The organism is Dendrosporobacter sp. 1207_IL3150, assembly GCF_036763085.1.
In the GTDB taxonomy this organism is placed as follows: domain Bacteria; phylum Bacillota; class Negativicutes; order DSM-1736; family Dendrosporobacteraceae; genus JBAIYU01.
Genome location: NZ_JBAIYU010000007.1, coordinates 1 through 57,671 on the forward strand (window position 1 = coordinate 1; position 57,671 = coordinate 57,671).

The window sequence follows — 57,671 nt, forward strand, 5'->3', positions numbered from 1 at the left end:
GGTTTGCATTAGGCTTACTTCAGATTCCGCCTCACGGCGGACACCCTTGCCCTCTGCTAACAGTTCCTACTGCCAAGCCTGTAGTGGACTCTCACCACCAAGTTATTGCCCATTCGGGGCAAACAACAAAATAGCAGGTTATTTTTAACCTGCTATTAATCTACCAAAACGTTCTTGGCATAAAGCGATCTAAAATCCTGACCGGATTGCCCATACAATCTACCGAGCCAATTTGATCGGCAATTTTTCTAACAGCCGATGTTGCTATCATTGGAATACCTAAAACTCTAGCTGCTTCTGTTATGACTTTTGCACCTTGCTGAACAATATCTACCGTAGTTTCTTCATCTAAATGGGTATTATTCAAAAGAGCATCTACTCTACCTAATGTCCCTACATATTCGAGAATACTATCTAGACTTGATGTAAAAGGTCTGGATTTATTGATAACTGCTATAATTTTCAAATGCGGGCTTTCCCAAGCACCTTCAATAAGATTAAATATCTCAGCGCCATGAACACCATATCCAATATCCATAATAATATTGCCTTTTCTTCTCAGAACCCAGCGCATCGATCCTTTGATGACGCTGCCAGCCTCCCCTAAGCCCATTGTATCGCTAGTCTCCCAGGCTACAACATCAATACCCATTTCCTCAAGTTCCTTCTTAATAGGTCTGATAGTATAACAAGGTTCAACTGTATCTAAGTCAACCAAACTTACCGGTATTCCTTGCTTGTTTAATTCAATAGCTCGATTGACAGCGTTTTCACTTTTCCCGCTAGCATATTCACCCACGTAGGCCTCGATTATCGGTTCCATATTACCTCTCAGTTATCCAGAAATATTATGCTATAAATATTTTAAACAAAATCAGCAAAATTACCCCTGGAATTCCTAAAAAACCTGCGACTAAGGCGGTAATTACATTAATACCAATCGTAAACCCGACATAGCCGCCGATTAGATTTACGACCCATAGCATTATTCCACCAATGATACCATTATAAATAAGGCGAAAAATTAACTTCAGCGGCATTAAAAACACTCTGCCTATTAGATATATAAGAATGATACCGAATGCATACGCAAATATTACATTTAATTCACCGTTAAATGCAGGCATAAACTCCCCTCACATTCACTTTATTTATCAATAAGTCGGTCTTGATTCAGGTAGAGTTGCCTGCCCTTCGGGTAGAACTCCATCTGACCTTAGTCGAACTTATCCAGAGACTTAGACGCTCGCCCGTTCCCTTTGGATAGAGCGACTTGTTTCATCGGATAAACACAACCTTACGTAATATATATTTACCATTAGATGTAATTATACCTTTATTCGTGCCCCTCTTAACATCAGGCATTCCTGATTTATGGATACAAAAAAAGACTTGTTCTCAACAAGTCTTTTTCTACGATTGTATTGATTTTATTTATTCAAGGGGTGTTTAACACTATATCTTCGACCACTTAACCCTGGATATTAGACGTTTTTTCCTCTAAATCTATTTTTGCGGCATATGGAGAGTAAGTAACACCTTGTTCGCGGGCCTGTTTAAGAAGATACATATATTTTTTCTCTGCTGCATGCATTACGTACACGGCATGATCTACCAGGTCCTTATCTGTTACAGTGTTGTAGTAATATTGAGCATTGAGGTATTCTTGTCTCGCCTGTTCAACTACCTCCGGCAAGGAAGGCATTGCAACAGGTTCTATAGCATCACCATCTACAATCCTCGAAAACACCCGATTTAAAGCTACGTTCATCCTAGCCTTCATATTCATCCCTAAGCTTATATTCATAACATCCCCTCCTAAGGCTATTTTTCCCATAGTAGAGAAACGTTAAACATAGCGACAAAAAAAACTGCTAAAAAAGCAGTTTTTTTAAAATCCATATAAGTTTAGAGTTAGAATTAAACTGTACAATTCACACTTCTATTACATTTCACGGCGATTTTCAAGCGCTTTAGATAACGTTACCTCGTCCGCATATTCTAAATCGCCACCAACAGGAAGACCATGTGCTATTCGCGTGACTTTTACGCCTAACGGCTTTAGCAATTTCGCAACATACATTGCGGTAGCTTCACCTTCGACATCAGGGTTAGTTGCCATGATTATTTCTTTTACATCACCGGAATATAGACGACTAAGTAATTCCTTGATCCTTATTTCCTCAGGCCCTACACCTTCCAAAGGCGAAAGGGACCCATGCAGAACATGATACTTCCCCTTGAAATCCCTCGTACGTTCCATTGCTGCAACATCGCGAGGTTCCTCAACAACACAGATAATCGAAGTGTCTCTATCTTGTGACGCACATATGCGACAAGGATTACTATCAGTTAGATTGAAGCATACTTCGCAATAACTTATTTTTGCTTTTGCATCTACAATAGCCTGCGTTAGTGCTTTTACTTTATCATGGTCCATTTCAAGAACATAATAAGCTAAACGCGTTGCACTTTTGGGTCCAATCCCAGGCAGAGCACGCAGTTGTTCAACCAATTTTGCTAAGGGTGCTATGTATTGCATCTATTAAAACATACCTGGTGGTAAATTTAGTCCGCCAGTAAGTTTGCCCATTTCCTGTGCCATCATATCATCTACTTTTTTGACAGCCTCATTAACAGCGGCAGCGATTAAATCTTCTAGCATTTCTACATCTTCAGGATCTACAGCGCTAGGTGCAATCTTTAAGGATTGGATTTGCTTTTCGCCATTAATTACTACCTTAACCGCACCGCCACCTGCCGACACTTCCAAGGTTCGTTTTTTTAACTCTTCCTGCATTTTTGCCATATCAGCCTGCAACTTTTGCACTTTTTTCATCATACCAGCCATATTTCCCATGTTACCCATATTTCCAAACATCTAAATTCCTCCTTGTTTATGTACTCAACTGCCTTTTTTGTATTGATTTACTGCAGCGGCAGCTAAACTCATTATATAAAGACACGGCTTTTCGCCGCGACTACGCAAAAAAAATCAAAATTCCATTATTTTTGTTAATGTCTAAGCGTTCTGAGCAAGTTTTATTCCTGCTTTATTATTTTGCCACCGAACATCTTCACTGCCTCGCGTAATGCGGGGTGATCTTCGTTAGCTTCTTGAGCTGGTTGTGATTGTTTGACTTTTTCTTCCGCTTTAGGCTTTTGAGATGGCTGAGCAGCCCCAATAACACATCGAATTTGAACCGAACTGCCGCAAATATTAGTAAGTATGCCTTCTAAAATAGCACGATAATCATCTTTTTCGGTACGTTCCTTAGGGAAGTTTGCTGTAAATTGAATCACCGCTTGCCTATCATCTAGACTAACTAAGTTCCCTTGTGCTACACATGCATGTACTGAACGTTTACCGCTGGACAACAATTCCTTAAGCATATTGTCCCAAACATCTCTAATATTACTCGGTTTCGGAACATCAGTAACAACATTTGCTTCTTTTGGTTCTGGCACTTTAGATGTCTCAGGCTGCGGTTTTTCGAACATCTGCTTATTTGGCTGTTGATAACTTTTTTCATTATAATTGCTTTGCATAGGTACTTCTGATATTGGCATCCCCTTAGCTAGCTTTTGTTCTAAAGCTTCTATTCGCCCAATAAGCGCATGTATGTTTTCATCATCCGTACGACGGCATGCAGAAATAAGCGCAACTTCGGCGGTAATACGAGGCTCAGGAGACCACTTAGATTCATTAGCAGCTTCATGCATCACTTGTATCAATTTTACTAACTCACCGTGTGTAAATTTAGCACTATGTTTTGCCAAAATACTTCTCTCATCACTATACATCTCGATATTTTCAATATCTGGAGCTGCCTTGTAAAGCATCAAGCTGCGGGCATGAAGTGAGAGTTCTAATAATATTTGTCGGATCTCTTTCCCCATGACGATTAATTCATCGAGTGTTATAATAACGGCACTAGTGTCCCGCTCCGCCAGAGCTTCAGTCATTTTCCAAACCCACTCGTGACCGACCAACCCAAGTAATTGTCTAACATCAGCAGCATTAATCGTACCACTATCTAAGGCGGCGCACTGATCAAGAACACTCAGTGCATCTCGCAAACCACCTTCGGCATGCCTTGCTATAAGTTTTAATGCATCCTCTGTTACATCTAAACCTGTTCCCTTAGCTACTTCCAGTAACCGTTCCTGGATCGCCTGTATTCCTATTCGCCTAAAGTCGTAACGTTGACACCGGGAATGTATAGTAGCAGGTATTTTATGAGCCTCAGTAGTCGCCAGTATAAATACAACATGTTTGGGAGGCTCTTCCAGCGTCTTAAGCAAAGCATTGAACGCTTCCGTTGTTAACATATGTACTTCGTCAATAATATAGACCTTATACCGCCCATCGACTGGCGAAAACTTTACTGTCTCTCTTAAATCACGAATTTCGTCAATGCCGCGATTTGATGCCGCATCAATCTCAAATACATCCATAGAGGTACCATTTGTGATTTTCTCGCAGTTTGGGCATTGATTGCACGGTATTGGTGTTGGGCCTTCTACACAATTAAGAGCTTTGGCTAATATTTTAGCTGTGCTTGTTTTACCTGTTCCTCGAGGTCCAGAAAACAAATATGCATGGGCAATCTTACCAACTTTTATAGCATTTTTTAAAGTCCGGCTAACGTGTTCCTGACCAACTAAGTTTTCAAAATCCTGAGGTCGCCACTGTCGATATAATGCTACATAAGACATATTGACATCTCCCTTTGGACGCGATATAAGCGGACCTTAAATTATATAGTTACGTTATATTATAACGTTAGTATGTCTCTACATAAATACTTCAACACTAAACAGACTTTTCCCTTTGAGCCTAAGATTCAATACATACCAAAAAGCAACCAGACAATCTGGCTGCTTAATTAATACATATTCATTTATGTTTTTAACGTCGGGCCACGGCAAATCAGGCACCCTCACGGCACATGAAGATTGTCACTTACCGTTGCTTCCTTCCAGACCTGGCGGGGTTCATGAGTCTCCATTGCGCAAGACCCAACCTGCCATGGTCCGACCTTAAAAACATCTATCAGACCCTTGGTATAGAAATAATATGGCGGAGAGAGAGGGATTCGAACCCTCGGTACAGTTTCCCGTACACACGCTTTCCAGGCGTGCTCCTTCAACCACTCGGACATCTCTCCATTAGTATACAAACTATTAATTTGTGGTGTCACTTCCGTTAATCTAACTATCCGCGACAAATGATATGTTACCATTTTAATTATTAAATGTCAACATCAATTTATATTCCATTTTTAGGTACTACTAGATAAATTAAACTATTTCATAATATAAAAAAGCACGGTGTTTGCAGCGGATCAAAACGATACTTACACATATATGTGATAATGCTTTCTATTGTATTAAGAAAACACGACTTGCGCCGAGCCTTAATGACAGCACTAGGCAATGTTGCACCTAACCTGTCTTAATAAAGTTATGCCTTTTGTTAGGAAAAAAAATGCCCCGTAAACGGGGTCCCTAATAGGGTACGAAAAAAATGCATAACATTACTAAAAGGAGTGTTCTAATGAGCAAGTGTAACTTATGGACCGATATCGTCCCGCCGGCACACTATCAGTCCCTTGCTAAAATTTATATTCTCCATCTACTATAAATATCCCTTCTATATTTTGAAAATTTTCAAAAAATTTATATAACATTAGACTTCCCTACTTATAACGCAGTAATCAAACTGCATTATATATTTCTCTTTTTAGAGCTTGTTACAGATACGTTTACTCCAACCGACCAAGATTCCACTTACATGTTATATTCGACAGATTAACACCCCACTTAGCAGCTTTTATATTACTAGCGTTATTTGGTAAAGCTATTTCTGTATTATTATTTAAATTTACTTCTTTGGACTTTATGCGGTTGTCACTTTTTCAAATACTTTACTTCTAGGAGGCTTTAGCTTGGATAATTTTTACGAAATTATAACTACAAGTAAAATTCTATGGAACCTTATTTATACTCGCTATATCTCTATGGAACTATTCTCTTTTAGATGGTTTATAACTGTTGCAAATATGGCTATTTTCTATACTCTGCTTTATTTGATTATTGATAGGAGCCGTTTAAGAGAACTGTTCTTTTTTGGCTCACTTCTTTCTGTTGGCTATGGATATGTTGACACAATTGGAACTACCACGGCTCTGTGGGCTTATAAGTCGCACTTTCTCCCCTTTAAGCCAAGCCTTATGCCTTACAGTTACACCCTTCATCCCATAATTCACATGTTCGCTTATCAATATGCAGATAACTGGCGGCGTTTTCTAATTACTAATACTTTTGCTACAGCTTTCTTTGCCTTTGTTGCTCAACCGTTCTATGCTTGGGTAGGAATTTTATGGCTCGAAAACTGGAGCTATCTCTATTCTTTTCTTATAGCTTGGTCTATCTCGTTTGTTGCAAGAGCCGTGGTTCTCTGGATGGCAAGAGTAGAACAAAACCATGCACCAAGGACAAGCCGCCTTAATCTATCCCCAGCTCTGCAACCCGCTATGAAGCCGATCGATAAAGATAATGAGCTAGATAACCACAAAAGGGAATAACCGCTTTTCTTTTGGAACTTTACAGAAATTAAATTCAATAGCAAAAGCCCTATCGCTAAAAAGAAATAAGGCTTTTTCTGTATTTCGTTCTAATAACGGTAGGGCACGAAGTGCATCCCCTGAATCATAAATATTATCTACCCCAGTTGTTGACGGTAGTAGAGCCAGTCCCACCTCCGCCAGTAAGTCCCAGTCTTGTTAAGATAGAACTGTCATAAGTAATAGTCGGTTTACTATCAATCCTAATTGAGCCATTCACATAAACCCCGCCTAGATTAGGATTTCTTGTAAAATACGTTTCCCCAGATTCTGAAATAAAGATAGTTTTTGGGGCATAGAAAGATTCATTAAACTTAAAGGGACCTGATGTAATAAACATTGACGCAGCCCCTCCAATTTTAAACGTACCTTCAGTCATACTTCCATTCGAAAACAAATAAGCCAAGGCATTTCCATAACCAGGTTTGTCATTAATTGATCCAGAATTTCTCAAAATAATATTCTGCTGCGCTTGTAAAAACGCAGTTCCACCATTCATATAGCAATTGTTATTAAATTCAATGTTTCCTTGCCTCGATATAATATTTAGTTCTTTGCCGGGGGGAGCTTGGATATAGTTGTTATTGTCATGGAATTTTATATAACTATTAGTAATGATTTCAACATTGCCAGTTTCACTTCTTATATATGAAGCTCCCATTATGTCTAATGATCCTGATATATAGATAGTAATATCGCCAGTTGCATTAATAAAGCTGCCATTATCGAGTTGTGCGTTGCCATTAACGTAAAGCGTCAGATTGCCTGTACTGGTAATAGTGCCATTAGGAAGGCCTGACTTTGTCAAACGCAAACCATTTGTTGCATAAATAGTCGTATCTGGTGCCATTACTTTGATGTTGCCACTAGAACTAGAAAGACTGCTACTATAATACGTAGATTGATTAAAATCCCCGGCACCAGTGATCTTATTAGCACCACCAGGAATAGTAGAAGGTATAGTAGGCATTTCTGGCAATTCCGGCATAGTTACTTCTAACGTACCAACATTTTCATCAGCTACTATTGAATTCTTTAGCCAATCGTTATTGCCACCACGCCAGCCACCGATGGATGGCACTGGATTTCTTACATGCAGATGATTTCCGTTTAAAAAATTAGTTGTTCCGTTTATGTATATACCTCCGGCAAAACCAATATCTCCATTAATAACAGGCACATTACCTGCTTCTATATTAGCGTTCCCTTTACTATATAAGCCGTATCTACCAAAAACATCTCCGCTGACATAAGGATTGGTTCCACCACTATTTCCAGCAACTGTGACTTGTACAGTCGCCGTCTTAGTCGAATTACGTACGTTACCAGTAGCGGTAATGGTATAAATTCCCGCTGCGGCAGGCGCCGCAGGAACAATATGTGCACCATTCAAGCTTATCCTAACGTGATATCTTCTTGCATCATTACTTAATGTTTGCCAATTTGCTGTATTAACATCTGGGTCGACCCATATCCAATCTTGTGCAGGTTGATAAAACATTGAAATAGCGTGCTTTGCTCCTGCCTCAGCTGCAAATTGCGCTTCGATATCATCGCTGCTCATCTTTGAAAATCGCAAATCACTATTAACAATAGTACTAGAAGCACTTGCTAAAATAGTTAGAAACAGCATCAACACTAAAGCTACAACTGCTGCCGATCCTTTTTGGGATTTTAACATAATGCACCTCATTGGGTTAAATTACTGGCAAAAACAACCGTTTCAATAACAAATTCATCAGATGATCTATTATCCGGGCTGTTTAACGTTGCTCTCACAGCGATAATTCTTCCATCCGCAGCATCCCTCGCAAAAGATATATTTGTCACGATATTTGATGTCATCGCGGTTGCGTCTCTCATTAGCCTGCCCTCATCTTGTCCGGATCCCAACTCTATTGTATGGTTTGCAGCATTAAGTGTATAGGTTATACTATCTTGAGTGTTTCCCTTAGTCGGCTCAGTAATTGCTGTAGCATTTCTCAAATCATCTATTATAGCATTTATAGCCACACGTGATTGCTGCGCTTCATATACTCGTTTTTTGCTAAAGTCATATGATTGAATCGATGATCTCATTATTCCTAAAACACCTGTTAAGATTATTACCATTATCGCCATACCAACTATAAGCTCAACTAGAGTAAACCCTTTTTTATTGGTTAATATTTTAAACATTACCTTGCTCCAAAATAGTAATAGGTTATGATTTGCAGTTGCTTTTCCTCTGTCGATTCGTTCCAACTCACCGTTGCTTGCACCGGAATAACATCATCAATTAATCCGGGCGGCAGATTATCCGCAGGAACAACGCCTGTTGTTACTGAAAATACTGTCCCGTGGTTTTCCTCAGCTGGTAAAATCACGTTATTTGCCCAAACCGCACTGTTTCGGTCTTGTCGTTGACCGTCGTGAACTTTGAGTCTAGAGAGCTGGTCGTTTGCAATATATGCTGCCTTAGTTAAATTATCAGTGGCTAAAGTACCCTTGGTTGTTTGCATGAATAAAGCCGCAAGTGAAAGTAAGGCTACGCTAAGTATTACCATACCAATTAATGAGTCAAAGAGTATGTACCCGTTTTGATTATTACGCATTATGACTCTACCTTTCTAATTGTTGCGGACTACAAATTGTTTTTGATTATATTTCTTCATACTATATAATACTCCTTCAATGAACACTAACAAAAGATGTTTAACTATCACTTACCGTAATATGTTTTTACAAACTGTTGTAAAACTCCATTTGCGTATAATAGGCTCATTGGTCTTCCATTCTATTTACACTTAACATAAATACACGCCGTCCTCAGGTGTCATAAAAAAACCACCGCTCCTATAGCAGACTGAGTAGTCAAACTCATAAACAGAAAAAGTCTTATCGCTAATAAAGCAATAAGACTTGAATTTATTAATGGCGGAGAGGGTGGGATTCGAACCCACGGTCCCTTTCAGGACACTTGATTTCGAGTCAAGCACCATCGACCACTCGGACACCTCTCCATATTTATTTAGAACGCCTCTGTTTAAAGAAATTTTTCATTAGCGAGGCGCACTCGTCTGCTCTAACACCTGCAGTCACATCTATACGATGGTTTAAAGCCTCATTTTGAGCTATATTGAATATAGACTCCACGGCTCCAGCTTTATAATCAGCACTGCCATAAACCAACCGATCTACTCTACTCATTACCAAGGCCCCTGCACACATTGGACAAGGTTCAATAGTGACGTATAATGTAGCTCCAGTTAAACGCCAGCGACCCAAATTTTTGCACGCTTCACGTATAGCTATTACTTCGGCATGGGCTGTAGCATCATGCCACGTTTCACGCATGTTATGCCCTTTGGCAACAACTTCATCCCCAATTACCAAAACTGCTCCAATAGGAACTTCACCGATATCGTAGGCTTTTTGAGCCTCTTCCAAAGCTAAGCCCATGTAGTAGTTATCGTTCATATATATTCCCCACTCAAATTTAAAATGGGTGCTCAGTTTTAGACAATATTACATTCAATATAATACCGTCATAATCGGCGTATATTATTATATCGTATGCAAACAAGTTATGCAACTTCAATTTAGTAGTAATTACTGGCACTAAGGGAATACCATGCTTAACTTTTGAAGCTAAATTAGACAGTATAGTAGTATAGGTGCAAAGGCTGAAGCAAATACTGCCGCTAAAGCCATAGCTGAACTAGCCATCGCCGCCCTGTCTTCACCTTCCAGTAATGACATTGCTACACCTTGAGCATGCGCAACAGTCCCTAATGCAAGCCCTCTTGCTTTAGGATTGGTAATCTTAAACCAAGTTAGCAAAGTCGGTCCTAATGCACCACCGAATGTCCCTGTTGCAACAACAAAAGCTACAGCTAACGCCGGGTCACCTCCAGCCATTTGAGCAATCTCAATCGCAATAGGCGCAGTGACCGATTTAGGTCCAGCAGAAATAATGACTTCTTTACTGAGGCCGCCAAACTTTGTTATTAATATTGCTAATCCCATTGAAACAATTGAACCAGTAGCAACACTTACGCAAATCAGAATTCCATGCTTCCTTAACAGTTCACGATTCTTGTATAGGGGGATTGCCAATGCAACTGTGGCGGGACCTAAAAGAAATGTCATTATCTCCTTCCCTGGTGCATATGCGGAATAAGGCCATTTTGCCAGCAATAAGAAAACAACAACTATCGATGTTCCTAACAAAACTATATTAAATAAAGGGTGCCCATATCGCAAAAACAAGAACCTACTTACTAAATAGGCACAAACCGTTAAAATAATCGTACTTATTATTATCATATAATCCATTTTAATTGCTCCTATTTGCAATCTGTACTATATAACCAACAGTCAAGAAGGTGATTACAGCACTTACAATAACTGCTAAGGTTAAAACAAGGCTATGTTGCAAAAAAAGATCTCCCCAATTCATTAAGCCTACTGCTAACGGGATAAAGAAAAACGACATATGTTTGAGGAGATTACTGCTGGCTATTTCGACATGTTCGATACGTACAATTCCAACCATCAATAACGCAAATAATAGTATCATTCCGACTACATTTCCCGGAATAGGTAAGCTAAACATTTGCGTAATTTGATTACCCGACCAGTAGATAATCCACAAAAATGCCGTTTGCAAAATAAATTTCACTATTTTAAGCAATCCGATTCCCTCCATAGATCAACTACCTGAGTTTACATTCTTATAATACTTTGACCTTCATGTAATAACTACCTTCTTTAGTAGCCTACGTTTGTCATATTTTTGTCATACTTGTATGCTATTCTTCAACTAAGCAATTATTCAAAGTAATGTTAATTTTAGGAGGGTTTCACGTATGAAAAAAACAGTAATTACTTTAGCTGCTTTTTTAGCTATGAATATGGGAACAGGGTTCGCTGCGCCAATTAACGATCTTAGCCAAGGGCAGACCGCTCTTGGTATCGGTACTGATACCTTTTACATAGAACATAAGCTTAGTGATAAATTTACACTAGGCTTCCAAAACAACGATTACGATAATATCGGCGATATGGAAGACATCTATGGACAATTCGGCCTCAATTCAAATTTAAGAGGAATTATCGGCAGCAGAAATTTTTCCTATGATTCCGAAGCATACTTAGGCCTAGCTGTAAACAATGCTATCGCACCTCAAGCTGATGGTTACGCATCAATAATCGCTGGAAGCAGCTTTAAGGAATTTGAGATAGGTACAAACGTTAAATTATCACATAACACAGACCTTAACCTTAATTACCATAACTTTATGCCAGACGAAGGACGCGACAGAAATGGTGTAGGTGTGGGCGCAACCGTTAAATTCTAAAAACATATTCACTAGACAACAAAAGCGTGGGTATTCAGCTTTATAAGCTTGGTACCCGCGCTTTTCTTTATTCCTATTACTTAAATACTTTAATTCGCTGCTCTAATGGCTGGAATGTCTTTTCACCAGGTAATCCCGTAGGGTTCCCAAATGGCATTTGCGCTATCAATTTCCAGTTTCCTTCAACGTTCCAAGTCTTTTTTACCTCATCATCTATAAGTGGATTATAATGCTGCAATGAAGCTCCCAGTCCTTCAATCTCCAACGCAGTCCAGATTACAAACTGCAGCATACCGGATGAATGATTTGACCAAATTGGAAAATTATCTTTATATAGAGGAAATTTACTTTGAAGCCCCTCAACAACCTGCATATCTTCGAAGAACAGAATCGATCCATAACCATTACGGAAGGAATTTATTTTTTCTTCGGTCGGAGCGAACCTTTCAGCCGGAACTATTTTCCTTAATTCATCTTTGGTAATATCCCATAATTTATCGTGATGCTGACCTAATAATATCAGCACCCTAGCACTTTGTGAATTAAAAGCAGACGGCGTGTTTAGGACTGCATCATCAATAATTTGTTTAATGCGTTCATCGGCAATCGTGATGTTTTTGTCAATCTCATAAAAAGTTCTTCTGTCTCTTACGGCAGTGAAAAATTCCTTTACCATGACAAACATCCCCCTAATCAATCTTGTACTTTAATTAATAATCGATATTACTTAGTTAAAATATAGTCCTACCACCATAATTTGTCAATATAAATGTAGTTTTATTTATTTTAGAACCATAACAAAAACCACTGACTTTCGAGCGATATCCATAACATCTGCTGCATTTAAGGGCTTAGAATTAGTTTTGCATGGAAAAGTATCCAACCCGCTGGCATTAATAAGATTGAATAAATTATTTACCTTTATACAATAATTAACATTCTGTGGTATTATACCCTGTTTCATCATTAAATTTACTGCATCTAGACTTCCACTTACTACACCAACCACTTCCGCTCGGTCATTTAGAATGGGTCCACCGCTATTACCTGGTTGGACAGGGGCACTTATCTGGTACATTCTAGGATCACCTTGAATTCCAGACATACTGCTTATAAGTCCTTCAGTTATTTTAACTTCCATGCCCATAACTGACGGCATCGGAAAGCCTACAGAATAGATTCTATTTCCTTGCCTTATATCACTAGAATTTGCCAAAATTAAAGGAGTAATAACTTTTTCTAATCCCGATACCTTAATAAGTGCTAAATCACTTTCCTTATCACTGGCGACAACGATACCAGTAAGCTGTATTTGATTATTGTATAATATTTCTATTCTATTAGCACCACTTACAACATGATTGCTAGTAACTACTATATCTGGGGTAATAAAGAACCCACTTCCGCTAAATAATGCTAACTTTTTTTCTCTAGCATCATTAATCATAGAGCTGTTCTTCATAGATTCGAGTAGTAATTGTTTCCCTACCTGATCATTACCGGAATATTGTAGACCCGCAGCATTGACCGGTAGTATTATAGCTAACAATTGAAAAACTAGAATAATGGCTGTTAATCCTATAAGTTTACGCAAACCGCTCAACCCCTTTCTCACATAAAGATCAATTAGTGAGATACCCTATGCAAGCAGGCGCAAATCGGTTACAATAGAGTGAAAATATTTGTATATTTATAAAAGGTAACATTAGCAGCCTAAATACGGGAATACTTTATATATGGAGGTCGATCTTATGGGTAAAATTTCAGATAAGAGCAGTTACAAAAATTTGAAAGCTGCCGTTAAAAGTTCAAAGTTCTTCACTACAAAACAAGCTCAAAAGAATAGTTTCAAAAATAAAAAGGCGGACTAGTCCGCCTTTTAACTTTTAGTAAAGTAATATTTACTGTTTAATAGTTTCCTTATATACTTGTTTGCCATCCTTCATTTCAATGATGACAACACCTCTAACTGCATTATGGTTTGCATCTAAGTTCATATCCCCGCTTACGCTTTTAAAATTCTTAGTAGCAGCTAAAGCTTCACGAATTTTAGCGGAGTCTGTACTATTTGCCCGTTTAATGGCATCAACTAGTAAGTTGGCTGCATCATATCCCATAGCAGCCATTGAGTCTGGCAGCTGACCGTAATCTTTCTTATACGCTTCAACAAATGCATTGGAAATAGGATTAGCGTCCTCAACTGAGTAGAAGTTAGTAAAGTATGTATTATTAAGAGGTTGAGCTCCTCCGATTTCCGCAAGTTTTGGGGAATCCCAAGCATCGCCGCCAAGAATTGGAACATCAATACCTAACTCGCGTGCCTGCTTAATAATCTTGCCAACATCCTCATAATATCCAGGTATGTATAATAATTCTGGATTTTGAGCCTTAATCTTAGTAAGAGTTGATTTAAAATCCTGATCTTTTTGTAGATATGCTTCCTCAGCTACAATCTGGCCACCACGTCCAGTGTATACATCCTTAAACACCTTTGCCAGTCCTTTGCTATAATCACTAGAACTGTCGATCAAGACTGCAGTCTTCTTCGCCTTAAGATTGTTTAAAGCGTAGTTTGCACCGACTGTTCCCTGAAAAGAATCAATAAAGCAGGCTCTAAAAGTATATTCCTTTACCTTACCAGTTCGTTCATCCACAGTTACCTTGGGATTAACAGTAGCCGCAGCTACAAACGGAATTTTATTATCTTCAGCAACTGCTGAACCGGCAATACCACAGGAACTTACTGTAAAACCTGTCACAGCAACTACTTTATCCTGGGTGATTATTTTAGTCATTGCATTAGCTGATTCTGCAGGCTCACCTTTATTATCAGCTGTTACAATTTGAATTTGCTTTCCTAAAACACCGCCGCTGCTATTTATTTGCTTAAAAGCAAGTTTTGCGCCATTAGCGGCTGAAGTTCCGTAAGACGCAGTATTTCCTGTTAGTTCATATACCATTCCTATTTTAATATCCTTGCTGGCGCTCTCACCACATCCGGCAACTAGTCCGGCCGCTAAGATGAGCACAAGCATCAAGTAACCCATACGGGAAAATCTCTTTGCCATGTCAATCCTCCTAATAATAAAAATCGTAAAACTACTAAATCATACTTAAACAAAAACATTTTATTGTACTTTGCCAATATTAGCAAGTACTTTTTCAGGGGACAAAGCAGACCTCTTCGTCATCAAATGTTGATAATATTTGTACACAAGGTGCTATATATTTAGACATACGAGTAAAAGGGGCAAGATGCTTATGAAAATTATAATAGACCCATTAGGAAGTTTAGACTGTATAACGCCTTATCAACATTCAACAGTCGCCGATCTTATCAATGCAATGGCTGAATTTTGTCAAGATCATATTGATTGCAGCGCCTGCAAGAATACCTGCTGTTCAGGTCTAACCATCTACGCCGACAATATTTTTATTGAAAAATTATCACTTGCAGCAAGTAAAACAATTATGCAAAAAGACCTTAACGATTTACCACTGCACATATTAAAACTTGATTCCACAATGAGGTGGGTGCTTCTGCCTCACACGAGCGGAGTTTGTAAATTCCTCTCTAGTAGGGGCAAGTGTCTAATCTATAATAGTCGACCGTTAGTATGTAGAATTCATACATGCCTTAAGTGTACACCTAACTTTACTACACTTAAGGACAGCTTATATTTCGCGTACCAAGAAGCCCTAAAAGTAGAGATGCAAAATTTACTTGCCGAAAAAAACAACAAGCCAAGTGATTACTGGGTTTCAAGCAATCCTCTTGTTGGACTGAAAGACTACGATACAAAAATAAGCACTATACTTAATTGGGTGGAATGTCTTAATAAACGTAAAGATTCCTAATGAAAGTTTAGTTATCAACTAATGGTCTATCTTCGAATAAAATTCCTAACAACATAGAGTACTATATACCCAATGATTGATCCGCCCGCAATCCAATTCAAGGTGGTCATATTACTGAAATCTATAGTTACTAACCATAATAATGAAAAACACAGCATAGCCCAATCTATAAATTTAATCCTAGCTTTCATCTTTTTCAATGTGAATTGAGACAAACCACATTGATTATTCACCTCCGTCCTAATAATTAATTATAGTACAGCCTAACAGCTTCAGCAATTAACAAATAAGTTTTGTATATACATCTTTCCATATAGATGAATCTTTGCCAATATTGGTATACCTTCTATGCTTTCTACGCAAGATAATATTGCAAAACAAAGGAGGAAGCAATATGGGCGAACGATTATTAACTTTATGCACACTAAGCATTATTGGGTCATTACTTTTTGTTGGCTGTTCAACTTCCCCCCAACAAAAGCCGGAACAACGTGTTGAGCAGGGAATTGACCAAGCTCAAAACATGGGTGAATCCGCAATGATTAATATGATGAACAATAATCCTGATATGATGAGAAGGGTTATGAGTTCTCCTGAAATGCGGTCATCAATGACTAAAATGATGTCTTCACCGGAAATGCGCCAGCCAGTACTCGATATTATGGCTGAACCCGAAATGAAAGATACTGTTCGCGCTATGATGAAAGATCCCCGCATCAAAACAACAGCACAAGAGGCACTAAAAAATCAATAGCTGCATAGCAAAGGAGACGACTAATTCGAGGTCGTCTCCTTTTGTGATCATAAACTATTTTTTAGTATACTAAAACACTTTGCATAACAGGTGAATATTATATAACAGAGTTATATCACTTTATGTAAAGGAGTAAATTTATGAGAAATCAAAACTTCTGGGTTAATGGTGTCGGAACTGTTACAGTAGTTCTTGAAAACCGCATCGTCTTACAGGGTCAAATTTTAAGAGATAATTGCTATTACCAGAATTTCCCCTTTCTGCAACCGAACGTCTCATTAGCAAATAACCGCTTTCTGGTTCTTGAGCTAACTTGCGATGCGGCATTAATACGTGATAATGCCCAGCTTCAAACTATCGAACCTCCACTTTACGAAGCTGGAGATATAGTAAAAGTAACTCTTGACGAAATTGTATCAATCGGACCAAGTGGCGGTTGCCCCGAAGCGGACGATGTAGATTAATAGCTACGTTCGAGCAGTACCAAACAAAACTAGTCTCATCAATAAACTTGTTCGGCGTCTGCTAAAATTCAGACGCCATTTTATTTAATAACACTAGTGTTTTTTCAGGACCACACTAACTCATCTGCTTTCTCTTATCCATATATTATTTAAGCTTCATCATCCAAGGCTTAATAATTACTCGTTGGCTAAGAACTATATTGTCCACTCATAGAAAAACAGCAACTATTAAGGCTGCGTTTTAACATAATTACATTCTAATTAATATGCTATAGTATAGATTATAAAGGAGTGTTTTAGATGTGGGCTTGCACTGGTAACAGGTATATAAGCAGCTACATTGATCCACGTTACGCATTGACAATGAATGAACACCATTATCAATACAGCATATTAAGACATCTTTCTTCCTTACCCCTAAACAAGGCAATTTATATTCAAGCAAACTTTTGTCTGGAGCGATGCAATAGACTATACCACAGACTTATATATTTCGCTAATACGCCAGCACAAAAACTAGCCGCCGAAAAAGCCTATCAATCATGTATTAAGCAGTGCGGCTGGCGACTCTTTTAAAAATATAAACAAAATATCCCTAGATTTTCTAGGGATATTTTGTTATGTAGCTGCTATTATATTATTTTCATTAGAGTCATATTAGCTTTTTAACCGAGAGCTGTCAAGGCTCTACCCAGCATAAAGAGTATGCATTTTGCTCTATTCGTTTAGGAAAAGGCATAGGGCTAATTACCTGTGTCTCAGCTCCATGCATTCCGCATATTGGGCAAAACCATGATTGAACTCTTAATTTAACCGTTTTATCTTCAAACTGATAATCTAACATTGTAAATTTTGAAGTTTTCTCATCATGCTCACACCAACGCTGTTCAACCATCGTTGCCCCTCCTAGTTACTTGCAATTTTATTCTATTATATATCTATTCTAATTATTTGTCATTATATTCTGATTATTTATCTTACTTTGCTCAATCCAAGGCTAATGCACATAAATAGTTTTGATCCCATATAATGTAACATAACATGTTTTCACTTCTGATAAATAAAAAATCTCACAATTCTATTTATATTATGAAAGGAGTACCCATGAATAACGAATTTCATTCTCCGGAATACTGCTGCGGCAGCATTAAACCCGAACAGGCTCGAAAAGTTGTGGAAGGACTAAACCTATACCTAGCCAACCTAAACATCCTATTTGTAAAACTGCATAATATTCATTGGAATGTTGTTGGTGCTGGCTTCTTTGAAATGCATAAAAAAACACAAGAACTTTATGAGGCAATTAGTGAACAGCTTGATGAAGTCGCAGAACGAATCAAGATGCTCGGCTGCTATCCACGAGCTTCTATGCAAGACTATCTTGAGGTTGCAACCATTTGTGAGCTTCCTAGCGAAGATTTAAACGCAACTTGTTCTGCAAAAATAATTTTAGAAGATTTTTGTACAATGTTAAAGCTGGCGCGAAAAATCAATGAGGTAGCCAAAGATTCTGAAGATGATTGTACCTCCGGATTATTAGCCGAGGCAATTTGCTTCTACGAGAAGAACCTTTGGTTCTTTAGTGCATTCCTAACAAGGTGTTAGCCATTAAAAAGCGACGTTTACCAATTGGTAAAACGTCGCTTTTGCGTGTATCGCTGTTAATAAGATTACTAATGCTTAGGATGCATAACAACCTTAAGACAGTTGTCTATCCTACGGCCAAACTTTTCATAGCCAATCATCGCATCATCCAAAGTTAAGCGATGTGTGATAATATCATCAGCCCTAAGCTTCCCTTGCTGAATGAGTTGAATTAGCTGACTAGTATAATTTTGGACTAGGGCCTGACCACACTTTATGGTAATACCTTTTGCAAAAATATCACCAATAGGAAACCCATCAGCTTTTGCGCCGTAAACACCAGCCAACCCAAGGCTGCCGCCATGACGAAGCGCCTTCACTTCCCAGTTTATCGCCGAAACAGAAGCAACTGCTGGTTGATCTTCTGGACGAGTACCTGGCAAAGGCGGAATTCCTACTCGTTTCATTCCTACCATTGCTGCAACTACCAGGTTGGTAGGCTCTGCCTCAAAGCCTACTGCATCAATTGCAACATCGACACCACGCCCATTCGTCAACTCGCGAATGACTTCGCCCGGGTCGTCATGGTCACGGAAATTTATTGTCTCAACACCCGGATTTAGCTTTCTGGCATATTCGAGGCGATATGGCACTTGGTCAACTGCATAAACGCGACTTGCACCTTTAAAGATTGCGCACCGCTGAGCAAGTATTCCAACTGGACCACATCCAAATACAGCTACTGTATCCCCAGGTTTGACACCAGCCACATCTACTATCCAATAAGCTGTCGGTAAAATATCTGTAACAAAGAGCACCTGCTCATCTGTTAGATTATCCGGCACAGCCAGTGGGCTAACATCAGCATAGGGCACACGAACATATTCGGCTTGTCCTCCCTGAAAACTGCCATATGCTGCTCCATGACCAAAGGCTGCAGCTATCTCACCATTCTCATTAGAGTTTTCGCAGTGAGTCCAAAGTTTGGATTGACACATTACGCAGTGACCACAGGATATTGGAAAGGGAACTAAAATCCGATCACCTCGTTTCCAACGCTTTACATCTTTACCTACTTCCTCGACAATTCCCATAAACTCATGCCCTGGTATAACACCATCATGGAGCATGGGCTGTAAACCATGATAAATGTGTAAATCCGATCCACAGATTGCCGTGGACGTTACACGCAGCAATACCTCTCGCGAATCCTGTATCTCAGGATTTGGTACATTCTCTAGTGACAGACTATAAGGTTTATGATAAACAACTGCTTTCATACCTACCCCCCTTTAATTGTTAGAATGTTACTAAAGGTAGGTAATAATACGCCTGAACTTTTAAATTTTCATTATCTTGATTAATTTTTAGGAAAGATTTAAATAAAGACTATCAGTCATTTTTCACTAATAAAAAAGGCTTGTAGTCTATGCTACAAGCCAGTAGATTAACTGATTCTATCTTATAAAGTTTGTGAGTTCTTTTTGCTCTGGTGGTATAGGATCAACTAGAGGCTTGCCAGCTTCTAATACTTTAAGTAGCCAAGCCATGTTCTTGCCTAATACTCTCATAATTTGGTTGCCTTCTCCATCTTGCGCTGCTTCCCCTGGCATCATTCCATGAGTCACATTCCAATAATTTGCAGTTGGCACAACCATCTCGGAATACATTATGTAATGGTTTAATGAATCAAATGTTGAAACTCCGCCCGACCGTCTTACAGCGACTACTGCTGCACCAACCTTATTTCGAAGCATGGACTTATTAACAGATGAAACAAAAAACGCTCTATCCAGGAATGATTTCATAGTACCTGCTATGCCTGAGTAATATACAGGCGATCCCAGTAAAATCCCGTCCGCTTCTTTCATCTTTTGGATCCAGGAATTTACGTCATCAGAAGAAATTACACATCGTTCATCTTGATTTTTTACACAGCCCATACAGGCAAGACAGCCTCGAACGGCTTTATTGCCTACGTGGATCACTTCAAATTCAATACCACTCTTTTCAAGTTCATCTCCAATAGTCTTTAATGCATGATAAGTATTACCCTCTTTGCGGGGACTACCATTAAAAGCAATAACCTTCATACCTCATCCTCCTTTGATTCGATCCAAATAATTATAGGTTTTCTCATGCAAATAATATATATTACAAAATATTCCGATACAAGTACCCACTTTTTAGGATGATACTTACTACAAGGTAATGCATTTATACATTTACTGTTTCCTCAGTTCTTTACTATGTAACATTAAATCTCGATAATTTCATATTCCTTGGTACCAATACCAAGTTTCACCGCATGATCGATACAAGACTTCCAATTTGTCTCTGGATGAGCTATCGCGAAATGATCTTGTTGCTCGCAGTTAGAACCCTGCTTCTTTATCTGTTCGTCTAAAAAGCTGTCAGAAATAACCGGAGCTTTGTTTGCCATGTCAGCACATGCCATGTCGAGCGCTACGGGATCAAAAGAGGCAAACATACCGATATCAGGAATAATCGCCACATCATTTTCACTATGGCAATCGCAATTTGGAGCTACATCGATTACCATACTAATGTGAAAATGAGGTCGGCCATTAAGTACCGCCCATGAATATTCAGCGATCTTTTTATTTAACACATCATTTGATTCATCCCAAGCTGCAACGATAGCATTAAAATGGCAAGTACCTATACAGCGTCCGCAGCCAACACACCGTGTATGGTCTATACCAGCCTTTTTATCCACTACACTGATTGCAGAATGAGCACAAATACTCACACACACGCCGCATCCTACACACTTTTTGCTGGAGACACGAGGTTTTCCATCACTATGCATCTCCATTTTCCCAGCTCTTGAACCACAACCCATACCAATATTTTTTAATGCACCGCCAAATCCAGTAAGTTCATGTCCTTTGAAATGTGTTAGGCTAATGAATATATCGGCATCCATTACAGCCCTTCCGATTTTTGCTTCCTGGATATGCTCACCACACGGCACAGGAACATATGATTCATCTGTTCCTTTTAATCCATCACCGATAATAATATGACAGCCTGTTGTGAACGGATTATAGCCATTCTCATAAGCTGCATCTAAATGCTCTAATCCATCTTTACGCCTGCCTACATATAAAGTATTGCAATCTGTGAGAAATACCTTTCCACCCAGACTTTTAACTAAGTCTGCAATAACTTTTGAGTAATTAGGACGAAGAAACGCAAGATTACCCGGCTCTCCAAAATGCACTTTAATTGCTGTAAATTTCTCTTTAAAATCAATTTGTTCTATCCCGGCTCTTTTAACTAGCTTTTCTAGTTTTTGCAGCAAATTCATATCAGAAGTTGCTCGCATATTAGTAAAAAACACTTGAGATTTTCCCATAAAATTCGACTAGCCCCCTCAGTTCTTTATGATTGTTCATTTATCAGCGTACACCTTAGAGTACACTCGATGTCAATAGCTTTTGAACCTACTTAATAACAATAAAAAAGCATAGACAGTTAGTCTATACTAAATAAATATTCATTTGGCCTTGCTTTTAGGATTGCAGCAATCTATGTCTTGGCCCACAATAAAATTATCGTAATAGTCAAGCTTTTTATTAATCTTAGCAAGATAGCCGTTCATCAATACAATACGCTGCTCAAGATCACGTTTGTGCTGAAACATAATTTGTTTTCTAATCTCAATTGTACTATCGCCTTCCAGGCAGAGACTAACGTAGCCTTTGATTTCAGCACCACTGACATACCTGTATCACGCAAACAGCGAATTAATATCAGCCATTCTATATCATGGTCGTTAAAGATACGATTTCCATTATTATCGCGCCCTACAAAAGGCAATAGTCCTTCCCTTTCATAATACCTTAGTGTATATGCTGTCAAGTCAAGCTTTTGCGATACCTGCTTGATTGTGTATGTCATAATTAGCCCTCCAGAGTTTTTTAACTTTGCAAGTTACACCGCTATTTTTCTATAGCATAGTAAGCACTATATAGACTGCAGAACCCCATATCAATATAGCTGAAAACCTATTTATAACTTCATAATACTGGATAAACCAATTTTGGCTACCCAATCCCCGCCCTAATATCGCCAAAAAGAAAAACCATGCCCAGGAAATAATAATACAAGCCGCTGTAAACAGCAGCTTATCATCACCTTGATAATTTACTGAGCTTGTACCAATTACACCAATAGTGTCAAGTATTGCATGAGGATTTAGTAACGACACAGTCACTGCAAAGATTATCTGTTGTTTGCTTGAAAGGCTTTTTTTATCCCTATCATTATTTACTGCTGTGTTATTCCAAGTTAGCCAGCCTATATAACATAAAAAGACGGCCCCGAATGCAGCCATAATTATTTTTAAAAATCCAAAAGATAACAGTAAAAGAGAAATACCATGAACACTGATTAAAATAAGCAGTGTATCACACATTGATGCCGTAATTATTGCCGGCAAAGCTCTAAAAAAGCTTGGCTGCGTTACACCTTGATTAAAGACGAATAAGTTCTGGACTCCTAAAGGCAGTATTAAACCGATAGCTAAAATAACCCCATGTATGAACGCCTGCATTAAATATCTCCCTTAAACATTGCACTAAATCCCTTTATCAGTATCGATTTAGTATAACATAGCGCAGTCGTATTTATAGAACACATTGTTATTCGTTCTAGAATAATAAAAAACCTCCATATTAACTAAGATAAAATAACCTCGGCAGCAGGACGACAGTAATTAATTCTAACTGAGATTCCTTAGTAGATAAATAGACATCAAGGCTAATATAAGCCCTGATGCCTTTTATCTACCTATATACTACTAACCCTTGATTATTATTAGAGATTTTTCACCTAGTGAGTCACCACAAATCGCTTTTCCTAATAGGATATGATAAAAAAGCGAGTTGGAGATGAGCCACGTGTATAGTAATAAGCTTCGTTTATTAGTCTGCTTAACCTTGATATGTTTACTCGCCGGTTTTACTTCTACTGCCCTAGCTGCACCTAGTCTTCAATGGTATACCGATCAAGTATATTATGATAATCTTGGCCGGTTGATTATTGACGGATATTTTTACAATAGCGGGACACGAATAATAAAATGGGTAAACTGGCTGGAAATGAATATCTATGTCCGTCAACATTCTACCAGGTGGTGGCTGCAAGAATCAGCCACATTCCGTGATTTAAATGTAACATTATACCCCGGTGAATCTATTCGTTGGAAATTTCGCATTCATAATGTAGACTACGCTTATTTTGACTATTGGGATGTTAAATGGCGAGTCAACTATCAGTACCAGTAAAAATACCTAGGAAAACTACAATAAAATTTACAAAATAAAGAAGCTTCAAGAGCTGACCACTCTTGAAGCTTTAGTTAATTTCTTTTCATCTATAATCATTAGGTTTGCGACTCGTTTGCAACTTAAAATACTTGTAGAAACTAGAGATACTGCGAAATCCCGTCATATACGCTATCTCAGTAATATTAATTTCTGTTTGTTCAATTAACTCTATAGCCTTGTCTAGCCGCAATCGTAATATATATTGGGCAGGAGTAAGACCAATATACTGCTTGAATAGTCTTATTAAATGACTAGCACTCACACCTAACTGTTGCGAGACCGCACTTAAGCATATTGTTTGATCATAATTTTGATTAAAAATCTCTTTAAGCTTATTTACCAGTTCTAAATCAGGCTCATATATTAGCATATCTGGACGACATTTTTTACATGAACGATAGCCAGCTTCTAGAGCATCTGTAGAAGAATTAAAAAACACTACATTTTCTCGTAGTGGAGATTTTGCTCTGCATGAAGGCCGACAGAAAATCTTTGTTGTTTTGACCCCATAAAAAAACTGTCCGTCACTGCTTTTATCGCAAGCAATAGTAGCAAACCATTTTTCGTCATCAGTAAGCAAAACAGACTTGTCCATACGTGTTTCCTTCTAATGTTTATCTATAAATTGCTGCAACTCGTTATGCCACTCTTCAGGCTCATAATTGCCAACAGCAGTGCTTTCGCCAAATAAAAGATCCACCAGATAGCGTGGTTGTTTCCCACCGATATGCATCGCTTTAATACAAGATACACAATAAACTACGACATTATCGGATGGCATTTCCTCTGACCGTTTTCGCATCTGCTCTTTAACCTGTTCTACTGATACTGCACCATAGAAGCTATCACCGCAACAGGTTGCATTTGCCCTGGTTTTTTCAGGTTCTGTAAGCTTTATGTTCATTTTTTCAAGCAGTTTTCTAACTGCATCATGCACCCTTTCCTCAGTACGAGTAGGACAGGCATCATGAATGGACATTTCCATGCCGTTATAATTAGGAAATGGGAATGTTTTGCTCTCAGCTAGTATCTCCCAAAGTGAAATTGTAGAGATACCTTCATAAAGTTCTCTAAATCGTCTGTCACAGCCTGCGCAGGTATTTATTACCGTTGTATCACTTGCAAGCTTCGGAGAGTGCCTACAGCAAGTTAAGTGTTGAGGGGTACTGCCTAATTCGCTATTTAAAAAACCTAATAAATTTGCCGCCGATTCGGGCTTGTATATCATCAAAGCGCAACCGGGTGCATAAACGTGGTTCATGTAATCACTCCATGTGTTTTTATAATAATTGTATATTAAATGGATCAAACAATCTTCCTATATTTCACTAAGTAATTTTTCTCACAAAATAGTGAACTAATTCCACGCTTGGGATAGAGCTTCTATACCCTTTTCTAGTTCATCAGAATTCATCCGGCCAAATCCAAGCATTACATAAGAAGGGTAATCCCGGTTGCACTGGTAAGTGTCAGATATAGGATATATCCGAACATTTCGCTCTAAGGCCCGATTGATAATTGTTTCCTCACTTAACGTATTATTAACTAACTCTAAAGTAATATGGAGTCCCGCCCCTTGTCCAAGGATGTTGACTCGCTTACCGAAATGTCGATCAAGGGCTTGAATAAGCGCATCATGTTTCCTCTTATAAATTGTCCTCATCTTTCGCAGATGGCGTTCCCAAAGGCCCTGCTCCATAAAACTGAATAGTACACTTTGCTCTAGTAACGATACAGAGGCAGCATATTTGCTAAACAATTTGCTATATACACCCAGGAATTGATGCGGTAAAACCATATATCCTACACGCAGCGCCGGAGACAGCGCCTTCGAGAAAGTTCCTAAATATATAATACTTCCTTTAGAGTGCAATCCTTGCAATGCAGGAATCGGTTTTCCCTGATACCTAAGTTCGCTGTCATAATCGTCTTCAATAATAACTCCCCCAATATTTTCAGCCCATTCAATCAGCTTTAGCCGATTATCTATCGGCATAACATATCCTAATGGAAATTGATGTGAGGGGGTAACATATGCAATAGTGCTGTTGGTATTCTTTAAATAGTCTAAGTCTATACCGCTAGAATTCACTGAAATGGGGTTGATAGAATAAGAATAGTTTTGGAAAACCGATCTAGGAATCCAGTGACCGGGATCTTCGACTGCCAGTATTGAATGATTACATTTTAATAGTTGAGCTATGATCGCCAGACTATCTTGAAGGCCTGAGGTTATAACAATCTGTTCTGGTCCGCATAAAACTCCACGAAATCGCTCCAAATACTTACTAATCTCAGAGCGCAGATCAAACTCTCCCTGCGGATTACTATATAAGCTAAATTGTTCTACTTTTTCCTTTAAGTTTTCGGCTATTAGTTTACGCCAAACATTATTGGGGAAACTATCTGAAGAGATGCCAGCGGGATGGAAGTCGTATAACCATTTGTTTCCATCTTCAGTCTTCACTTCCGCTGCAACAACACTCCGATGAGTACAAGGGATACAACCTTGGTCTAGTAGCGAAATATAGTATCCGCTTCTTGGTTTGCTATATATAAAGCCTTCTGTGGCTAATTGTTCATAAGCATATTCAACAGTGTTCCGGCTTACTGATAATTCTACGGAAAGTTGCCTAACTGAAGGCAGCTTGACATGAGCAGTTAGCTTCCCAGATAAGATTTGCTCTTTTATATCTTGATAAAGCTTAACGTGTAATGGTCGCCGATCATTACTATCCAATATAAACATCATATTTCACCAACACTTGTATTCTATTTCGAAGTAAATTACCACTATTATAGCATCCAAAAGATAGTTTCAATAATATACACAGAACTGCCACCGTCTTTTTTTTGAAAACTGCCTCTACTAATGGGGACAATTCCATTTTAAAATGTAAATATCCAAGCTAGACTTTATCAACGAAAGGATGTATTTTATGCTTAATGAAAAATTATTGGCGATTCTCTCTCACCCTGTAGACGGAGCTGTTTCGATGGTTACTAATGGCGAAGATGGTCCTCATTTAGTAAATACCTGGAATAGCTATATAACTGTAACTCCCGATAATAAACTCCAGATACCGGCTGCCGGCTATAACAAAACCGAAAAAAACCTTTCAAACCACAATGAGATAATTCTCTCAATTGCAAGTAGAGAAATTGAAGGTTACAGGGGAAAAGGCACAGGCTTTATTGTTAAAGGAAGTGCTCGTTTTATAAATTCCGGTACAGACTTTGATCGCATGAAAGAAAAGTTTTCATGGATCCGAGCAGTCTTAGAAATTACCGTATCATCGTCAAAGCAAATGCTATAATTGGCGCTCATATTTTATCAACATACAATCCTCCCGTTTTAATGTTTTTAAAAAGCTGAAAAAGCTTACGTGTCATAAAACAAGAAGCTTCAAGAGTTACAATGCTCTTAAAGCTTCTTGTTTTTTTGTGAACTGCGGACTCGCACCACTAGTAATTATTTAGATGCAGAACCTCCATCAGAATTACTTTGAGCGAGCGTACTATTATGCCTACTATATGTGAAGTAAACTAGTATGCCTATAGCTACCCATATTCCAAAGAACATAAAAGTCTCTGCTGGAAGGTTCGCAATCAAGTATCCGCAGAATAGCACAGCCAGCGGTGCAACTAACCACACATACGGACAGCGGAAGGGGCGATGAATATCTGGCTGTCTTTTACGAAGTACGAAAACTCCAACGGAAACAATGCAAAATGCTAGAAGCGTTCCCATATTACACAATTCGGCTATAACGTTGATTGGCAGAAATCCACTAAGTATGCAAACCACGACACCTGTAACAATAGTTATTGTATGAGGAGTGCCATATTTAGGGTGTACCTTTACCAAAGTTTGTGGAATCATTCCATCTCTAGCCATTGCCAGAAATACGCGAGTTTGTCCGTACATCATTACTAATAGAACTGTAGTAATCCCACAAATGGCCCCCAGACCTACTATTGCACTACCAAAATTTAATCCTATTGTACGTAGAGCAAAAGCCACCGGTTCGCCATTATTGAGTGATGTATAAGGAACAACACCTGTAAGAACAGCAGCTACTGCAATATACAATACAGTACATACAACCAATGAACCCACTATCCCAATTGGGATGTCTTTGTTTGGATTTTTACATTCTTCTGCAGCTGTCGATACTGCATCAAAGCCAATATATGCGAAGAAAACAATAGCCGCGCCGGTGGCCACACCACCTAGTCCGAATGGAAGGAACGGCTCCCAGTTCATTGGATTTACATGAGGAGTTGCTAAGAGTAAGAAGATAGCAACGCAGCCGAGTTTTACAAATACCAGAACCTTGTTTAGTGCTGCACTTTCTTTAGTGCCTAAAACTAAAAGATAGGTAAGAAATATAACAATTATAATGGCTGGCAAATTAAGAATTCCTCCATCCGCAGGAACGGCAGTCCAAGCCGTTGGAAGAACAATTCCCGCCGATTTAAGTAAGCCAACTACGTAGCCGGACCACCCCGCAGCCACGGCTGATGCCCCAACAGTATATTCACAAACTAATGCCCATCCTACAATAAATGCAACAAATTCTCCTAGCGACGCATAGGCAAATGTATAAGCACTGCCAGCAACAGGTACCATAGCTGCAAGCTCGGCATAAGCCAATGCCGCAAAAGCACAAGCAAGACCAGATAATACAAAAGACAGCATAATACCCGGACCGGCATATTTTGCTGCAGCCACTCCTGTAAGTACAAAAATGCCCGTTCCAATAATACAACCGATACCTAATAGGACTAGATCCATAGCGCCAAGAGATTTTTTCAAGGCATGCTGTTCAGTTCCCTTTATTAGTTCCGCTATGTTTTTTGTGCGAAAAATATTCATATATATCCCTCCCTTACATATATTTATTTAACTGCATGGACAACTATTCCCTGAATTACATTAATACTGATCATTCACTTGGCAAATCGCGAGCTGAATCTATAGCTTCATTCCAAGGTGTATATTCCAAACTTAACGAATCGGCTACCGCCTTATAAGTTAACTTACCGCCAACTACATTAAGCCCTTTTGCTAAGGCAGCATTCTCTTTAATTGCCTGTTTCCAACCTTTATTTGCTATCTGCAAAGCATATTCTATAGTAGCATTAGTCAAAGCAAAGGTTGATGTTCTGGCTACAGCACCTGGCATATTGGCCACTGCGTAGTGAACAACGCCATGCTTGACGTATGTTGGATCACTATGGGTTGTAATGCGGTCAATTGTTTCTACCGAGCCGCCTTGGTCGATGGCAACATCAACAATAACCGATCCAGGGCTCATCGCTTTTACCATTTCTTCAGTTACTAATTTCGGTGCTTTTGCTCCAGGTACCAGGACTGCACCCACTAATAAATCTGCCCTTTCTACCCAGTGGGCTATATTGTAGCTGTTGGACATGATCGTAGCGACTCGTCCTTTAAATATATCATCAAGATATTGGAGTCTTTCTAAAGATTTATCGAGTATCGTAACACGGGCACCCATACCTACAGCCATTTTAGCGGCGTTAGTTCCTACTATGCCGCCACCTACAATTACGACCTGAGCGGCATCTACACCCGGCACTCCTCCAAGCAAAATCCCTTTACCACCAACAGGCTTTTCTAAAAATTGTGCACCAATTTGGATTGACATTCGCCCTGCCACTTCACTCATAGGCACTAACAGCGGTAACGTACGCCCCACCTCAATTGTTTCGTAGGCAATACCGGTTACTTGTTTTTCTATTAGAACTCTAGTTAGTTCTGGTTCGGGAGCAAGATGCAAGTATGTAAACAATATCTGCCCCTCTCTAAACAAATTGTATTCTGAAGCTATAGGTTCCTTAACTTTTATAATCATATCCGCTTGACCAAAAACCTCTTTGGCAGAGTTTAAAATGGTCGCACCAGCCACGCGATAAGCTTCATTACTTATTCCGCTGCCACTTCCCGCGTTGCTTTCAATTACAACAGTATGACCTGCATTACACATTGCGGTTACTCCTGCTGGCGTAATTGCAACACGCGCTTCATTATTTTTTATTTCTTTAGGTATGCCAATAATCATAAACAGGACCTCCTTTTTTAATTCTGCAAATTATAAATGCAAATCTCGTGCCAAAGACTAAGTAGTTTATAAAAAAATAAACCCAGCCTGTCAGCTAGGTAAAAACCAATTCATTGTAAATCATCCAACCAATTGCCTACCTTATCTATATCAAATGGAATGATTTCGTTACAGCATTCGGAATTAAACCTTTCCATTTGGTGTTCTTTCATTCCAGCCTAATGAAGCACTTCATCAGACCTCTTATATAAGCACCTTAGCTTGACAAGCTATCACTATCCCGTAATATTTTGGGCAAATCTTTCACCAATAGTGTAGTACCTTAAAACCTCCATCCACTACTTTGCTGAGGAGTGAAATATGTTGGCTAATCTTTGTTTAAAAATCATAAATCAAGATCGCGTAGGACTTGTGCTTGATATTTCTAAAGTTCTAGTTGAACAGAATATTAATATCCTTTCCATGGAGGTTTCACCTAATATTATGTATCTAGAAATTCAAGAATTGTCACCTAAGAATTGCAGTTTAGTCATACAGCAATTGTCTCTAATTGCGCAAGTTAACCATGTCATTCCAATATCCCATATGCCTTACCAAGAAAGAGAACAACAGCTTCAAGCAGTGATGGATACTATTGGCGATGGCATTATAGCTATTGACCAACAGGAAGTAATAACGCATTTTAATCCTGCTTCAGAACAAATTTTAGGTTACAAGACAATTGATGTACTGGGGAAAAAAATTAGAGATATTCTTGGATCTAATATTCCGCTGCTAAAAACGGTACAAGATGGAACAGTCTATAATAATCGCGAATTAATTATTATGACCCCGAAGGGAGAAAGCCATTATATTACTAGCGGCCGTCCACTAAAAGATGACACAGGATCTATTATTGGTGCAGTTGCAGTCTTGAAGGCTATGACTGATGTAAAAGAGCTGGTTTATTCGGTTATCAAGCCCCAAATCAGCAAATTTGCTGATATCATTCACATAAGTGATAGCATGAAACAAACCATTAATATGGCAAAACTTGTTGCTAAGAATAATTCGACCATACTGATTCGGGGGGAAAGCGGCACTGGCAAGGAGTTATTTGCTAGATCTATTCACATGGAAAGTCCCCGCAGCGAGAAAATATTCGCACCGATTAACTGCGCTGCTTTGCCTGATGCACTCATGGAAAGCGAACTATTTGGCTATGAAGATGGTTCTTTTACTGGAGCAAAAAAAGGCGGAAAGCTCGGGCTATTTGAGTACGCTAATGGTGGGACTATTTTCCTTGATGAAATCGGTGAACTTTCCAGCAACCTCCAAGCAAAACTATTACGCTTTTTGCAAGAAGGTAAAGTTCGTCGAATCGGCGGCGATCGTGAAATATCTGTAAACGTTAGAATCATCGCTGCGACCCATCGAAATCTTGAAGATATGATTCGTAAGAATGAATTTCGCGAAGACTTATATTACCGACTAAACGTAATTCCCCTTTATATTCCTCCACTGCGTGAGCGCAAAGAAGATTTGCCCATATTAATTGAAAGTTTATTGCTAAAAATAAATCATCGCCTAAAAAAACAAGTTACTCACATTGCAAAGCCAGCAATGACCAAACTGCTGCATCATGATTGGGTCGGTAACGTTCGGGAGTTGGAAAACGTAATTGAACGAGCCGTTAGCCTTGCTTGCCAAGGAGAAATTAATGCTGAGCACATAATGATTGATAAAAATTATGTTCCTACCCAGCCCTTGTGTCTGCCTACCACAACTAGTAATTTAAAAGATATCATTTCCGAGGTTGAATGCCGCATTCTTCGTGAAGCAATCAAGAAACATCGTACTTCTCGGCAGGTAGGAAAACATCTTGGCTTATCTCATACTAGCGTTCTAGCCCGAATGCGGAAATATAATTTAAAAGAAATAGAATGATACCCTACTAATAAGCTATAGTAGTTCTTGATTTATATAGATACCCCATTATTTTTTATAAATGGCATAAATTAAGCAAGGTACAGAAATGTAACTTCCGCCCCTTGTTCTCTTTCGATGTCCTCTTCGAGATTTAGTCTCGCTCCCATCCATCCTTATAAAACCATCTATGGAACCACAACCAAATAGCCCAAGAAGGTAACCACAATAATAAAGAATAATACCAATCATAACCGTTGCCATAAACTATCATGTGTGTATATCTAGAAAGAAAAAATTCCATGAGTCCTAATACAACAGACCATAATAATGCCCATTTTACTCTGCTCATTGGTGAATAACGCACCCAAATCATCGCTAAAATTGGAACTACGACCATATTAACTGTAAAAGATATATCATCAATTATTGGACATACCCTGACGGGAAACTCCCACCACTTAAAATGCATAGCAATAAAACACCAAACATTAGCGTATAAGCTAGCAAACATTGCTACTGGAATAAAGCGTTTCATCCCTTTATAGAAAAAGGCTAAAGCCAGCAAAGCCACTGTCATTGCTATATATTGTAACCATAATTCAAGCGACACAGGATCACCACCTATTCGCTTATATTATTCCGTCAAGACTCTGTAATTATTAATCTCACAGATTTTGAAATAACCATAATAGTATATTTCTTATCGTTTAACCATAACTACCCAAAGGGAAGGAAATCTATATTTTTTATAGAACAACAACTTATGTAAAACAACTTGCAAACTAACGTTACTAGGAGCAATTATGGATTATGTTCATGTATCAATAATAACCTCTGTTACTGGCACCGCTTCCATAGTTCTCGTCTATATTTATTTATATATACTGTATCGCCACCGGTACATGGGGATATGGGCCCTTGGCTGGCTAATCCTACTCTCACGGTATATAGTATTCGATTTAGGTATTCTTCCTTGGAAGCAGTCTATCTTAGGCTTGATCACATATCAATTTATGATTATAATCAGTATCCTGCTTTTCGTGTGGGCTACGCATCTCTCTATAAATAAACGGCTTAGCAAATGGTGGGTATATGGAACTGGTCTCGTCTTTTTCCTAAGTATAGCGATAAACATGCTATGCCAACCGTTAATTTATAAATTATTGCTCCCTATCTATTTTGGCTGTTTTGTATGCATATGGATCGGCATAACTTTTATTCGTAATTCACAACTGCTAAAAATCGGTCGTCTAATTACTGGCTATGCTTTCATCTTGTGGAGTCTTCTAAATATAATTGCACCTGCCATACTTAGTGGTTCATGGATGCTTCTCTGGGCTCACTCTATTGGCGGTTTATTGCGCGTGTTCATAGCTGTTGGAACTCTAATAGTATACTTTGAAAATACTAGAACAGCTTTGGCAAATACGGAAACTAAATACCGTTTGCTAGCAGAAAATGCTGCCGACGTAATCTATTCGTATCAAATTTTAACTGAATCAAAAATCGAGTATATCAGTCCATCAGTTTTGGAGATTACTGGTTATTCCCCCGAAGAATTTTATGCAGACAATACTTTAATTTGGACTTTAATACATCCTGATGATCATTTCTTGCTCGATAATTTTATCTACAATATCCCTAAATCGATTGAATCACCGCTGACGTTGCGGCTGGTTCGAAAAGACAAAACTACCTTATGGCTAGAACAAAAGTGTACTCCTATTTATAATGATAACAACGAGCTCATCGCACTACATGGTATTGCTCGTGATATTACAACCCGAAAGAACTTAGAAAAAATATCCTCAATGTTAGACCGTATGAATGTGGTAGGTAGCATGGCAGCAACTGTCGCTCATGAAATTAGAAATCCTTTGACTACCGTACGCGGCTACTTACAAGTAATGGGGAGAAGAGAAAAATACCAAACAGATAAAGAATTTTTTAAATTAATGATTGCAGAGATTGATAGAGCCAATTCAATTATCACCGAGTACCTTTCGTTGTCACGAGAAAAAAAAGCTAATTTAGAAATAAGATCGTTAAATATTATTATTGAATCACTATTCCCCTTAATCCAGGCAGATGCTAATTCTTCAAAAATATATGTATCATCTAGCCTTACTGCTATTCCAGAATTATTACTAGACGAAAATGAAATTCGCCAATTGCTTTTAAATCTAGTACGTAATAGTATTGAAGCAATGCCAAATGGGGGAAATTTAGCTATTCACACCTTCCAAGAAAATAGCAACATTGTATTATCTGTCAGTGACCAGGGATCGGGAATACCATCTTATATACTTGAAAACATTGGTACACCCTTTATTACTACAAAAGACACAGGTACGGGCTTAGGCCTTCCAATATGCTATCAAATAGCCAGCAGGCACAATGCCAAAATTAAAATTAGTACCCACCATGGCGGCACTACATTTTTTATTTATTTTAGTCCTCCATTATTATAGATTATAAAATAGAAAACGCCCTTTTTCAGTGAGTAAAGCACTCCTAAAAAAGGGCGTTTTTCTTCTATTTACACTCTAATTCCTTCTTATATCATAGGAACCATCCCCACTGATAACTAATGACAACTTTTAATCTCTAAGGTAATTAACACCAACAATTCCAGCGATAATTACGCAAGCGCCAATTGCATGGTAATAATGGAAAGGTTCGTTCAATATGACAATCCCTGCTAATACCGTAATAAGTGTTGCTAAATTACTAAAAACACTCATTTGAGATGCTTGTAATTGTGATAGCGCATAATTAGAAAGATAAGACGTCCCTAGCGATGATAATATACCTAAATAAAGCATAGCAATTACAAAGTTTAAATGGGTAAAGGGCTGCATAAATAAATTAATAGTACCGTTTAACATATGACTTATGATTGCTAGACCGTTAAATGTTATTAGCCCAAAGAGAGTCATAATATAAGTGATTGTCAGCAACGAATAACACTTTGTTAAATTTCTGGCAAAAACGTTGTATAGTGCAGCTGAAACAGCTGAAAGCAAAACCAACCCATTGCCGAGTAGACTTATACTTTTATCCCCAATTCCATTCATGTATAAGATGTAAATTATACCAAGCACCGATAACATGACGGCAATTTTTTGACCATATGTAGTTTTTTCTCTCAAGATTAAGCTTGCCAAAACCAGTGTGAAGATTGGAACTGACGCATGGACAATTCCAGCTTCTGATGATGACGTGTGAACTAACCCAAATACTTGAAACGCAAAAAAGAGGGTTGGATAAAGAATCGCTAAACAGGCGATTTTTATTATATCTTTAGTTGGTAAATTTATAGTTTCCTTTTTAAACAACAATAGCACTGAGGCAGCAATCCATGCAATAGTAAACCGATGTGCTAATGCATCAAATGGCGTAGCAATTGTTAATGCCATTTTTACAAACATAAATGATAGTCCGACTATCATTGCATAGAGCGTTGCTGCAATATATGCTTTTCTTTTTTCGACCATGCTTATCATCCTTGCCTCAGCAGCATACTCATCCTACAAGAAGAGCTAATTTAACTATATATAATTTATGATACTTTGGCAATAATCACAACTTGCCGTCCCTGTGCTTCCGATTATGCTTTGGGAAATATATATTGAGATTTTGGAGAAGATAAAAAGCAATGAGATTAAAGTTTCAATTTTTCTAAGGAGCGTTCATAATTGGATAATGAAGAAATTGCAAATCGAACCCTTGATTTGACCCTAGAAATCACCCGCCTTAACATATATGAATGGAGATACCTTGACCTTTTTACTTGGCAGTGGTGGCTTTTGCTAACAGTATTCATTATCCCCTGGATTGTTTTTATAAAAATGGTCGATAAGAAATATTTACCCGAAACAATGCTATTAGGCACATGGGTGATAATTATTTCTGAAACATTTGATCATATCGGCTATGAACTCGGCATGTGGACATATTTAGTTGAGATTTTTCCACTATTCCCGCGATTTGAAGAGGTAAACTTTTCCGTTTTGCCAGTTACTTATATGCTTATCTACCAAAAGTATCGGGATTGGAAAAAATATATACAAGCAATAGCAATTGCTGCAGGTATATTTACTTGGATTTGTGAACCCATACTGATTTGGCTGAACCTTTACGTTCCGCTAAATTGGAACCCTAGTTACGGCTTTCCAATTTACATAGCAATCGGACTAATTACCAAATGGGGAACCCAAAAGATTTATAGTTTAGCTAAAGCCAAGGATTGATTATGGAACTTCTCCTATGGTATTCAACAACTAAATAATCAACCAATAAGCTTTCCCTTAATGGGTATTGTCAACGGAATAGCAAGTAATACAACTAATGCTACCAGTATTACAGAAGTATTGATGCCAACAATATCACTTACAGCTCCATACACCCAAGGTGAAACTGCACCTGAAGCAATTGTTGCTGTATAAAATACCGCAAAAGCCTGCTTTCTGTTTTCTTCAGATACCAATTCAGGAACGCTGCCATAAAGTACTGAAGAAGTACCATTTAATGCTACTCCGAGAAATAACGAAAGTATGATATCAGTATGTAATGAAAAGCTAAGCATACCTACTATGCAGAGTGCTGTGAGAATTTCCGTAATGATTACAGACCAGATTATCCCAACTTTTGCAGCCAGCATACCGCATATAAATTTGCCCATTGCGCCCCCTGCAAATATAAGAGAAAGCGCTAAACCGATTGTAGTCACCCCAGCCCCTTTTTCTTGAAGTACAAAAGGGAAAAAAGTTAAGAACCCCATTCTTGTGCTGCTGTCAATCATTCCGATCATTAGCAAAGCCCAAAAGCCTTTGCTTGCTTTCCACGAGACTAAGCTGATTGCTCGTTTTACGCTTTTTTGCTGCTCATTTTGAAATATTATATTTTTACTGCTTTTATAAAGAATAATTGCTGCTACTATACCTACTAGACCTATTACCTGACTCGCGGCCTGCCAGCTATACTGACTTATTATTAAAGAAGCTCCCGCAGGCAAAAGCAGTTTACCTATATCGCCTGCTACATTAAAAGTACTCAGCGCAACTCTTCGCGAAATATTATCAGTATACGCGTTTGAAATTAGCGACGAAGATAATGGATGCTGTACACTTGAGCCTAATCCACCTGCAATAAGTAGGAAACCTAAAACTACCGGCGATGGCGCCCAGCCATACAGGTATACGGCAATACTTGTAAGTACTGTTCCAAGTAACAACAGCCGAATTTCGCCTATTCGATAAGCAAGATAACTCGACGGCACTTGGAAACAGGCCATAGTACCTGAAAAAAGGGTTTTCAAAAAACCGATTTCCGTGAATGTCAGCAAAAACTGTGATTGCCAAATTGGAAAAAAGACGTATAGCATATCCGTAAATCCATCATGAATTAAATGTGCCAATCCTCCAGTTAAGAGTGCTTTAGTGTGAATTTTCTTGGTGCCGGCTGAAATTTTACCCACCAGCCAAATTTCCCTCCCTTTATAGCGACTGTAAATAGCCTAACAACGAACTTTTAAGATTTGCGCGCACAGCAATCATTGTTAATAGTGTTTGCGTTGCATTTGTAAATCTTTTTTCTTTATGGAAAATAACCGAAAATACGCTTTTAAGTTTCGGTACCTCCTTAAACTCAACTAATGTACCATCATTTAGGCTGTCTCTAACCAATACTTCTGGCAATATGCCAACTCCCAATCCGTTTATCACAGCCTGCCTGATTGCTTCGGAATCGCTGTATTCCAGAACTGGTCTTATACCATTTTCCCGAAGTATTTCATCATATATCTTTCGATAAATACTGCCTTGCTTTAATGCAATAAATGGGTGCCGCCAAACGTCATTTCCATATTTCTCAACGAGATAAGGGCATGCAACCCACACTAGATTTTGTAACGCAACATTAAATTGCAGAATTCTATTATGGATAATTTCATCATGTACCATTGCAAAATCAAAACTATTATCCAATATACCTTTAACCGTAATCGGTAAATCAAAACAATGTTCAATACTTACTGCAATATTAGGCAGCTTTTGCTGGAACTCTTGAAGAATAGGTGACAGTGTATGTGCCGCCACTGCCGTCCCGAGACCTATTCTGACAGTTTTATCATATGTTAATTCTTGCAATGCTGCTTGGGCTTCTCTATGAATTGTCAGCAATCTTTCTGCATAGCTGATTAGACATTTTCCTGCTTCGGTTATATATAATTTTTTGCCTACTCTTTCAAAAAGCAAAACTCCAAAATGTTCTTCCAATGCTCTGATTTGAGCAGTTACAGTAGGTTGACTAAAATTAATTTCTTGTGCAGATTGTGTGATGTTCTCAGTTTTTGCAACAGAAAGAAAAGTTTTTAATAAACGCAAATCCATTTTTAACACATCCTACGATTACTTTTCTTAATTGTAGGACATTCTCCATTGCCTGACAATTAATTAGGCTGTCTCATCTCCATATTTCTGTTGCTTTCATTTTACCTTTCTTGTTTAAAAAAATGAAATTTAATATATACATTGACTTAATAGGATTTTCCTATTAGCGTACCTCCAATAGCAGCACTTCTACACTCTAAAATCCTTAATATCTACATCTTCTAGTTGTGGCGAACGCACAACATACATGTAGCATCAAAATTATTTAAAACACAAAAACGGCAAGGCTCAGAATTTCTGAAGCCTTGCCGTTACTATATTCTTCTTGGTGCGCCTGGGAGGACTCGAACCACCGACCAACGGTTTAGGAAACCGCTGCTCTATCCACCTGAGCTACAGACGCATACTACGCATTAGTATAATTAGTGGCATTTTATGCTCTGGGATAGTCCATATAACGCTAATTAGTATAGCATTTTAGCGGCAATATGTCAATGTAACGTCAATTCTTGCTAGACAAATGCAGACATTGCTACTTCTCATCCCGAGTATCTGACTGGCATTTATTAATAACATCCGGCTTTGCGCCAGTTGTAGTACGAATTGTGGCATTGATATCTGCTAAAAACCTGTTGATTAATTCTAATTCATTTTGACTATATACACTAAAAAATTTCCTTAGAACTTCTTTCGCCTCCTGATGCAAGATTACATGAAGCTCAAAAACTTTTCTCCCCTGAGTCGTTAACCGATAATAGACTTCTTTCTGGTTATTCGGCAGTTGATAAGCCTCAATCATATTCTTTTTTATCAATTTAGTGGTGATTTTGGAAATACCACCTTTGGTTATATTTAGTTTTTGGGCGATAGCCGTTGTATTAGGCATCTCGTTGCGTTCAATACAATCAATTACATGACATTCTACTAAAGAAATACCAACATTACGCAGTTCTTCATGCCCCTGCTCCAATAGGGCGTTTTCTAGAACTTGCTTTTCATATTCTTCAAGATCACTAAGCTGATGTGTAAAGACTTCAAGCTCGTTAATTAAATTTTGAATTTTTTTCTCTCTGTTTTGCATATAAACAACCCAACTTTTATAATATGTAATTCTTATTTAGAAACATTTTTCATTATACAACATGTACATATACAAAGCCAAGTATGTTTCCATGTTAACAAATTTATAGTTGACACGGAAACAATATTCCCATATAATAAAATTGTTTCCACGGAAACCATGATATTGTAAGGAGCGTTGCGTAATGAAAATTGATCTGACAGTTACTGTTACCGAAGAAGTTAGAAAGTTAATGGCAGAGTTTACTGCTGCTGCTCAAATCCCCCCCTATGTCCAATTCGGACATCTCGGAACTCACTTCGACGTTATGGATAAAACATTCCCGCTCGATAATACCGAAAGAAGAGGAGTGCTGTTTGATGTCAGCCACGTGAAAGAAAGAGAAATTGAGGCAGGCGATATAAATATGGACAAAATCACTGAAAACGATTTTGTTATTTTTTATACTGGGTGCCTAGAAGAAAACAAGTTTGGAACTCCTGAATATCTCCAAACCCAGCTCGAATTGTCTAATGCGCTAATAACTGCTCTTTTAAATAAAAAAGTAAGCATGATTGGTATTGACTTTCCTGGTATTCGTAAACCTGCCGAACATCCTCAGGCTGATCAGTATTGTGCCGATCACGGGGTCTTTGTAATTGAAAATCTGGCAAATCTGGATACATTGCTTACAGCGACTAAAGGCCAGCCATTTTTAGTGCATACTTACCCCGTAAATTACGGAGGACTTACAGGGCTCCCTTGCCGGGTTGTTGCCGAAGTTTAAGACAACGGGTCAGACAGATAAACCATATAGACTAGAATCTCCGCTATCTGAATGTTGTTCTCCAGAACCCGCCAAGTCGAACTGTATGTTCTGGGCTTTTAGTCATATTTCTTACGAAGTTCTCGTTATCCATCTAGTTAATAGTTAATCGGGCACTGCGTCATGAAACACGAAAAAAAGCGCGGGCTTTGGTTTTTAATTCTGCTGTCAGCAGGTCAAGCGTGCCTCCTGATAAACTAATTTCTTTATAAAAGGATGGACATAAAGCATCGCCTGATGAAAAGAAAGATAAGTAAAGCTGGACAGATAGACCAGATTTTTTGTTGTCTGATTGCATATTTTATAATCTATGGGTATAATATAAGAAAAGGACTGACGTGTTGGTAGCACGCCAGCCCAGCAAGTTGTTTAACCGAACGGTTAGCCTCGGTTTTGAGTTATAAGAAACAACCGCAATCCTCAGCTAGGGGCGGTTATTTCTTTTTTATGATCAAAACAACGAGTGTTGCAAATGCAATCATAAGATACATTGCCTCAAACATTGAAATCATCATACCACCCCCCTTCTATAAGGGAATGGCTAACCGCTCCTCAACAACTTGTATAAATATTATAGCATTTATTTCCAAACTTAAAAGAAAATCTTGTCCCAAACTTAATTGCCAATTCAGGCCACCTTTCAAACAGGTGGTTTTTTATTTCCGCTATATTCATATGCAGCGTAATCACAACAGAGATATAGCTGTCGCTCTAGCAACACAGCCTGAGCAATTTCTCCCAACCCGACCGCTCATGAGACCAACTTCATCAAGAATATCCACAAAACAATTTGGACGAGTTTTTGTCACGCTTATGTAGAACTCTATGAATAACAAAAAAGGCTTTACGATCATGATCGTAAAGCCTTCAATTTCAAATGGCGACCCCGGCAGGATTCGAACCTGCGACCTTTTGATTCGTAGTCAAACGCTCTATCCAGCTGAGCTACGGAGTCATATTGCAGCGACTGATCGCTGCCAACAAAAGATATCTTATCATATCTAAAATTAGCAGTCAAGCTATTTTTTCCCTAACCCAGAAATTCTCATCTTGATTACTATTGTATGTCCCATTTATATTCTCAAAGATAGCTACCAGTAATTTATCCACAACCCAAACAAATACGATTTATAGTTTTCCACATACATATTACCAGCTATTTTCTGGTTTTGTACGACCTTTATCCACAATTATTAGTATTTTGTGGATAAAAATGTGGATAAGTTGATAATTATGTGAAAAACCCAGTCCTTGAATTCAGAACTGGGTTTTATGCACAAACGCTTACTCTATTCTTTTGTGATTTGGCTCTGTAAAGTGCCTGATCCGCTAAGTCCACTAATGCTTCGGCCGTAATTTGCTCACTTACACACGCTACGCCGAGACTAATGGTCACATTTAATGAAGTTTCTTTATACCTAAAACTTTGCATTTCTACGTTTTTCCTTAGACGCTCTGCAAGTTTATAGGCTCCTGACTTGCTGGTACCAGGAAGCACAATGGCGAACTCCTCGCCACCCCATCTTACGGCTGCATCATTGGCTCTAATGAATTTTTTAAATTCATTGGCAACCATTTTAATAACATGGTCACCGGCAACATGACCATACCGATCATTTACCTTTTTGAAATCATCGATATCAATCATTATTAAAGATATTTGCGAAGAGTTTCCTTCAAGTTTAGCTATCTCATGCTGGAGGAAAGAATGGAAAAACTCTCTAGTCTTCAACCCAGTCAGATTATCCCGAAACACTCCACGATATAGCTCCTGCAGCAGTTTTCCACAACGAAGACCAAAAGCCAAATCGATTATCACAACACTACCCCATACTAGGGATGATATATCTTCCATTAGATATTTTTCTGCTAAAAAACCTGCTAAATGAACTAAAGATATAGTTATGAGGATTATGAGCGGAGCATTTTTGATGAAAAATCTATTTGACATAACACCCCACCTTTATATAAAAGTAAGTAATTATTCTATTTTGGGTTTAGAAAGTCCTTTATTCTGCGCTCAGAACAATTTACCAAGCATTATCTCGCACTGAAAGAAATACGACTTACGCTGCATCTCAAATAGAGCGTAAGTCGTATTTTGCTTTGTGTGTAAAAATTAAACCGGCCTGCTCCAATCTACATGAACGCCTGTAGTCTGCCACAATCTAGTCAATGCTAGTTTTAGGTCCTCAACATTGTTTACTGGTGTGATCAAACATTTTTTAAAATCCAGCAAAGTATTCTGCGGCGCATTTATAACATGCTCAGTTGTTAGATATTTCTCTACTTCGCTGCGTTTAGATTCATCCTTTAGTATTACATTAATCTCTTTTGTATCAGTGTCATACTCAATAAATCCATTGTCGTTTTTATATTGCACGGCAACACGAAATAATTGTCCCATCTATATATATCCCCCTAGAATGAATATTACTCTTTTACAATTGGAACTGTATTAGCAGCATGAGGCATAATAATTGCCTTATAGTCCCTGCCGCCTAGCTTTTCTTGGGCTAATGCCATAGCATCATCTATACTTGCTGCATAAATCATGCCGGCCTTCTCAATAAACTGCTTGTTTTGAGGTAATGTTACAACAATGTGCGGTATCCTTTTCGCCATTACACCCAGCTTTAAAGCTACAAACCCCGGCACAGTAAACCCTTGTCTCAAAACCCTTTCTCGTTCCTGGAGATCTTCGTACTCGAACCATTCACTAAAATCAGGAGGTTCTGCTATATCAGCACACTCCAGAAGAAGAACAACTACGCCGTCATCTTTACAAGCCAATGCTGCATTATCAATAGTTTTTGCACCCTGGTACAAATTAATATCTTTAGGATAGCCGCCTGCAGAAGCAATTACTAGATCAGCCTTCTGGGCAATCGGCACTCCAAATATTTCAGAAACTGTTTTGCAGCCTTCTTGCCAAGCTTCCAGCCAATGCCCTGCAACAAAACGAGCAAACTTGCCCTCTGCATTCAATACAACATTAAATAGGAAAGCAGGATTAACCATAGCTGCCATTTCAGTCATATCTTCCTGCATAGGATTTCCCTTGAGATATCCTGAACCACAGAATGGATTTACTCCTCCGCCTGCATCTTCATGCAAACAATATCTATGATTTCCTTGAATGGTTGAATAAGCCGCAACACCCGGCACTATCGCTTTTCTACCGCCCCCAAAGCCAGCCATGAGGTGATATACTATACCGCCGGTTATTATTACTTTATCAGCATTAACTATCTCTTTATTAATTTTAGCCGTTACACCCCTGGTTGTAGTACCCACTTCGATAAAATCTTCTTCATTAGGCGCATAGCTCTGAACAATCCTGATCCGATCTACAACTTCCTTACCATAGACACTTATGTTTTCTTCATGGGTATGTAAACGATGTGCCCCTAATGCTACAACTAATGAAATATCACAATCAGGCACTCCAGCTTCATTAAGTTCATTAATGATAAAGGGCAAAAACTGACTATGCTTAAGCCAAGCCCGAGTTATATCACTAGCTACAATAGCAACCTTATCACCAGCTTTTACAACATCTTTTAATGGCAGCGTACCGATTGGGTTGCGCAATGCCAGTTTCACTGCTGATTCTATGTCAGTGACAGGCTCATAAGGCCTTCCTTCAATAATCTCACTTACTTTTTCTTCCGGCAGAGAAATACTGACTACTTCTTTGCCCAGTCCAAGTTCAATCTTTGTCATGGGAATCGCCCCCTTATATTGAAGAATACTACATGAAGAAGTAACACAATAATTCATTTTATATAGTATTTTTTACCTTATTACATTATTATATCAAGCAGGAAATACACTAAGCAAGGGGAAGTTACATAATAATATTAGGACTCACCTCATATCATTCATAGTATCTCCTAAACTACAAATAATGCAGCAATTAAATAAACATGCTATATACTAGGACGGTGATCTAAATGTCATGGGAACTTCTTCCTTTGTTAATTATATTGTTTTTTGGTGTTATCGGAAATAATCCATCTGTCGGTATTGCGGCAGCCATTCTGCTGCTCATTAAACTGCTTGGTCTAACATCTTGGTTTACAACTATTGAAAGCAAAGGCATTTCTATTGGAATAACCATTTTAACCTTAGCTATCTTAGCCCCAGTTGCCTCAGGTAAAATCACTCTTACTAATATGTTCGAGGCATTTAAAACACCCCTAGGGCTTATCTCTATAGCCGCTGGAATTTTTGCCGCCTGGGCAGGCGGACGAGGCATTCCGTTTATGAAGGATTCACCTGAGGTAATTACATCTTTAATAATCGGCACAATTGCCGGGGTCTGCTTTTTCCAAGGTGTCCCGGTTGGTCCCTTAATAGCCGGGGGAATAGTATATATGATTGTTTCTATTACAAAATTTTGGAGTTAAAACTTTTAAGGCAGAGTCTAGCGTTATCGCTGACTCTGCCTTAAATATTTGCACTAACGCATTGCAGTTATCTTATCATTATAATGCTGAACTTTTGCGTATTGCTCATCCCAGAATGCCTGCTCGCGCATTGAATCTAAAAATTGCTGACTATAACCGAACTTTAACCAGTCACTCTCTTTTTGCCTAAATAACTTTTCTTTAACATTAGTGCGCCTAAATTCGTATACCTGATCGTCATCAGCACCTAAGAAAATATCTTTTGCCCAGCGTTCAAGTACAAATGGCGCTGTTTCTAGGTACCTTCTATCTAATTCATCCATTACAGATTGATAGCGGTCAAAACCGTCAGTTGCTATTGTGACTACGTTATCGCCAGGACCTAGCCTTAGAAATTTAGCAAGTTTTATTGCGCCTATTAAATTACATATACCTGATGGCCCGAAACAATCCCTAAGACTTAAGGCAAAGTCACGATTCATTCCTAGACTTACCAGAGCCTCTATACCATCACGGAAAATTTTCAACCCTTGCACTGTCTCTTCATCTTTTATAAGGATTACAAAATCAGTTGTTAGCACATTGTGGATTAACGTACACATTTTGTCGCCAATCCCTTCGATACGGTGCTGACCGCGTCCTCCATTGGCCAGTGTTGAGCATTCATAAGGCTCTAATGCGGCAATTTTCGCTTCCGGAAATACCGCTTTAATCTGGTCGCCGGCTGCAATAGTTCCGGCTGACCCCGGAGCAGATGTAAAGCCGGCAATTCTGCCGTTACCCACTCCCTTGACAGCTTCGATCGCACTATTACCGGTTACATGTCTGTGGAAGCGGTAGTTAGGGAAAAGTTCAAACTGGGCCAAGGCTTTATTCTTAGGGTTTTTCATTAACTCATGGGTACGCTCTAAAGTCAAAATTACATCAGACTCTGAGCCTGGCGTCAAGTCGAGCTCTCCGCCATACTTCTTTATACGCTCATAGCGTTCTTTGCTCATATTGTCCGGCATGATGACAATTGCCTTAAAGCCCAAGAGCTTTGAGATATACGCGGTTCCGATACCGAAGTTACCCGTAGAAGGTCCCAAAATAGTGTGTTCACCAGGAACAATTTCTCCATCAACCAACCCTTCAATTAAGGTACTGTACGCAGGGCCAACCTTATGTGAACCTGACGGAAAACCGTTACCCAACATGACAACGATATTCGCATCAACTCCGGTTAATTCAGGAGGCAGTACCAGCTTCCTTACTTCGTTATCGGCCGATTTCCAAGTAATATTAAAGAGGTTAATAGGATCCAGTTCATTTTCCTGCAGTTTTTGCAAAGCTGTCGCTCGCAGGCTACTGTCAAGCAAACTAGGGTTAAGCATCTCATCGTAAGTCGGGCCAAATGGGATTTTTGTCATATCATATTGCCCCCTAAATTATTTTCTAATGCCTTGCGAACCTCTTCGACATCCGGCGAAATCGAGATTGGTTTACCGGCTGCTTGAATAGCGCTCTTTATATCTTTTAAGCCATTGCCAGTAATGATGATGGCAACACTTTCAGACGGATGAATAATGCCTTGCTTCACAGCCTGCTTAACACCTGCTACGCCAGCTACTCCTGCCGGCTCTCCAAATACACCAGCCTTACGGGCTAATTGGTTTATTGAATTTAATATTTCTTGGTCTGTAACAGTAATAAAAGCCCCGCCCGACTCTGTCACACTTCGATAACCTTTGCTAAAGTTGCGTGGATGACCTACAGCAATTGAGTCAGCGATAGTATTCGCTTCACAAGCTGCTAGCTTACCATCATTCTGCCACGCCTGCCAGAACGGCTTACAACCTTCGGCTTGAACTCCTAATATCTTAGGTAGTCGATCTATAAACCCAAGACGGTGCATTTCCCAAAGACCTTTCCAAACTCCGCCGATAGTACACCCATCACCGACTGATACTACTACCCAATCTGGCAATGTGCCGATATCCATGAACTGCTCAACAATTTCTAGCGATACCGTCTTCTTTCCTTCAATAAGATATGGATTTATCGCACAATTTCGATTATACCAGCCAAATTCAGCACTAGCTTGCATACACAGTTCCCAAGCCTCATCATAAGTACCTTTAACTGAAAATACTTGCGCACCATAGACCAAAAGCTGGGCTACTTTAGCCTCAGGAGCCCTCTCAGGAACAAAGATTGTTGCCGGCATACCTACTGCCGCTGAGAAGCCAGCTAAAGAGGAAGCTGCATTGCCAGTTGAGGCACAAGTAATCCTTGCCGCATTTTTCTCTAATGCTTTTACAACACCAACTGCGCTAGCCCTATCTTTGAAGGAGGCAGTTGGGTTTCGTCCTTCATCTTTAATCCAACACTTGTCGATGCCAAGCTCAGCTGATAAACGCGGTGCCTGATAAAGAGGTGTCCATCCCACTTTTAATTGAGGAATAAGTTCAGGTTTCTCTATTGGCAACATCGGAAGATACCGCCACATGGAATTATCTTTATTATCCTTTAGTTTTAGCGGATTTAAAACCTTAAGCACCTCGTCATAGTCGTAACAGACATCTAATATTCCTTCGTTAAAGCCACAGGGCTCACAATAATAATTTACCTGCTCGGTATGATATTCACTGCCGCATTTTACACATTTAAGTTTTTCAATATACGCGCTCATCGTCACCCTCCCCTGAATATATTGCGTTTTATGTACTGCCCCGTCGGCATGCCTGCACTAAGTCTGCCGCTTTCAGCTATCAGTTTTCCTCTTAAGAACACAAACCGAGCACTGCCTTGCTGTGCAAAACCTTCATAGGCATTATAATCGACCCGCTGCACTTGGTCCTGGGCTGTAATAGTCCGTTTTACCTGCGGGTCCCAAACAACAATATCAGCATCACTTCCTACCGCAATGGTGCCTTTAAAAGGATATAGCCCAAAGATTTTAGCAGCATTGGTCGAGCATACTGCGACAAATTCATTAAGCGTAAGCAAGCCTGTGGCAACACCATAGCTATACATTAGCCCAAACCTGTCTTCGACTCCCGGCGCACCATTAGGAATTTTGCTGAAGTCATTAATGCCTAAGTCTTTTTGACCAGCCAGATTAAAAGAACAGTGATCGGAAGCTATTGTCGACAACATACCGTTTCTCAGCCCCCTCCATAGTGCTTCTTTATCTTCAGCTGAACGAAGCGGCGGTGACATGACAAACTTAGCGGCAGTTAAGTCATCGCTCTGATAACAGGCTTCATCTAACAGCAGATATTGAGTACCTGTTTCGGCATACACAGGCAGACCCTTTGCCTTAGCCCTTTCGATAACTTCAAGAGCATCTGCACTGCTGACATGGACAATATATAGAGGAATCTGGGCCAACCGGGCTAAACATAACGCGCGATTTACAGCCTCGCACTCTAAGATTGCCGGTCTGGTTACAGAATGATAACGCGGTGCTGACTTTCCCCCAGCAATACTCTCTTTCACCAGCGAAGCTATTACATCACCGTTTTCACAATGCAAACATATCAAACCATTATTGTTTTTAGCGGCCTTCATTGCCGCGAGCAGCACTCCATCCTCTACCTGAAGGATATCCTTATAGGCCATATAAAACTTAAAAGATGATACTCCTTGCCCAATGACTTCATCCATTTCAGCAACTACACTTGGTCTTAAATCACAGATAGCCAAATGAAAACCATAATCTACGAAGCTGTTACCATCAGCCTTCTTATGCCATTCGGATAAGGCGTCTCGCAAACTTCCACCCTTATCTTGAGTAGCGAAATCAATTATAGTCGTTGTACCTCCTGCTGCTGCAGCTGCTGTACCACTAGCGAAATCATCAGCCGTCCTAGTAAAACCCACAGATAGATCAAAGTGAGTGTGCGGGTCGATGCCGCCAGGGAATATAAAACAGCCGCCGACATTAATAATTTCATCACCAGGTCGAACAATATCAACACCAATTGCGGCTATACGTCCATTATCTATTCGTAAATCAGCTTGGTAACAGTCGGAGGCAGTTACTATTGTTCCTTCAGTCAAAACTATCGCCACACCAATCACCACCTCAATTCTTTATACCTAATAAACAGTTATTACAAACATATTCAAATAGGACAGCTTCCATGCCTTAAAGAGCATATCAAATAAATTTATAACCCCTCCCTGCTCTTCATTTGCATGAAAAAGGCTCCGAGTAGCAATTGCACTCGGAGCTTTTGAAAGAACTATTATTTTCTATGACTTATAACAATTTTATTCTTACTAAGCACCTTTCCTGCCTGATCAACAAAGGTTATATTAACACCACCCCAGATATCAACAACACTTCGGTCGAGTGTTATATAATCGGCATGGCTGGATATATCCATTGTAGTCATATCACCTGGACGAGGGCTTTTGGTTCTCACTTGTACTGTCATACTATTACCGGACATCGTTACCTTCTCTATGCCGATATCATATCCGCCAGAAGGTACGCCGCCCAAATATGCAAATAATACAACTTTCTTATCATAATTAATATCTTTTACTTGCTCTAAAACGGCTTCAGGTATCCGCTTATCATTTTCCAGTTGCGTATTATAGTCTGCGATTACGGCAAAAGCAATGTCCTTAGGATATTGACCTTTGTGCCAATCCCAGCCAGCATACTTCTCAGTTTTAAATAGTACTTTTTCTGTAACTGGTGGCTTTTGCTCTGGCTTATGACCGCTTGATACACGGTAAATTGTCCAGATTGCATCCGGACCGCCTAATGGCTTGACTAAAATCATCGTATATTTTATTCCATCATGAATTACTTCCATGTCAATTTGACCATGTCGCGCCAAATCAGTACTACTCATTTTTCTAATGATTGTGAAGGTATCTTTTTCGCTAAACCCATACGCTTTACCCTCATTTACAGCAACCTTCATCGGATCCAATCGCCACAAGTCACGCCCAGCATCAACTGCTTGCTGCCAAGCTACGATTTTAGTATAATCTAAACCTTCAACTCCTGGACCAACATCCGGCTTATTCTTGATAACAGTCTTCACTTCACGTATTGAACTTACTTGCCAGATTTTACTTGCCCCTGAACCCATAGGCTGAACAAGGCGTACTAGGTATGATTTATCGCCATGCTGCACTAATACATCTGCCTCTCCAGTACCAGTGTGCTGTCCTTGATGTTTTTGGGAAACCAAAGTAAAAGTATCCTTTTGGGCAGAAAAACCATACTTATCGGCATAGGCTTTGATGGTTTGAACCGGGTCTAACAGCCAAGTCTGCTGACCTTTTTCGGCATCTGTCTGAAGCTTCTCAGCTGTTTTTTTATCTACTTCATAAGTCTTTAGCGTACCCTCACTTGTGTTGGCAACACTAACTTCTTGGCTTTCGCCATCTTTATCAATATAAACAATGACACTAGGCCAATCTTCACTAGCTAATTTTTCAGCATTTGCATTCTCTAGTTCTGTTTCCTGAACTTTCGCCGAACGACTTGTCCAGCTAAACCACTTAGCGGACACGTGATCAGGCAAGGCTAACGGCAGAATAATTGCCGTAGTCAGAGCCAACCCAGTTATACCTGCTATTATTTTCTTGCGACTATTATTCATACGAAACCCCTCCTAACTCTTTTGACTAGTCAGTCAGAATAATATTACATCATTATATAAATATCTGCAATGGTAATGCCAGCCATAATCCTTTATACTGATATTGTATTTATTTGGCAATAATAGTTATATTAACTACGCTGACACGGAGGATTGCTATGTTTCAAGCTTTTTATAAAACATTTGTCGGTCTGAAACTTGTTAATAAATTTGTAAAAAATGTCCTCCCTATAGTAGACAAAGAACTGCTTTTTTGGCAGGCTTGCGCAGCTAACTGCACCGATTCCGAACTTCGCGAGCAAGCGTTAGCAAGCATTCGGGATAAGAAGTTTCATTGCCAAGGCGGAAGTGTTTACAGTTTGCATGATGGTGTGAATACAAAAGATTTTGTGAGACTAGTTGTAGCACTCCAAACTATAAGCGACTATCTAGACAACCTTTGCGATCGTGCCGGTATTTACGAGGAAGCAGCTTTTCGTCAGCTCCACTTGGCAATGACAGATGCACTTAACCCAGACGCCGGCTTAAGTGATTATTACAGATATTATCCCTATAAAAATGACGGCGGGTATTTAAACACCTTGGTTTCTGCCTGTCAGCTAGAATTAGGAAAACTGCCGAGCTATCATCTGATAAAAAGCGAAGTTTTAAAGCTAGCTGGGCTTTACAGCGAATTGCAGACATTCAAACACCTAGACCCATCAATCAGAGAAGATAAAATGACTGAATGGCTTAATAAGCATATTGCAGATTATCCTGATATTAATATATGGGAATTAGCGGCTGCAACAGGTTCCACACTCGGAATGTTTATGTTGTGCGCTGCCGCCCACAACGTGCATCTAACGGAAAAATGTGCTATCGATATCTCCAGGGCTTACTTCCCCTGGATAAGCGGTCTCCATATACTGCTTGACTACTTTATCGACCGTGAGGAAGACCTGGCCAATGGTGATCTCAATTTTACGTTTTACTATAAGGATGCTAAACAACTTACCCAAAGATTGCGCTTTTTCAGCGAACAAGCTCTTGTACAAACTAAAAAAACACCTAACCCGATTTTTGCTAAAACAGTAGTCTGCGGCTTGCTTGCACTATACTTATCTGATCCAAAAACAAAAAATCCCAAGGAAAAAGCAGTTAAGCGAGCTCTGCTTAAATCCTCGGGGCTATATACAAATTTATTATATTTCATTTGCCGATTATTGCGTTACAAAAAGACTTTATAACTAAATGAGCTAACAACTAATTTAACGCATTTGCAGTTAATACAATAAAGTAAATTTGTATAAATTATTAAGGTCCACGTTACGCCAATATATACTGTCTCCATTTTTATCCACAGCCATTATATCCCAGCCGTATGAGCTGTAACCATAAAGCACTACTGGTATTTGATAACCACTAGGCAAATATCCGTCTAAAAGATTCGAGCCCCAATTGTTCGACGCCGAAGGGGAAACATACAAGCCATAGATCGTAACACCAGTCTGATTTACTATTAGAACTTGATGACTTGCAGCATAAGCAACACTGCATAAGCCGATTACCAATATAACAACTAAACAAAGTGCTAACACCGAGCGTTTCATTTCAAGTGCCTCCTTACTTTTCACACCGTCGTATCCGGCAAGTGTACTATATTCTATTTTATGAAATATTCAAGGCATGTGTGTTAGCAAACATAAAGAAAACACGACTTGCGTCGAGCCTTAGCGACGACGGAAGTCGATGTTACCCTTATGCAGTAAGAAAGTTTATACTTTCTTATCGTATAAAAAGAACTGGATTAACCTGTAATGGCTAATCCAGTTCTTTTTATGTTATATTAAACGCTTATACTGCGCAGCAGCAGCATAACGGCCATCCCAGAACCCATAGTAGCAATCGGCGGCTGCCTGCGATAGGCAACATACGCCGCCACTAGGCCTGCGATAAGATAATGATTAGTCAGAGCGACTTCAACAATACCTTTTGGAGCAAGCAAGGCCGGTGCAATCAGGGCGGTTAGCATGGCTGTCGGGACATGTTTTAAAAGTCGTACAAACCAATCTGGCAGGCGCGTATTTCCTAGCAGCGCAGGACTTGTAAAACGCGTAAGAAAAGTAGCAATAGCCATTGCAACAATTGTTAACATTATTTCAGTTCTCATCTGCTGTTCCCCTTTCCATAAGCCCGCCCACAGCAACTGCCGTTATGCAGGCAATAATTATATACCATTTACCAGGTACAGCAATTGATGCCACTATACTTACAACTGCCGCAATTAAGCATACGCTAATGCTAACTTTGTCAACTAAACGCGGTATTAACAATGCCAAAAAGGTAGCCGGCATTGCAAAATCCAGCCCCCATGATAATGGGTCAGTAATATGCCCGCCTAAAAACACCCCGCCAATAGTTGAGACTGCCCATGTAACATAGCCTGCAGCATTACTGCCGGCCTGATATAATGCACTATACCCTGCCGCCTGAGCACGACTTATTGTAATAGCGTATGTCTCATCTGCCATACCAAAGGATAACGGGGCTTTTTTGGCTAATGACATTCCTTTCATATAAGGCGAAAGCGAAGCACCCATTAAGAGATGCCGGAGGTTAATTAGGAGCGCTGTTAAACTAATCATTGCAATACCTGCTCCTTCAGCAAACATCGGCAAGCTGACAAATTGGGCCGCACCAGCAAATACTAATAAGGACATTGCTATAGTTTCAGCCGGAGTAAGTCCTACCGACTGCCCAAATATGCCATAGGCAAGACCAAAAGGAAAGACTCCACACATAACAGGCAGTGTATCTTTAACCCCTAAGAAGAATTCATTTCTCCTCACCTTGTTCATAACACTCATCTACCTTTACACTTTTTTATATAATATTACCTAGCAGGATTATTAATGTAAATATCCAATATAAACTTATAGAAATACCAATTTTAATTAACGAACTTTTATATCTTCTTATCTCATAGGTATTATTATATATAGCGTAATATTAATTAAATCCACAAGGGAGACTTGTTAAATGGATATTACCAAAATCTTAACTAGTTTTAAAATTGATCCTAAGTCAACACTGCCAATGTATCTTCAAATCGCAAATTGCTTAGCTGCTAAAATCATCGATTTACACATACCCTCAGGGACAAAACTACCACCCGAGCGCATACTCTCCCAGACCCTTGGCGTTAGCCGTACAACTGCAATCAATGCCTACAAGCTGCTTGAGGATCGTAGCCTGGTTTCAACGAAAATTGGCAGTGGAACATATGTAACGGCTGCAGGCTCGAGTCCATCACCTTCAATTCCCTGGGAACAGTTATTTATCCCGCAATACAATTCTCCCTTATCATCTTTGCTTCGAACTATGGTTGCAAGCCCAACTGCCGAGAATGCAATCTCGTTAGCTGCTGGCATGCCTGATCCTGCACTCTACCCCTTAGACATTATCGAATCAGCCTTTAAAAGAAGTAACTACCAGCTTAACGCCGCGGATTTTGGTCATATCCATACTGAAGGATATCAACCCCTAAGACATTCATTATCAAAGTGGCTTGTTAAAACAGGTGTACCGTCTCGCCCAGATAATCTCCTAATTGTCTCAGGCTCACAGCAAGGTCTTTATCTAATCGTTAAAACCTTCATCGAACCACGTGATTATATTGTTGTAGAATCACCCACATACCTTGGAGCTATTCAAGCATTTGAATCTGCTGGAGCACGAGTACTTTGCCTTCCTCAAACAAACGGCTATGACCTTAGCATGCTTGAAGATTATTTGGTACGCTATCGTCCAAAGCTTTTCTACACAATCCCTACCTTTCAAAATCCAACCGGCCGTGTCGCTTCACTGCGCGAAAGACAGGATCTTATTCGTTTGGCCTCAAGGCACCGTCTTGTAATTATTGAGGATGATCCCTACAGTCAGCTCTATTACAACCAGCAACCCCCTCCCACACTAAAAGCACTTGATACTTATGGAGGAGTTATTTACCTCGGGACTTTTTCTAAAATCCTTTTCCCTGGTCTTCGCATAGGCTGGGTTAATGCTCCACACTCTGTAATTAACCGTTTAGCTCAGGAGAAGCAGTACATCGATCTTCATAGCAACAACATTGCCCAAACATTTCTTAATACTTTCCTAGAAGAAGATTACTTACCAGGTCATCTCAATACAGTTAGAACGGAATATAAAAAACGCCGTGACACAATGGCGAACGCATTGAAGCGTTACTGCGGAGATTACGTTAATTTCGAATTATCGGAAGGCGGATTTTATTTATGGTGCACAATTGCGCCTCCGGCTTCGCCTACAGAATTACTCCGACAATCAACCGCAGCAGGCGTCTCATTTGTACCAGGTGAAGCCTTCTATACCAACGGGGCGATCAGCCGTGAAATACGACTCTGTTTTGCCACCCACAATGAAAGTCGCTTAGCTGAAGGAATTCGTTTGCTTGGTCGTATTCTAGCCTCCGGCTGCACAGGCACTCCATCCGCATCACCGTCAACAGGATTGCCTATTATTTAATCTTCAGAAGAAATATACCAACCCTGTCAATTGGGGCTATACAGAAATAAAAAACTCTACACTTTTCTAATCATAAAAAAACGACTATCAAAGCATGCCTTGATAGTCGTTTTTTCTTAGTGCCTTACAGTTATTGGACCAGTTTCTACAAGCTGATCTATATCAACATGAATTGTATTGCGTTCTTCTAGATATGTGACATGAGCCGTGTTTCGACCTTTGTCAATATCCTCGATCCATACATAGTTATTACGGTATTGGACACCAATGATATCCGGAGATTTTATTATTTCTTCAGCTCTAGTAGCACGCATTTTAAATCCCCCTTTTTAGGAATAGTATTTGTCACCACTTTCGATTAAATACTAAACCAACCAATGGGTAATTCAGTCAACGATAATAATCTACTGAAGCGGTTTATTTTTATCAACTATTACCTGTTTGAAATATCTGCCGTTAATTTCAATAGTATCGCAATTTCCGTCGTCTACTATTTTTACACGGCCATTTCCAATTATTTTAGCAATGTTTTGCGGGCGCTCAATCTCTTGCCACTTAAAACTTCTTTCTTCAGCAGTGCCAGGGTTCTCGGTATATATTTCAGCACTAGGCTCTGGCTTTTCGTTACCTTTGCAGCATTCTAAGTTTTCATTTAAGCTTTTAATGAAAAACTCACAAATATCCTCTGGAATATCTAGACCGCCTTGCTCGCCGCCATTCTCATCCTCCAAGGCCAAAAATAGCGCATTACCGAAGATAATTTCATTGTCATCAGGTTTCGGAAAGCGTCTATTTGCCGCTAGTCCAAGCGGTACTGCTAAATCATTTACAAATATGTGCAAAGATATACCATTGCCAACATTAAAAAGTCTGGTAGTAGCGAAATTACCATCTAGAATAGCCGATATTTCTTCGATTTGCTTTTCAATATTTGCCGATAATTTACATATTGCCGGTTCTTTACCTGGTTCAATGAGGATTGCATTAATTGTTGACATTCTATTTCTCTCCTTAGCTATGCAAAACAAAACCTTAATCAATTTGTTTTAAATTTTTATCATCATTTCGACAATTACATCAAAAAAACCTTTTATTAGTGACCCCTATGAAAACCTATACGAATATGTATAAATAATATGTAAATTACCTATTTCACAATTATATTATCAATCATAGTATACACAAAGGACATTTTATTCACCGGAGGAGATATACGTGGGTTACTATGCAGATCCGAAAAGCGCCGCCTTTAGAATTTCAGAGCTCTGCCAAATAATAAGCTCTTGCCGCATTCACGGAGGAAATCCAAAACCTTACTATACTGAACTAGAGCTTCTTTTGGAGAACTATCAGTTATCAAAACAACAACCAGCTAAACCTAAGGAAGAAGATGGACTTCATTTACTTGCCAGCCTTCGCTAGTCCTTTGACATACTCATTTCTAACACTATCAAAAGCCTAAAAGACAATTCCCACGATGGTTTGATGGCTTTTAGGCTTTTTAAATTGTGACTAAGACCTGCTTACAGCATTTGTGATAATAGCAACAACCAACTCTGCTGTATTATACAGATCTTCCTCTTTAATATATTCTTCAGTAGTATGTACTTTAGACATACCGACTCCAAGCACCGCTGTTGGCACTCCATAACCGTTAAAAAAATTAGCATCACTTCCGCCGCCTGTTGCCTGAATAACTGGCTTAAGGCCTATACTTTCGGCAGACTTTACTGCTAATTGGACTACTGGTGCATCATCAGTTAAAACGTATGGATCATAGGCATGATGAATATTCACCTCAACCCTTCCGCCGTTTTCCAAAGCCACTCGTTCGAAAGTATTTCGCATATGTTCAGTCTGGGCTGCCAATTTTTCCACATTACGACTTCGCGCTTCACACTTTATTTCCACTCTATCAGGAACAATATTAGTTGCATTACCGCCATTTATTATCCCTACATTTGCGGTAGTCTCCTCATCAATACGCCCCTGCTTTAACTCAGCCAAGGCTTTACCTGCAAGCACTATCGCATTTATTCCTTGCTCTGGAGCCACGCCAGCATGTGCCTTTTTGCCGTGAATTATCACATCAATGCTGTTTTGCCCTGGAGCTTTGGTAATTATCTGACCTGGCTCACCGCCAGAATCAAGCGCATAGCCCATAGCCGCTTTTAGATGTTTTTTATTAATATTTTTCGAACCGTCTAAACCACCTTCTTCAGAAACAGTAAAAACAACTTGGATTCCTCCATGCGGCAGTTTGTTTTCTACTATTGCACGAATACCTTCTAGGATTGCAGCTATGCCAGCCTTGTCATCCGCTCCTAGTATTGTATTACCGCACGATTTTATAATGCCACCTTCCACTATGGGACTAACATTTCCGCACGGTTCAACGCAGTCCATATGAGCACTTAACATAATCGTCTCGGCCCTAGCTACATTGCTAGGTAAAAAACCAATTATATTGCCGCAATTTCCACCGATCTGCACTCCAACTTCATCCTCAAAAACGTCCAACCCAAGATTAATAAGCCGCTGTTTCAGCAAATCTCCAACCTCGCGCTCAGCTTTGGTTGAGCAGCGTATTTTTGTTAACTCTAAAAATTCACTAAGCATTCGCTTTTTATTTATTATCATGCTTTCACCTTTCCTTTCCTTAATATCTAGCTTATTACCATATGTTTTATATTAAAATCATTTGCAGCCAGCTGCTATTTAAAGCATTAAGAGGACATAATAATAGTGGGGGTGATCTATATGAAAAACTATTGCCATAACGATAAGCAATGTTTGGACAACAAACAAGCGAACCTAGAGTTTTCTCGGGAGTTAGCAAAGCCTCAACTGTCGAATAACA

At 39.2% G+C, this 57,671-nt stretch carries 61 protein-coding genes, 4 tRNA genes and 1 other RNA gene (1 of these 66 running past the window's edge); 17 read left to right on the forward strand and 49 right to left on the reverse strand.

What is annotated here, in order from left to right:
* Positions 1-160 precede the first annotated feature (160 nt).
* The 8 genes from V6C17_RS01215 to V6C17_RS01250 form a co-directional block, all read right to left on the reverse strand.
* Entirely contained in the window at positions 161-823 is a 663-nt protein-coding gene (locus V6C17_RS01215; RefSeq protein ID WP_333520727.1) for a hypothetical protein, read from the reverse strand.
* Positions 824-848: 25 nt separating this feature from the next.
* Positions 849-1,127 carry a pro-sigmaK processing inhibitor BofA family protein gene (locus V6C17_RS01220; protein ID WP_333520728.1) on the reverse strand — a complete coding sequence of 93 codons (279 nt, stop codon included), beginning with the start codon at positions 1,125-1,127 and terminating at the stop codon, positions 849-851.
* A 344-nt stretch (positions 1,128-1,471) separates the two neighbouring features.
* Entirely contained in the window at positions 1,472-1,807 is a 336-nt protein-coding gene (locus V6C17_RS01225; RefSeq protein WP_333520729.1) for a DUF2508 family protein, read from the reverse strand.
* 138 nt (positions 1,808-1,945) lie between these two features.
* On the reverse strand, positions 1,946-2,542 hold the full coding sequence (gene recR / locus V6C17_RS01230; protein WP_333520730.1) for a recombination mediator RecR: 597 nt from the start codon (positions 2,540-2,542) through the stop codon (positions 1,946-1,948).
* Between the two features lie 3 nt (positions 2,543-2,545).
* Positions 2,546-2,881, reverse strand: a complete 336-nt coding sequence (locus V6C17_RS01235; RefSeq protein ID WP_333520731.1) for a YbaB/EbfC family nucleoid-associated protein — start codon at positions 2,879-2,881, stop codon at positions 2,546-2,548.
* A 161-nt stretch (positions 2,882-3,042) separates the two neighbouring features.
* Entirely contained in the window at positions 3,043-4,719 is a 1,677-nt protein-coding gene (gene dnaX / locus V6C17_RS01240; protein WP_333520732.1) for a DNA polymerase III subunit gamma/tau, read from the reverse strand.
* Positions 4,720-4,928: 209 nt separating this feature from the next.
* Positions 4,929-5,028: signal recognition particle sRNA small type (gene ffs, locus V6C17_RS01245), an RNA gene on the reverse strand.
* Between the two features lie 53 nt (positions 5,029-5,081).
* Positions 5,082-5,171: transfer RNA gene (locus V6C17_RS01250), tRNA-Ser, on the reverse strand.
* A gap of 780 nt (positions 5,172-5,951) precedes the next feature.
* Here V6C17_RS01250 and V6C17_RS01255 point away from each other — a divergent pair.
* Positions 5,952-6,590 (forward strand): CBO0543 family protein, encoded by a 639-nt coding sequence (locus V6C17_RS01255; protein WP_333520733.1) that lies wholly within the window; start codon positions 5,952-5,954, stop codon positions 6,588-6,590.
* 133 nt (positions 6,591-6,723) lie between these two features.
* On the opposite strand, the gene V6C17_RS01260 is transcribed toward V6C17_RS01255, so the two are convergent.
* The 7 genes from V6C17_RS01260 to V6C17_RS01290 form a co-directional block, all read right to left on the reverse strand.
* Positions 6,724-8,310, reverse strand: coding sequence for a pilus assembly PilX N-terminal domain-containing protein (locus tag V6C17_RS01260; RefSeq protein WP_333520734.1), 1,587 nt, complete (start codon positions 8,308-8,310; stop codon positions 6,724-6,726).
* Positions 8,311-8,318: 8 nt separating this feature from the next.
* Positions 8,319-8,807, reverse strand: coding sequence for a prepilin-type N-terminal cleavage/methylation domain-containing protein (locus tag V6C17_RS01265; protein ID WP_333520735.1), 489 nt, complete (start codon positions 8,805-8,807; stop codon positions 8,319-8,321).
* Positions 8,807-9,223, reverse strand: a complete 417-nt coding sequence (locus tag V6C17_RS01270) for a hypothetical protein (RefSeq protein ID WP_333520736.1) — start codon at positions 9,221-9,223, stop codon at positions 8,807-8,809. The genes V6C17_RS01265 and V6C17_RS01270 overlap by 1 nt, the downstream gene beginning before the upstream one ends.
* Before the next feature lie 320 nt (positions 9,224-9,543).
* Positions 9,544-9,631 (reverse strand) — tRNA-Ser (locus V6C17_RS01275).
* A gap of 4 nt (positions 9,632-9,635) precedes the next feature.
* Positions 9,636-10,088 carry a tRNA adenosine(34) deaminase TadA gene (gene tadA, locus V6C17_RS01280; protein ID WP_333520737.1) on the reverse strand — a complete coding sequence of 151 codons (453 nt, stop codon included), beginning with the start codon at positions 10,086-10,088 and terminating at the stop codon, positions 9,636-9,638.
* A 171-nt stretch (positions 10,089-10,259) separates the two neighbouring features.
* Positions 10,260-10,946 (reverse strand): LrgB family protein, encoded by a 687-nt coding sequence (locus V6C17_RS01285; RefSeq protein WP_333520738.1) that lies wholly within the window; start codon positions 10,944-10,946, stop codon positions 10,260-10,262.
* A gap of 1 nt (position 10,947) precedes the next feature.
* Positions 10,948-11,304, reverse strand: a complete 357-nt coding sequence (locus V6C17_RS01290; protein ID WP_333520739.1) for a CidA/LrgA family protein — start codon at positions 11,302-11,304, stop codon at positions 10,948-10,950.
* 175 nt (positions 11,305-11,479) lie between these two features.
* Here V6C17_RS01290 and V6C17_RS01295 point away from each other — a divergent pair, with 175 nt between their 5' ends.
* Entirely contained in the window at positions 11,480-11,971 is a 492-nt protein-coding gene (locus V6C17_RS01295; RefSeq protein WP_333520740.1) for a hypothetical protein, read from the forward strand.
* Positions 11,972-12,047: 76 nt separating this feature from the next.
* Here V6C17_RS01295 and V6C17_RS01300 read toward each other — a convergent pair whose 3' ends face one another.
* The 3 genes from V6C17_RS01300 to V6C17_RS01310 all read right to left on the reverse strand — a co-directional run bounded on the left by V6C17_RS01300 (position 12,048) and on the right by V6C17_RS01310 (position 15,039).
* Positions 12,048-12,647, reverse strand: a complete 600-nt coding sequence (locus tag V6C17_RS01300) for a nitroreductase family protein (protein WP_333520741.1) — start codon at positions 12,645-12,647, stop codon at positions 12,048-12,050.
* Positions 12,648-12,752: 105 nt separating this feature from the next.
* On the reverse strand, positions 12,753-13,565 hold the full coding sequence (locus tag V6C17_RS01305) for a S1C family serine protease (protein WP_333520742.1): 813 nt from the start codon (positions 13,563-13,565) through the stop codon (positions 12,753-12,755).
* A 307-nt stretch (positions 13,566-13,872) separates the two neighbouring features.
* Positions 13,873-15,039 carry an ABC transporter substrate-binding protein gene (locus V6C17_RS01310; protein WP_333520743.1) on the reverse strand — a complete coding sequence of 389 codons (1,167 nt, stop codon included), beginning with the start codon at positions 15,037-15,039 and terminating at the stop codon, positions 13,873-13,875.
* A gap of 193 nt (positions 15,040-15,232) precedes the next feature.
* Here V6C17_RS01310 and V6C17_RS01315 point away from each other — a divergent pair, with 193 nt between their 5' ends.
* From V6C17_RS01315 to V6C17_RS01325, 3 genes are all read left to right on the forward strand, one after another.
* Complete coding sequence (locus tag V6C17_RS01315; protein ID WP_333520744.1) at positions 15,233-15,829, forward strand: YkgJ family cysteine cluster protein; 597 nt, start codon at positions 15,233-15,235, stop codon at positions 15,827-15,829.
* Between the two features lie 394 nt (positions 15,830-16,223).
* Positions 16,224-16,583 (forward strand): hypothetical protein, encoded by a 360-nt coding sequence (locus tag V6C17_RS01320; RefSeq protein WP_333520745.1) that lies wholly within the window; start codon positions 16,224-16,226, stop codon positions 16,581-16,583.
* 140 nt (positions 16,584-16,723) lie between these two features.
* Positions 16,724-17,047, forward strand: a complete 324-nt coding sequence (locus V6C17_RS01325) for a hypothetical protein (protein ID WP_333520746.1) — start codon at positions 16,724-16,726, stop codon at positions 17,045-17,047.
* 679 nt (positions 17,048-17,726) lie between these two features.
* Here the strand turns inward: V6C17_RS01325 and V6C17_RS01330 are convergent.
* Positions 17,727-17,942 (reverse strand): hypothetical protein, encoded by a 216-nt coding sequence (locus V6C17_RS01330; protein ID WP_333520747.1) that lies wholly within the window; start codon positions 17,940-17,942, stop codon positions 17,727-17,729.
* 209 nt (positions 17,943-18,151) lie between these two features.
* On the opposite strand from V6C17_RS01330, the gene V6C17_RS01335 reads away from it, so the two are divergent.
* On the forward strand, positions 18,152-18,652 hold the full coding sequence (locus V6C17_RS01335) for a Dps family protein (protein WP_333520748.1): 501 nt from the start codon (positions 18,152-18,154) through the stop codon (positions 18,650-18,652).
* A 68-nt stretch (positions 18,653-18,720) separates the two neighbouring features.
* Here the strand turns inward: V6C17_RS01335 and V6C17_RS01340 are convergent, their stop codons facing one another.
* The 5 genes from V6C17_RS01340 to V6C17_RS01360 form a co-directional block, all read right to left on the reverse strand.
* Positions 18,721-19,911, reverse strand: coding sequence for a zinc-dependent alcohol dehydrogenase (locus tag V6C17_RS01340; protein WP_333520749.1), 1,191 nt, complete (start codon positions 19,909-19,911; stop codon positions 18,721-18,723).
* Positions 19,912-20,088: 177 nt separating this feature from the next.
* Entirely contained in the window at positions 20,089-20,724 is a 636-nt protein-coding gene (locus tag V6C17_RS01345) for a flavodoxin family protein (protein ID WP_333520750.1), read from the reverse strand.
* Positions 20,725-20,888: 164 nt separating this feature from the next.
* A complete protein-coding gene (locus V6C17_RS01350) occupies positions 20,889-22,013 on the reverse strand; it encodes a DUF362 domain-containing protein (RefSeq protein WP_333520751.1) in 1,125 nt (374 codons plus the stop codon).
* A gap of 245 nt (positions 22,014-22,258) precedes the next feature.
* The gene (locus V6C17_RS01355) at positions 22,259-22,558 is read right to left on the reverse strand and encodes a MerR family transcriptional regulator (protein WP_333520752.1); all 300 of its coding nucleotides are present in this window, start codon (positions 22,556-22,558) and stop codon (positions 22,259-22,261) included.
* A gap of 49 nt (positions 22,559-22,607) precedes the next feature.
* The gene (locus V6C17_RS01360) at positions 22,608-23,213 is read right to left on the reverse strand and encodes a LysE/ArgO family amino acid transporter (protein WP_333520753.1); all 606 of its coding nucleotides are present in this window, start codon (positions 23,211-23,213) and stop codon (positions 22,608-22,610) included.
* Between the two features lie 346 nt (positions 23,214-23,559).
* Between V6C17_RS01360 and V6C17_RS01365 the strand changes: the two genes are divergently transcribed.
* Positions 23,560-23,946, forward strand: coding sequence for a hypothetical protein (locus V6C17_RS01365; RefSeq protein WP_333520754.1), 387 nt, complete (start codon positions 23,560-23,562; stop codon positions 23,944-23,946).
* An 85-nt stretch (positions 23,947-24,031) separates the two neighbouring features.
* On the opposite strand, the gene V6C17_RS01370 is transcribed toward V6C17_RS01365, so the two are convergent.
* From V6C17_RS01370 to pdxR (V6C17_RS01380), 3 genes are all read right to left on the reverse strand, one after another.
* Positions 24,032-24,583, reverse strand: a complete 552-nt coding sequence (locus V6C17_RS01370; protein WP_333520755.1) for a bifunctional transcriptional activator/DNA repair enzyme AdaA — start codon at positions 24,581-24,583, stop codon at positions 24,032-24,034.
* A gap of 12 nt (positions 24,584-24,595) precedes the next feature.
* Positions 24,596-25,249 (reverse strand): heterodisulfide reductase-related iron-sulfur binding cluster, encoded by a 654-nt coding sequence (locus tag V6C17_RS01375; protein ID WP_333520756.1) that lies wholly within the window; start codon positions 25,247-25,249, stop codon positions 24,596-24,598.
* Positions 25,250-25,345: 96 nt separating this feature from the next.
* Positions 25,346-26,740 carry a MocR-like pyridoxine biosynthesis transcription factor PdxR gene (pdxR, locus tag V6C17_RS01380; protein WP_333520757.1) on the reverse strand — a complete coding sequence of 465 codons (1,395 nt, stop codon included), beginning with the start codon at positions 26,738-26,740 and terminating at the stop codon, positions 25,346-25,348.
* 187 nt (positions 26,741-26,927) lie between these two features.
* On the opposite strand from pdxR (V6C17_RS01380), the gene V6C17_RS01385 reads away from it, so the two are divergent.
* Positions 26,928-27,305 (forward strand): FMN-binding protein, encoded by a 378-nt coding sequence (locus V6C17_RS01385; RefSeq protein ID WP_333520758.1) that lies wholly within the window; start codon positions 26,928-26,930, stop codon positions 27,303-27,305.
* 155 nt (positions 27,306-27,460) lie between these two features.
* On the opposite strand, the gene V6C17_RS01390 is transcribed toward V6C17_RS01385, so the two are convergent.
* The gene (locus tag V6C17_RS01390; RefSeq protein ID WP_333520759.1) at positions 27,461-28,867 is read right to left on the reverse strand and encodes an amino acid permease; all 1,407 of its coding nucleotides are present in this window, start codon (positions 28,865-28,867) and stop codon (positions 27,461-27,463) included.
* A 70-nt stretch (positions 28,868-28,937) separates the two neighbouring features.
* On the reverse strand, positions 28,938-30,077 hold the full coding sequence (gene ald / locus V6C17_RS01395) for an alanine dehydrogenase (protein ID WP_333520760.1): 1,140 nt from the start codon (positions 30,075-30,077) through the stop codon (positions 28,938-28,940).
* Between the two features lie 363 nt (positions 30,078-30,440).
* On the opposite strand from ald, the gene V6C17_RS01400 reads away from it, so the two are divergent.
* Complete coding sequence (locus V6C17_RS01400; RefSeq protein WP_442891426.1) at positions 30,441-32,003, forward strand: sigma 54-interacting transcriptional regulator; 1,563 nt, start codon at positions 30,441-30,443, stop codon at positions 32,001-32,003.
* Positions 32,004-32,136: 133 nt separating this feature from the next.
* Here the strand turns inward: V6C17_RS01400 and V6C17_RS01405 are convergent, their stop codons facing one another.
* Positions 32,137-32,595 carry a CBO0543 family protein gene (locus V6C17_RS01405; protein WP_333520762.1) on the reverse strand — a complete coding sequence of 153 codons (459 nt, stop codon included), beginning with the start codon at positions 32,593-32,595 and terminating at the stop codon, positions 32,137-32,139.
* 193 nt (positions 32,596-32,788) lie between these two features.
* On the opposite strand from V6C17_RS01405, the gene V6C17_RS01410 reads away from it, so the two are divergent.
* On the forward strand, positions 32,789-34,456 hold the full coding sequence (locus V6C17_RS01410; RefSeq protein WP_333520763.1) for an ATP-binding protein: 1,668 nt from the start codon (positions 32,789-32,791) through the stop codon (positions 34,454-34,456).
* A 129-nt stretch (positions 34,457-34,585) separates the two neighbouring features.
* Here V6C17_RS01410 and V6C17_RS01415 read toward each other — a convergent pair whose 3' ends face one another.
* A complete protein-coding gene (locus tag V6C17_RS01415; protein WP_333520764.1) occupies positions 34,586-35,482 on the reverse strand; it encodes a DMT family transporter in 897 nt (298 codons plus the stop codon).
* A 201-nt stretch (positions 35,483-35,683) separates the two neighbouring features.
* Between V6C17_RS01415 and V6C17_RS01420 the strand changes: the two genes are divergently transcribed.
* On the forward strand, positions 35,684-36,238 hold the full coding sequence (locus V6C17_RS01420) for a CBO0543 family protein (RefSeq protein WP_333520765.1): 555 nt from the start codon (positions 35,684-35,686) through the stop codon (positions 36,236-36,238).
* A gap of 38 nt (positions 36,239-36,276) precedes the next feature.
* Here V6C17_RS01420 and V6C17_RS01425 read toward each other — a convergent pair whose 3' ends face one another.
* The 4 genes from V6C17_RS01425 to V6C17_RS01440 form a co-directional block, all read right to left on the reverse strand.
* Complete coding sequence (locus tag V6C17_RS01425) at positions 36,277-37,464, reverse strand: MFS transporter (protein WP_333520766.1); 1,188 nt, start codon at positions 37,462-37,464, stop codon at positions 36,277-36,279.
* A 19-nt stretch (positions 37,465-37,483) separates the two neighbouring features.
* Complete coding sequence (locus tag V6C17_RS01430; protein WP_333520767.1) at positions 37,484-38,377, reverse strand: LysR family transcriptional regulator; 894 nt, start codon at positions 38,375-38,377, stop codon at positions 37,484-37,486.
* 326 nt (positions 38,378-38,703) lie between these two features.
* Positions 38,704-38,780: transfer RNA gene (locus V6C17_RS01435), tRNA-Arg, on the reverse strand.
* A 129-nt stretch (positions 38,781-38,909) separates the two neighbouring features.
* Positions 38,910-39,458, reverse strand: coding sequence for a MarR family transcriptional regulator (locus V6C17_RS01440; protein WP_333520768.1), 549 nt, complete (start codon positions 39,456-39,458; stop codon positions 38,910-38,912).
* 184 nt (positions 39,459-39,642) lie between these two features.
* On the opposite strand from V6C17_RS01440, the gene V6C17_RS01445 reads away from it, so the two are divergent.
* Positions 39,643-40,224 (forward strand): cyclase family protein, encoded by a 582-nt coding sequence (locus tag V6C17_RS01445; protein WP_333520769.1) that lies wholly within the window; start codon positions 39,643-39,645, stop codon positions 40,222-40,224.
* A 917-nt stretch (positions 40,225-41,141) separates the two neighbouring features.
* Here V6C17_RS01445 and V6C17_RS01450 read toward each other — a convergent pair.
* The 4 genes from V6C17_RS01450 to larA all read right to left on the reverse strand — a co-directional run bounded on the left by V6C17_RS01450 (position 41,142) and on the right by larA (position 43,989).
* A tRNA-Arg gene (locus V6C17_RS01450) sits at positions 41,142-41,218 on the reverse strand.
* A gap of 315 nt (positions 41,219-41,533) precedes the next feature.
* On the reverse strand, positions 41,534-42,214 hold the full coding sequence (locus V6C17_RS01455; RefSeq protein WP_333520770.1) for a GGDEF domain-containing protein: 681 nt from the start codon (positions 42,212-42,214) through the stop codon (positions 41,534-41,536).
* A 168-nt stretch (positions 42,215-42,382) separates the two neighbouring features.
* The gene (locus V6C17_RS01460; RefSeq protein ID WP_333520771.1) at positions 42,383-42,670 is read right to left on the reverse strand and encodes a hypothetical protein; all 288 of its coding nucleotides are present in this window, start codon (positions 42,668-42,670) and stop codon (positions 42,383-42,385) included.
* 26 nt (positions 42,671-42,696) lie between these two features.
* Positions 42,697-43,989, reverse strand: a complete 1,293-nt coding sequence (gene larA / locus V6C17_RS01465) for a nickel-dependent lactate racemase (protein ID WP_333520772.1) — start codon at positions 43,987-43,989, stop codon at positions 42,697-42,699.
* Between the two features lie 230 nt (positions 43,990-44,219).
* On the opposite strand from larA, the gene V6C17_RS01470 reads away from it, so the two are divergent.
* Positions 44,220-44,675, forward strand: coding sequence for a DUF441 domain-containing protein (locus V6C17_RS01470; protein WP_333520773.1), 456 nt, complete (start codon positions 44,220-44,222; stop codon positions 44,673-44,675).
* 53 nt (positions 44,676-44,728) lie between these two features.
* Here V6C17_RS01470 and V6C17_RS01475 read toward each other — a convergent pair whose 3' ends face one another.
* From V6C17_RS01475 to V6C17_RS01490, 4 genes are all read right to left on the reverse strand, one after another.
* On the reverse strand, positions 44,729-46,084 hold the full coding sequence (locus V6C17_RS01475; RefSeq protein WP_333520774.1) for a PLP-dependent cysteine synthase family protein: 1,356 nt from the start codon (positions 46,082-46,084) through the stop codon (positions 44,729-44,731).
* Positions 46,081-47,346, reverse strand: a complete 1,266-nt coding sequence (locus V6C17_RS01480; protein WP_333520775.1) for a threonine synthase — start codon at positions 47,344-47,346, stop codon at positions 46,081-46,083. Before V6C17_RS01480 ends, V6C17_RS01475 begins: the two co-directional genes overlap by 4 nt.
* Positions 47,347-47,348: 2 nt before the next feature.
* The gene (gene hydA, locus V6C17_RS01485) at positions 47,349-48,731 is read right to left on the reverse strand and encodes a dihydropyrimidinase (RefSeq protein ID WP_333520776.1); all 1,383 of its coding nucleotides are present in this window, start codon (positions 48,729-48,731) and stop codon (positions 47,349-47,351) included.
* Positions 48,732-48,907: 176 nt separating this feature from the next.
* Positions 48,908-50,284, reverse strand: coding sequence for a protease complex subunit PrcB family protein (locus tag V6C17_RS01490; protein WP_333520777.1), 1,377 nt, complete (start codon positions 50,282-50,284; stop codon positions 48,908-48,910).
* Positions 50,285-50,442: 158 nt separating this feature from the next.
* Between V6C17_RS01490 and V6C17_RS01495 the strand changes: the two genes are divergently transcribed.
* Complete coding sequence (locus tag V6C17_RS01495) at positions 50,443-51,513, forward strand: tetraprenyl-beta-curcumene synthase family protein (protein ID WP_333520778.1); 1,071 nt, start codon at positions 50,443-50,445, stop codon at positions 51,511-51,513.
* A 36-nt stretch (positions 51,514-51,549) separates the two neighbouring features.
* On the opposite strand, the gene V6C17_RS01500 is transcribed toward V6C17_RS01495, so the two are convergent.
* The 3 genes from V6C17_RS01500 to V6C17_RS01510 form a co-directional block, all read right to left on the reverse strand.
* Entirely contained in the window at positions 51,550-51,876 is a 327-nt protein-coding gene (locus V6C17_RS01500) for a hypothetical protein (RefSeq protein ID WP_333520779.1), read from the reverse strand.
* A gap of 236 nt (positions 51,877-52,112) precedes the next feature.
* Entirely contained in the window at positions 52,113-52,436 is a 324-nt protein-coding gene (locus V6C17_RS01505; RefSeq protein WP_333520780.1) for an AzlD domain-containing protein, read from the reverse strand.
* Positions 52,426-53,124 (reverse strand): AzlC family ABC transporter permease, encoded by a 699-nt coding sequence (locus tag V6C17_RS01510; protein WP_333520781.1) that lies wholly within the window; start codon positions 53,122-53,124, stop codon positions 52,426-52,428. The genes V6C17_RS01505 and V6C17_RS01510 overlap by 11 nt, the downstream gene beginning before the upstream one ends.
* A 181-nt stretch (positions 53,125-53,305) precedes the next feature.
* On the opposite strand from V6C17_RS01510, the gene pdxR (V6C17_RS01515) reads away from it, so the two are divergent.
* A complete protein-coding gene (gene pdxR, locus V6C17_RS01515; RefSeq protein ID WP_333520782.1) occupies positions 53,306-54,811 on the forward strand; it encodes a MocR-like pyridoxine biosynthesis transcription factor PdxR in 1,506 nt (501 codons plus the stop codon).
* A gap of 116 nt (positions 54,812-54,927) precedes the next feature.
* Here the strand turns inward: pdxR (V6C17_RS01515) and V6C17_RS01520 are convergent, their stop codons facing one another.
* Together V6C17_RS01520 and V6C17_RS01525 are read right to left on the reverse strand one after the other, a co-directional pair.
* Positions 54,928-55,125 (reverse strand): H-type small acid-soluble spore protein, encoded by a 198-nt coding sequence (locus tag V6C17_RS01520; protein WP_333520783.1) that lies wholly within the window; start codon positions 55,123-55,125, stop codon positions 54,928-54,930.
* A gap of 90 nt (positions 55,126-55,215) precedes the next feature.
* A complete protein-coding gene (locus V6C17_RS01525; protein ID WP_333520784.1) occupies positions 55,216-55,809 on the reverse strand; it encodes a DUF3846 domain-containing protein in 594 nt (197 codons plus the stop codon).
* A 217-nt stretch (positions 55,810-56,026) separates the two neighbouring features.
* Here V6C17_RS01525 and V6C17_RS01530 point away from each other — a divergent pair, with 217 nt between their 5' ends.
* Complete coding sequence (locus tag V6C17_RS01530) at positions 56,027-56,233, forward strand: hypothetical protein (RefSeq protein WP_333520785.1); 207 nt, start codon at positions 56,027-56,029, stop codon at positions 56,231-56,233.
* A gap of 90 nt (positions 56,234-56,323) precedes the next feature.
* Here the strand turns inward: V6C17_RS01530 and V6C17_RS01535 are convergent, their stop codons facing one another.
* Positions 56,324-57,448 carry a M20/M25/M40 family metallo-hydrolase gene (locus tag V6C17_RS01535; protein ID WP_333521034.1) on the reverse strand — a complete coding sequence of 375 codons (1,125 nt, stop codon included), beginning with the start codon at positions 57,446-57,448 and terminating at the stop codon, positions 56,324-56,326.
* Positions 57,449-57,571: 123 nt separating this feature from the next.
* Between V6C17_RS01535 and V6C17_RS01540 the strand changes: the two genes are divergently transcribed.
* Positions 57,572-57,671 carry the 5' portion of a hypothetical protein gene (locus tag V6C17_RS01540; protein ID WP_333520786.1) on the forward strand. It continues 53 nt past the right edge of the window, so the window shows 100 of its 153 coding nt (coding positions 1-100); the start codon lies at positions 57,572-57,574; its stop codon lies beyond the right edge, outside the window.

What these genes read in the sequence shown, in the direction of transcription:
- V6C17_RS01215 (WP_333520727.1), bottom strand. Translation starts at nt 823, where the DNA reads ATGGAACCGATAATCGAGGCCTACGTGGGTGAATATGCTAGCGGGAAA.
- V6C17_RS01220 (WP_333520728.1), bottom strand. Translation starts at nt 1,127, where the DNA reads ATGCCTGCATTTAACGGTGAATTAAATGTAATATTTGCGTATGCATTC.
- V6C17_RS01225 (WP_333520729.1), bottom strand. Translation starts at nt 1,807, where the DNA reads ATGAATATAAGCTTAGGGATGAATATGAAGGCTAGGATGAACGTAGCT.
- recR (WP_333520730.1), bottom strand. Translation starts at nt 2,542, where the DNA reads ATGCAATACATAGCACCCTTAGCAAAATTGGTTGAACAACTGCGTGCT.
- V6C17_RS01235 (WP_333520731.1), bottom strand. Translation starts at nt 2,881, where the DNA reads ATGTTTGGAAATATGGGTAACATGGGAAATATGGCTGGTATGATGAAA.
- dnaX (WP_333520732.1), bottom strand. Translation starts at nt 4,719, where the DNA reads ATGTCTTATGTAGCATTATATCGACAGTGGCGACCTCAGGATTTTGAA.
- V6C17_RS01260 (WP_333520734.1), bottom strand. Translation starts at nt 8,310, where the DNA reads ATGTTAAAATCCCAAAAAGGATCGGCAGCAGTTGTAGCTTTAGTGTTG.
- V6C17_RS01265 (WP_333520735.1), bottom strand. Translation starts at nt 8,807, where the DNA reads ATGTTTAAAATATTAACCAATAAAAAAGGGTTTACTCTAGTTGAGCTT.
- V6C17_RS01270 (WP_333520736.1), bottom strand. Translation starts at nt 9,223, where the DNA reads ATGCGTAATAATCAAAACGGGTACATACTCTTTGACTCATTAATTGGT.
- tadA (WP_333520737.1), bottom strand. Translation starts at nt 10,088, where the DNA reads ATGAACGATAACTACTACATGGGCTTAGCTTTGGAAGAGGCTCAAAAA.
- V6C17_RS01285 (WP_333520738.1), bottom strand. Translation starts at nt 10,946, where the DNA reads ATGGATTATATGATAATAATAAGTACGATTATTTTAACGGTTTGTGCC.
- V6C17_RS01295 (WP_333520740.1), top strand. Translation starts at nt 11,480, where the DNA reads ATGAAAAAAACAGTAATTACTTTAGCTGCTTTTTTAGCTATGAATATG.
- V6C17_RS01300 (WP_333520741.1), bottom strand. Translation starts at nt 12,647, where the DNA reads ATGGTAAAGGAATTTTTCACTGCCGTAAGAGACAGAAGAACTTTTTAT.
- V6C17_RS01310 (WP_333520743.1), bottom strand. Translation starts at nt 15,039, where the DNA reads ATGGCAAAGAGATTTTCCCGTATGGGTTACTTGATGCTTGTGCTCATC.
- V6C17_RS01315 (WP_333520744.1), top strand. Translation starts at nt 15,233, where the DNA reads ATGAAAATTATAATAGACCCATTAGGAAGTTTAGACTGTATAACGCCT.
- V6C17_RS01320 (WP_333520745.1), top strand. Translation starts at nt 16,224, where the DNA reads ATGGGCGAACGATTATTAACTTTATGCACACTAAGCATTATTGGGTCA.
- V6C17_RS01325 (WP_333520746.1), top strand. Translation starts at nt 16,724, where the DNA reads ATGAGAAATCAAAACTTCTGGGTTAATGGTGTCGGAACTGTTACAGTA.
- V6C17_RS01330 (WP_333520747.1), bottom strand. Translation starts at nt 17,942, where the DNA reads ATGGTTGAACAGCGTTGGTGTGAGCATGATGAGAAAACTTCAAAATTT.
- V6C17_RS01335 (WP_333520748.1), top strand. Translation starts at nt 18,152, where the DNA reads ATGAATAACGAATTTCATTCTCCGGAATACTGCTGCGGCAGCATTAAA.
- V6C17_RS01340 (WP_333520749.1), bottom strand. Translation starts at nt 19,911, where the DNA reads ATGAAAGCAGTTGTTTATCATAAACCTTATAGTCTGTCACTAGAGAAT.
- V6C17_RS01345 (WP_333520750.1), bottom strand. Translation starts at nt 20,724, where the DNA reads ATGAAGGTTATTGCTTTTAATGGTAGTCCCCGCAAAGAGGGTAATACT.
- V6C17_RS01350 (WP_333520751.1), bottom strand. Translation starts at nt 22,013, where the DNA reads ATGGGAAAATCTCAAGTGTTTTTTACTAATATGCGAGCAACTTCTGAT.
- V6C17_RS01355 (WP_333520752.1), bottom strand. Translation starts at nt 22,558, where the DNA reads ATGACATACACAATCAAGCAGGTATCGCAAAAGCTTGACTTGACAGCA.
- V6C17_RS01360 (WP_333520753.1), bottom strand. Translation starts at nt 23,213, where the DNA reads ATGCAGGCGTTCATACATGGGGTTATTTTAGCTATCGGTTTAATACTG.
- V6C17_RS01370 (WP_333520755.1), bottom strand. Translation starts at nt 24,583, where the DNA reads ATGGACAAGTCTGTTTTGCTTACTGATGACGAAAAATGGTTTGCTACT.
- V6C17_RS01375 (WP_333520756.1), bottom strand. Translation starts at nt 25,249, where the DNA reads ATGAACCACGTTTATGCACCCGGTTGCGCTTTGATGATATACAAGCCC.
- pdxR (WP_333520757.1), bottom strand. Translation starts at nt 26,740, where the DNA reads ATGATGTTTATATTGGATAGTAATGATCGGCGACCATTACACGTTAAG.
- V6C17_RS01385 (WP_333520758.1), top strand. Translation starts at nt 26,928, where the DNA reads ATGCTTAATGAAAAATTATTGGCGATTCTCTCTCACCCTGTAGACGGA.
- V6C17_RS01390 (WP_333520759.1), bottom strand. Translation starts at nt 28,867, where the DNA reads ATGAATATTTTTCGCACAAAAAACATAGCGGAACTAATAAAGGGAACT.
- ald (WP_333520760.1), bottom strand. Translation starts at nt 30,077, where the DNA reads ATGATTATTGGCATACCTAAAGAAATAAAAAATAATGAAGCGCGTGTT.
- V6C17_RS01410 (WP_333520763.1), top strand. Translation starts at nt 32,789, where the DNA reads ATGGATTATGTTCATGTATCAATAATAACCTCTGTTACTGGCACCGCT.
- V6C17_RS01415 (WP_333520764.1), bottom strand. Translation starts at nt 35,482, where the DNA reads ATGGTCGAAAAAAGAAAAGCATATATTGCAGCAACGCTCTATGCAATG.
- V6C17_RS01430 (WP_333520767.1), bottom strand. Translation starts at nt 38,377, where the DNA reads ATGGATTTGCGTTTATTAAAAACTTTTCTTTCTGTTGCAAAAACTGAG.
- V6C17_RS01440 (WP_333520768.1), bottom strand. Translation starts at nt 39,458, where the DNA reads ATGCAAAACAGAGAGAAAAAAATTCAAAATTTAATTAACGAGCTTGAA.
- V6C17_RS01445 (WP_333520769.1), top strand. Translation starts at nt 39,643, where the DNA reads ATGAAAATTGATCTGACAGTTACTGTTACCGAAGAAGTTAGAAAGTTA.
- V6C17_RS01455 (WP_333520770.1), bottom strand. Translation starts at nt 42,214, where the DNA reads ATGTCAAATAGATTTTTCATCAAAAATGCTCCGCTCATAATCCTCATA.
- V6C17_RS01460 (WP_333520771.1), bottom strand. Translation starts at nt 42,670, where the DNA reads ATGGGACAATTATTTCGTGTTGCCGTGCAATATAAAAACGACAATGGA.
- larA (WP_333520772.1), bottom strand. Translation starts at nt 43,989, where the DNA reads ATGACAAAGATTGAACTTGGACTGGGCAAAGAAGTAGTCAGTATTTCT.
- V6C17_RS01470 (WP_333520773.1), top strand. Translation starts at nt 44,220, where the DNA reads ATGTCATGGGAACTTCTTCCTTTGTTAATTATATTGTTTTTTGGTGTT.
- V6C17_RS01475 (WP_333520774.1), bottom strand. Translation starts at nt 46,084, where the DNA reads ATGACAAAAATCCCATTTGGCCCGACTTACGATGAGATGCTTAACCCT.
- V6C17_RS01480 (WP_333520775.1), bottom strand. Translation starts at nt 47,346, where the DNA reads ATGAGCGCGTATATTGAAAAACTTAAATGTGTAAAATGCGGCAGTGAA.
- V6C17_RS01490 (WP_333520777.1), bottom strand. Translation starts at nt 50,284, where the DNA reads ATGAATAATAGTCGCAAGAAAATAATAGCAGGTATAACTGGGTTGGCT.
- V6C17_RS01495 (WP_333520778.1), top strand. Translation starts at nt 50,443, where the DNA reads ATGTTTCAAGCTTTTTATAAAACATTTGTCGGTCTGAAACTTGTTAAT.
- V6C17_RS01500 (WP_333520779.1), bottom strand. Translation starts at nt 51,876, where the DNA reads ATGAAACGCTCGGTGTTAGCACTTTGTTTAGTTGTTATATTGGTAATC.
- V6C17_RS01505 (WP_333520780.1), bottom strand. Translation starts at nt 52,436, where the DNA reads ATGAGAACTGAAATAATGTTAACAATTGTTGCAATGGCTATTGCTACT.
- V6C17_RS01510 (WP_333520781.1), bottom strand. Translation starts at nt 53,124, where the DNA reads ATGAACAAGGTGAGGAGAAATGAATTCTTCTTAGGGGTTAAAGATACA.
- pdxR (WP_333520782.1), top strand. Translation starts at nt 53,306, where the DNA reads ATGGATATTACCAAAATCTTAACTAGTTTTAAAATTGATCCTAAGTCA.
- V6C17_RS01520 (WP_333520783.1), bottom strand. Translation starts at nt 55,125, where the DNA reads ATGCGTGCTACTAGAGCTGAAGAAATAATAAAATCTCCGGATATCATT.
- V6C17_RS01525 (WP_333520784.1), bottom strand. Translation starts at nt 55,809, where the DNA reads ATGTCAACAATTAATGCAATCCTCATTGAACCAGGTAAAGAACCGGCA.